Here is a 57,671-nt window from a genome sequence, read left to right as displayed (position 1 = left end):
CTGTCGAGTTCGTTTGCCCTGCTCTGACTTCGCTTGCCTTCCCTGAAAATGACAATGGAGCAGAGGCTAATCCCCACCAGAAGTTTAACAATCAAACCGATCATGGATATATGCTACTTGATATCACCGAGCAGGCCTGCCAGTGCGATTGGTATTATACGGATACACTGACTGAGCGCGATGACAGTACTCGCTTTGCCAAAGGGCTGTATACTCAGACGAAGACCAATCACTTGGTTGAAGGCAGTCAATCTCGTCCTATCACCAACGTCTCTGCTTTAGCTGCTGCAAATAAAGCAGTCGGGATGAAAATATAAGTATCGTTAAGTGCTACAGATATTTAAAGCATTAAAGTAATGTTCGTTGAGAGTAGAAAACAATAAAAAGGGTGCGTTATAAATAACGCACCCTTTTTATTGCTGAGCCTTTGTACCATCCACTCCTCTCAGCTTATTACTTTGGCTTATTACTTTGGCTTAGAACTTGTTTTTGTCAACTGGACTCTGTGACAGAGCTGCTGTAAAAGGCAGTATTTTACTGCGACTAAAATACTTAGAAGAGCCATCGATAATCTTGTCTACTTCTTTGATCAAATCATTAATAACGTCATCATAAACACCATGACATAGTTCGGTTTCGAATGCCGTAAAGGGATGCTTACGCGATGCCGAGCTGACCTCTGTCACACCTTGCTTACTATAAAAAATATCGACTCGACCATCACTGTTGAGTACACAATTTAATAATCCGCCCTCCAGCTCCATCTCTACTCGCTCAGGCATAAAAATATAATCGTCTACATTGATGAGTTTTTTCTCTACTTCTCTTTTAAAAAATGACTTGATATCAAACATGGATATATCCCTGACCTCAATTATAATATACGTTAGCGCGCCTGACTTTATGACCATCAACCAGCATTCATTTGCATGCTTGGTAGGTCGTGCTTTGTTAATATATCCTATAAGATAGAGGGCTATTTTTTAAGACAGGAAATGTAAAACTGCGTTTGCGGTTGGTAATAGTCAGACGGTATATAGATTTAAAATCTGACCATCATGAAAAATATCCATTACACCGAATCAACTAAACTCCTCCAAGTAACCACTGTCTATAGCTGATATGGTTGAGCTTACATATGCTAATCAGGAAAGCTAATAACAAAATCATGCCATAAAAAAGTCAGCCACCTAAGTGACTGACTTCATTTAAAATATTTGGTGGAGATGGCGGGAGTTGAACCCGCGTCCGCCAGCATTACGCTCATGAATCTACATGTTTAGTTTCTGTCTTTAATTTTAGTCTGCACCGATCCGACAGTCAGGATGGATTAGCCGATTCTCTACTTTTGAACCCAAGCGATTGAGACAATCCCTTGTGGCGAGCCTACATGCGGACGCTTCAACTTAGTTGACCAACTGTAGGTGATCAGCAACTAAGTAAACAGGGTTAAACCAAGTAAACTGGGTTTAAGCTGCTAGAGCGTAATTTTCGTCGTTTGCGACTATAACAATATATGTTGGATTAACGAGAGGACATATACTCTCGACATGCATCATTGAGTTTCATCACCAGCGTCGAAGCCAGAACATCCCCAATAAGGTCGAATATTATATAGGAATTAAGTGCCAACTTTCAACCTATAAAACACCCTCATTACATTACGTTACGTTACAGTTCAGTTCAGTTCTCTAAGCCAATACTTTATTTAACCATTTACCAATATTTTGAATTTGTGGCATACATACCTGATGTGCCATTGGATAGGTATTATAAGACACATTATAATCTTTTGCTGATAAAAGCTGCTGCGCTTGCTCGCCTAAGATCACAGGAACCACCGGATCATGAGTACCATGTTCAATCAATATTGGCATGTCTTTATTAGCAGCACTATAACTAATGTTGTCATTGGTTGCTAAATACGTAGAGAGCGTCATTAAGCCAGCCAAGCGCTTCGGATAGCCGAGTGCCACATGATAAGCCACTGCCCCGCCCTGCGAAAATCCTGCAATCACAATATGCTCAGGAGCAACACCGCGTTCCATCTCGCGGCTGATTAAATCATTAATCTGCTGGGCAGACTCTTCAATTTGAGCCACATCGATTTTGCGCTCAAGGCTCATCTCTAAAATATCGTACCATGCTGGCATCACCATGCCGCCATTCACGGTCACTGGGCGCTTAGGCGCATGTGGAAAGATAAAGCGTACTGCCATATCATTAGCCAATTCTAACTGCGGTACTACTGGCTCAAAATCATGGCCGCTGGCACCCAAGCCATGCAACCAAATGACAGCGCGATCTATCTTTTTTTGAGAAGGGTTATGTTCAACAATGACTGCATCTAAATAGTTACTCATATTTATCCTTAATACTGTAGTGGGATATGCCCTAAGCATTTCTATATTTTTTTTACTCAAATAACGTGTGTGTCATCATATCTTCAACATCGTCTGTTACTCTAGAAACATGGTCAATAATAAGACACCGAACAAAAAATGGTCATCATGCGCACATTGATGATAAGTTCTTACGACTTAATGCTACTCTTGACAAACAATGAGCGACGATTTTTTCGATACCTATTGATACAACTAATGGGATTATTTTTGTAATTTTACAGGAACAGTTTACATGACAATCTTTAATAATTCAGTGCTTAAACTGGATAAACGTACGTTTAAAACAATCAATCTTGCTTTACCTTTGGTTATCATCAGCTCACTATCCATGTTAGGTTGCACGGAGGACAGCCAAGCAAGAACCACTCCGTTGGCGACACAACCATCCTCACCGCTCGCCTATAGCTACGGTGTTCGTCCATTTTATTTGATCAATGATATGGATGAGAGCCCATTAAAAGAAGAGCTGATGGCTTGCAAAGCACAAGTACCTAGCAAAACGAACTTTTCTATCGCGCATCGAGGTGCGCCATTACAACTGCCTGAACACACTTATGATAGCTATGTTGCCTCAGCACAAATGGGCGCAGGTATCTTGGAATGTGACGTGGCTTTTACCAATGACGGTGAGCTGGTCTGCCGCCATGCACAAGACGATCTGCATACCACTACTAATATTCTTGCTACCCCGCTGGCCAAACAGTGCACCGTGCCGCCAATTATCGACGCCAACGGTGTGCTGACCAATGCTGACAGCATTGAATGTCGCACATCAGACATTAGCGCAAATGAGTTCAAGACCCTCACAGGGAAAATGGATGCCGCGAATAAAAAAGCGACCAGTATCGATGAATATATGAATGCGACTGCGCCTTGGCGAACAGACTTGTACTCGCAAAATGGCAAGGTATTGACTTTGAAAGAGCATATCGCATTGGCACGCCAACTGGGTATGAAGCACACGCCTGAGCTAAAAGCGCCCGCAGTGACCATGCCGTTCAATGGTTATCGTTTAGACGATTACCGCCAGCAGCTCATAGAGACTTATAAGGCAGCGGGTGTGCCTGCAAACGATGTATTTGCGCAGTCATTCAATATAGAAGACCTTGATTACTGGATAAAGAATGAGCCAGCTTATGGTGCCAATGCCGTTTATCTCATCGATGACAGTAATGAAACCGCTGAAAACAAAACGTTTGATAAAGATGATGCGACGACATGGAAGCACTCCTTGGCTGATATCAAAGCCCGTGGCATTAACATCATTGCGCCAGCACTTTGGCTATTAGTCACAACGGATGACAATGGAAAAATGATACCGTCAGCCTATGCAAAACAAGCAAAAGCCAATGACCTAAAAATCATTACGTGGTCAATAGAGCGTTCAGGTCCACTGGCAAATGGCGGTGACTGGTATTATAGTGGTCTTGGCGAGGCTATCAATAATGATGGTGATATGATGAATTATATCGATGTGTTGGCACAAGACGTCGGTGTCCAAGGCATCTTTTCAGATTGGCCTGCTACAGTGAGTTATTATGCCAACTGCAAAGGCTTAAAATAGACTCATTTGATTACTTCTTCTTATCTAAGTGTCTAATATTAAGACACGCCCAATACCAGCTTAATTATTGTTAAGCTGGTTTTTTATTTTTCATTGGTTGTATCAGCATCATTGGATAAGAACCATTTGCTCAATACCCTGCTTTTCCATCAAGTTTTCACACTGTTTGGATAGTGGTAGCAAGAGCAGGCTGCTGTTTTGTGCTACGATAATTTACTAAAATTATAAAACGATATAGAAACTATGACCCATATTTTACTGGTAGAAGACGATCCTGCTATTGCGATGTCACTCAAAGTTACTTGCAAACGTGAAGGCTGGAAAATCACTTGGCTAGACAATGCGAGCAGCGTGTTACCAATGCTTCATAACCTTGAGGCGCAAGATCTATCGGCGATTATTTTAGATGTTGGCTTGCCAGATGGTGATGGTCTCAGCCTCTGCCAACAAATACGGCACACCCCTGATATCGATGGCTTAAAAGACATCCCTATCGTATTTTTGACGGCTCGTAGCGACGAGGTTGATAGAATTTTGGGTTTAGAGATGGGCGGTGATGATTATTGTGCCAAGCCTTTTAGCCCGCGCGAGTTGGTTGCCCGTCTAAAAGCCATTTGGCGACGTGAGCAATTACTGTCTAAGCAATCTGCTACTCATACCACAGCCACTGATAATACCACTAACCGTGCTTCATCGAACAGTATGTCAGGGCACGCATTGACGTTTGAATGTCAATCTGGCGTTTGGCATTACCAACCGCTCAATTACTCCTTGATGTGGCAAGAGCAAAAGCTGGAGCTCAGCAATACCGAGCGCAAAATTTTGCTGACATTATTGCAAGCACCCAATCAAGTCTTTAGCCGTGAGCAATTACTCAGCGCTGTGAGCGACTACCCTGATCATCGCTTGGCCAGAACCATAGACAGTCATATCAAGTCCATTCGTAAGCAGCTGGCCACTGTCGACGCGAGCATTGAGGTCATTCATACTCATCGTGGATTGGGTTACGCATTATGTCCCGCTTAGTCATAACTAACTATAGTCAGGTCAATATAAAAAAGGGACAGCGTGACTGGTATAAATTTTTCGTAGCCTCTGTCTGCGTAGGCACAGCAAGCAAGAAAAGTTTGTGCCAGTCACGCATCATCATGTCGTGTACCCATTTTATTTAGTATCAACTATATAGCCATATTTTGATTAAAATCGATCTTCTATAACGTCAAATAGCATACCTAAAAATATGAATCATAAAACCAGTGATAGCGCTAATAGCCGCCCTAATACTCATATTAATAACAAAGCTGACAATAGCATTGATGCCAGCCAAAGCAATTGGTATGCAAAACTGCATCCCATTGGCACCGCGCAGCAAACGACTAAACCAAAACGACTGCTGAATTTGAGTATTTTTTTTAGGATTTGGCTTACGTTGGCGTTGGTGTTGATTATCTGCGGTGTGGTCGCATTTACTCAGCTGTTTGGTTATGTCAAACCGACGGCACAGCAAGTCATCGAAGACACGTTATTAGATACCAGCAAATTGCTGGCGGCAAGTTTACAGATGCCACTGTCTTCAGGGCAGCTATACGATGATGCCTATCAAAGAAGACTTGATGCGGCATTTATTGGCATGCCAGTAATTGGCGAAACTCAAGAGCCTGAGTATAAAAACAAAAATTATAGCAGCTTTCGGATATACGTAACGGATGCTAAAGGCGTCGTCATATATGACTCTTTGCCTGAACCCGACAATGATGAAGGACGAGATTATAGTCGCTGGAACGATGTTTATTTAACGTTAAAAGGTCAATATGGCGCCAGAAGTACGACACGAGATCATAGTCAGCGCGATGGTACGGTCATGTATGTGGCGCAGCCGATAAAAAATAACGCTGGCAACCTGATTGGTATCGTCAGCGTCGGCAAGCCTGTCGCGAGCGTGTTGCCGTATTTGGACAATACGCGCAATCGCATGCTTATCACAGCACTGCTCATGAGTATTGCTGCTCTTATATTAGCAGGACTGGTGGCATGGTGGCTTAAGCAAAGCATTACCTTGGTTACCCAATATACCAGTGCGCTGGCAGAGGATACCAAAAAGCCCTATTTTTACTTAGGTCATGAGCTTAACAGCCTAACAAATACCATCGAATCCATGAAGCATCGGTTGGAAAATCGTGCCTATGTCACCGACTATGTCCATACCCTCACCCATGAGCTCAAAAGCCCCTTAACTGCTATCCGCGCCAGCAGTGAGTTGCTAGAAGACGACGGGCTTGATGAGGAAGACCGACAGATGCTCATCCAATCCATTGGTGAACAAAGTATCAAAATGCAGCAATTAATTGACCGTTTGCTATTACTTGCTAAGGTTGAACAACCCAGCTTTAAGCTGAATCGGCAGCTGACACCTCTACTACCGTTATTGCAAACTCTTGCAAAAAACAATACCGCTAAATTGCAACAGCAGCACCTAGCGCCTATCGACATCTATCTTGATGATAAACGAGTTGCTGATACTGTGAACTTACCAGCAGAAGTATTAACAGCTACTAGCGTTTGCGCTGACCAGTTTTGGTTGGTACAGGTGCTGCAAAACGTATTGGATAACGCCATCCACTTTGCCGATAGCACAGTCGCTATTTATCTGCACAGCACCGCGCAAAACAATTCTGCGCAAACTGTGACTATTGATATCTTTAATAATGGTAAGTTACTACCTGAGTATGCCGTTGGTAAAGCGTTTGACCGTTATTTCAGTTTATCGCACCAGAGTCAATCTACTGATACTACATCAGAGCCTCTATCAACATCTTCAACAGAGAAAAGTTCAACTGCCGATACTGAGCAAACACAGCCTAGCATGTCTGGCAATACGCCAAAAAAAGGGACGGGACTTGGCTTAACTCTTGTGAAACAAGTAATCGAACATCATGGCGGTCAGGTTGCTATTAAGAATATTCAAGCAAATAGTAATGACAGTAGTAGTAATATCAATGAAAGCAATGAAAGCAATGCTGCTATTACGCAGTATTCAGGCGTGATGGTCAGTATTACTTTGCCTTTAGCTAAAGAATAAATATTTGGCTAAAATAGACGCGCTCACTTTCTATACTCAGAAACAAAATGATTAATAACGACAATTCATTAAACTTCCATCATTCCTACACAGGTTTTCTATCTGCTTGTTTTACGATAGCGTCATTCAAATTCGTTATCAAAACTAAGGATAGAAATGCTATGAAAAAATCTACTAACCAAAACCAAATGATAAAAAATTGCTTAGGCTACAATCGTCAGCATTGCGCACAGACTTTATCGAACCAAGGCATCGATAGTATCGAATTCGGCCATTGGTTGGCCATTCCCAGTCAACAATTACTCTTGGTGTTTCGCCATCAGCAGTGTGTGGCGGTTGATGATTATCAAGTAGCTGCTTAGAACTCTTATTAAGGCTACGAAAAACTCATCCCAGTCGCACTGCATCTGTTTCAAAGTGAATCCATTACATTATTAGTTTGCTGATCGCGCCCTACCTGTTGAGTCACTCATTTTTAATCTTCCACAAAAAAACCCTTGGTTGTTTCTAATAAAATTATCAGAAGCAATCAAGGGCTTAAATCTCTAGGGTATAATTTGAAAAACCACCCTAAGTAATCGACTCTACCGGCTGCTTTACATCGCCATTTTGACCACGATGACGCAGGTAATGATCGAGCAACACAATCGCTAGCATGGCTTCTGCGATAGGCGTGGCACGGACACCAACGCACGGATCATGACGACCCTTGGTCAGCATATCGATCGACTCACCTTGCGTGTTGATACTCTTGCCGGCGGTGGTAATACTAGAGGTTGGCTTAAGTGCAATACTGACACGGATATCTTGTCCTGATGAGATACCCCCTAAGATGCCACCCGCATGATTGGCAGTAAAGCCGTCTGGCGTCAGCTCATCACGAGAGCTATGACCAAACTGCCCTGCGACTGCCATACCATCACCGACCTCAACGCCTTTGACCGCATTGATACTCATCATAGCATGAGCGATATCTGCATCGAGACGATCGAATACTGGCTCACCCAGTCCAACGGGTACACCACTGGCGATAATCTCTAAACGTGCGCCACAGCTAGTACCTTCACGGCGTAGTTTATCTATCAAAGTCTCAAAGCGACTGACAGCATCGGCATCGGCGCAAAAGAACGGATTGCTATTCACAAAGTCCCAATCGATTTGGCTTGGGTTTAGAATATTGCTGTACTCATTGCCAATTTGGGTGACATGACCACGGACTTGCACACCCAAGCGTTCTTGTAGATATTTCTTAGCGATAGCACCTGCCGCCACACGCATCGCAGTCTCACGCGCTGAGGAGCGCCCGCCACCACGATAATCACGAAAACCATACTTCATACTATAAGTATAATCGGCGTGACCGGGACGGAAGGTATCTTTAATTTCGCTATAGTCTTTGGATTTTTGATTGGTATTACGAATCAACAGGCCAATAGACGTGCCGGTTGTCTTACCCTCAAACACACCAGAGATAATCTCAACTTCGTCAGACTCGCGGCGCTGGGTTGAGTACTTAGACGTACCCGGTTTACGGCGATCTAGATCAATCTGTAAATCTTCTGCGGATAATGCTAAACCCGGTGGTACGCCATCGACGATTGCCATGAGACCAGCACCATGCGACTCACCGCACGTGGTAACCGTAAAAACCTGCCCAATACTATTGCCTGCCATATTTATCCTTAAACAAGTAAACGCAACTTATGCTAATTTGACCCATTATTTATAATTATTGACTGCCAGTCTAGACCTATTGATGACTGTCTAACATCTGCACAAAAGGAGCAAACAGCTGACGATGCGCCATTAGCTCATCATAGGTAATCGCAAACACCCCATGACCGCCATGAGCAAACTTCAACCAGTCAAACTGAATCTCAGGATAGGCTTGCTTTAGTGCCCATTCGCTATCGCCCACTTCACAGACAAGTAGACCTTCTGGGCTTAGGTAATCTGGTGCTTCAAAAAGAATGCGATGTACCAGATCCAGTCCATCTTGACCTGCCGCTAATGCGTGCTCAGGCTCGTATAAGAATTCAGGCGGTAAATCTGCCATGATAGCAGCATCGACATACGGAGGATTGGTAACGATAAGCTCGTATTGATTTTCAGCAGGAATCTTGGCAAACAGATCCGACTCAATCACATTCACTTGATGACCAAGATCATGGTGATCTACATTGACCATCGCCACTTCAAGCGCACCTTTATCAATATCCACGGCATCGACCAAGGCATCGACGAAACGTGTTGCAAGCGCAATCGCAATACAACCAGAACCCGTGCATAAGTCTAAAACACGCTCAGGCTGTGATAGTTGCTTGATATCTAAACCATGATCGTAAAAAGCGGTTGCCTGATCGTTGACATTCATACCCAATGGCTTGGCCAGCTCATTGGTATCAAAGTACGGATGGAACTGCTGACGAATCAGCTCTGCCACAGGTGAACGCGGAATCAAAACCCGCTCATCGACATAAAAAGGCAGGTCACAAAAGTACGATAAATTAATCAAATAGCTCAAAGGCTTACGCTCAGCGATACGCTCTTCTAGCAAGCTCAGTACCACTTGCTTCTCTGATGTGGTCAACCGGCAGTCTAGGATCTGCTCATTCGCCGACCAATCTAACGACAAAGAATGCAATACTATCGCCGATGCTTCAGCAAACTCATCAGTCGTTCCTTGAGCCACGACCACATCATAATTACGAAGCTGAGTAACCGAAAAACGTATAAAATCGCGAATACTGACCAGCTGCTCGCGTGCTTCTTCGAGCTCTGCAGGCAAATTGGCAAATTGATCGTCTTCACCGAGAAGCCCAGTCTCTGAATCAAATACCATACCACCCTCTAGACCATCGTCGTTGAGGTACTGATTTTGAAACTCTTCTGCGCTCATTGTTTGGTCTTCTGACATATCGCACCTTGCTGATTACATGTCCACTGACGACATGCGGGTAAGTTAAATTGCTCTTTATAATGAGCTGACTTATTAAATAAGAATCTAGCCAACCATTATAGACGCAAACGCTAGATAGCGCCAATCACTGTGCTTTTTAGTGTAAAAAAAATAGCATATATAACAAGTGACTTACGTTAAAATCCAGCAAAACTTCATACATACCATGGCTAAATTATTGCCCAACTGTAGTGAATACGTCAGCAGTTGACGTTTAGCACCCTACGGACATAAAAATATGTGTCAAAAGTTTGCGAAGCTTATTAATTATGCGCATAATAGCTTCATTAGTAGCAACCACAAGTAACTCAATATGATGAAAATAAAACCGCTTATTACTGCCATATCTATCGTTGTCGTTAGCGCCAGTGCTACTGCATTTGCTGCCACCGCTGACAGTACTCGCACATTGCCAGTACGCACCGCTGACTCAATGCCTAGTATCGCCAAGAAAGTCAGCCTTAATGTGCAAGAGAGTCGCGCTCCTGTCACTGCCGCAAAACCAGCTGACCGCATGACACAATTGATTGATTCAAAGCAAAAGACTAAGCCGTCAGCAGTCACTGCTGATAACATAAGCGCAGAAGAGCTGACCCGTAAGGATGAGCAATCTGACAGAACTGATGATATGAGCGAAGGTCAGGCCGTTGCCGCCCCTAGCGATGTCTCGTCTATTGACTCATCTGACCCTTTAGCTTTTGAATTGCCTGAGAGCGAAAAACGTCAAGACTTCAGTGATGACCCCACCATCAAAAACATCGAAGACAAAGATGGCAAAAGATATACCACGCTAAACTTGTCCAACTACGCCACACAAGTTAACGATGCTGTTTGGTCACCAAGCATGAAGGTTAACTCAGCGATGACCATTAAGATGCAGGCATTGCTCGATTGGAACCATGCTTCTCCTGGTCCTATCGATGGCGGCTGGGGTATGAACAGCAAAAAAGCCCTGATCAATTTCCAAACCATGAAAGGCTTGCCAGCAACCGGGAAAATGGATCAAAAAACTTGGAATGCCTTGGTTAAAAACATCGCTGCTAATAAGCCAGTGCTAGTGACTTATACGCTGACTGAAGATGACATAAAAACCAACTTCGCGGCCACTCCTTCTGGTTCAGAAGCAAAGTCAAAAATGAAAGGTCTTTATTACCAAGATATCAAAGAGATGCTGGGTGAACGCTTCCATATGGACGTACGTTATTTAGACAAGCTCAATAAAAATAAAACGTATACCGCTGGTGAGACAATCACTGTATTGAATACTCGTGAAAAGCTCAATCAACGTATCAATCGCGTGGTTGCCAATAAAGCAGACAAAACGCTGTACGCTTACAATGATGACAAACTGGTTGCCACTTACCCAACGACCGTTGGTAGTGATGCCACACCATCACCAAAAGGTACATTTAAGATCATCAATAAAGTCAAAATGCCTTGGTATAAAGCAACCGTTGGCGAAGGTGCTCAAAAGAAAATCCATATGTTACCGCCAGGACCGAACAATCCAGTAGGTGTGGTATGGATGGGAATGTCTAAACCTTCTTATGGCTTACATGGCTCACCAGTACCTGAAGGTATCAGTCGCCAAGGGTCAGCAGGTTGTGTACGTTTGACCAACTGGGATGTGTTAGAGGTTTATGCCAATATCGAAAACGGCGCAACCGTTGTCCTCAACTAAACTGGCTTAACGATGAATGTACCACTCGTACTCGTCGATTGAATAAGCAATCAGAAATACTAAACAAAAAAGACCCTCTTGGTAGGGTCTTTTTTTATGGCTGAATTTGACCAAACACTGACACAGTGTTTATAAATCAGCAGAAAAAATATCAATGTAAAATATAGTCAAGGAATTTTAGAATCGCCCATCGTGCTGCGCCTTATACTTTGTAACCTTCCTCGTTACCAGTAATGCTGCCGACTTTTTTGGTGAAAAATAACCCTGCAGGAATAGAGCACAAAATACCCGCTGCTACTGCCATTTGGATATGGGGTATCTGATTGAACCCTGTGACCAAAGCGCCAATCATAAAGACACCAATGGTAACTGTTGAGGCGATTGCATAGATGACAGAAAATAATGGCCAGTTCATAACTTATTCCTTATTTTTGTTGTGGGTATACTACCTTTATACACTAAACCCACAAAAAAAGTAAGTATTTAATTAAAACCTTCAAGCCAGTTATATCGGGTGACCTAGCATAAAGACCCTAATATAATTAAGGATTTATCTACAATAGTATTCATTGCAAGAAATAGCAAAATACATTGCTTTTATCAGCTATCAGTTGATTTTATATCTGCTTATTTCCCGCCTGCCTAGTCGTAAAAAACTTATACGCTTTTCTAAATTTATCATTACAATAGTGACTTTCTGTCATTCTCTAAGAAAGTTTTCCGCTATGACCTTACCTCATAAACAGTTACCTGTTGAGTCAGCAACGACAAAAGACGCCTCAGACGAGATTGACCTTCAACAGGCATCAGAGTCTGTTGCTCATACAAATGTGACTGATGAAACTGTATATAGTGAAACTGTATATAGTGAAGCTTTAAATAGTGAAGCTTTAAATAGTGAAGCTTTAAATAGTGAAAATTCAACGAATCCTGAAAGCGACATTGAGCAAGACGGTATCGAGCAAAAAGATCTAGGTGCACAGCCTCCTGAAGCTAAAGTAACGATGGAATCGCTTGGACCGAATGTGGTGGTTGCGAGCGTTGAAACATCGGAGCCAGAAACCCAAGTATCTGCCGACATGGAAAAAACAGAAGTTGGCGCGTCAAATGCTGATAATGCAGAAAAGCAAGGTACTGAAAATGGTCAGGAGACGCTAGGCGATGAAGCCACAGTTGAAGCAGAAGATACTAAAGATTCTGCGGTGCTGAATACTGCTAGCAAAGCCAGTCATAATGAACCGACAGCAGATGCAACTCATTCTAAGACAGACGAAAACATGTCCGTAGAAAATACGAATGTAGAAAACATCAATGACGCCAACGCTGAGCCAGATAAAGACCCTGCTGTAAAGGCGCAAGATAATGATGATGAGGAAAAGGACGAAGTCAAAGAACAAAAAGAAGCCAAACTAGAGTCTTATAAGCAATTTGTCGCTGAGCAGTTTAATAATCAAAAGGTAGACTATCCAGAAGTACGCGTCAGAATTGAAGCAAATGCGCTGCCCAGCAAAATGTATTTCATCATGAACATACTTTCTGCCATCATCGCCAGTTACGGGTTGGTGACCAATTCAGCCGCTGTCGTCATTGGTGCGATGTTGGTCGCCATGATGTTAGGTCCGATCACAGGAGTGGCGCTAGCGATTATCGACTACCGCGCGCCGCTGTTACGTAAGTCGCTTATTACGGTTATTGCTGGTATCTCACTGGTCGTATTGGTCGGTTTCATCGTTGGTTGGCTGCATAAAGATCAACCGTTGACGGCAGAAATCCTATCACGTACCCAACCCACTTCCATGGACTTAATGATTGCCTTAGCGGGTGGTACTGCTGGTGCTTATGCGATGGTATCACCGCATTTATCAGTCGCCGTCGTGGGTGTGGCAGTCGCCACGGCCTTAGTGCCACCTCTTGCCGCCAGTGGTATTTTATTTGCCAATAGTGAGATTCAGCTTGGCTTTGGTGCTCTACTGTTAGCCATTACCAACATTATTGCGATCCAATTTACCAATGCGCTTGTCTTGTGGGTTTTAGGATTCCGCCGTTTGGTGAAGGACGATTATAAATCCAATACTTATCTAACTTTTTTGCAACGTAATGCCGTGACTTTGCTGTTGTTAGCAGGATTGGGTACTTATCTGACTATCAATCTACAAACCAATGCCAAGCAACAAGTCTTTGAAAGCAGTGTTAAAGAGGCGATCAATAGCTACTTTATTGACAAAGGTAATGTGCTGACCAATACCCAGTTCGATACGGCGGAGAAAAACCAGATCGTTCGTGCTGTTATTCGGGGCGAGACCACTCCAAGCTCCTACGATGTCCGCCAAATTGAAGCCGCTATTACCCAAGACATGGCGGAAAATTTCCCTGATTATTTACCGATCAAAATACAATTACGCTACTTGCCGGTGCAAGTCATTGAATCGGATCCATTGATACAAGACAAACTCGACAAGACCGATGCGGCGATTTTGACCAATTAGCTTTTATACGCTACCAAAACCATCGACTATAGTCATTCCACTATAAAAGTGTTACTGCGTTAACCTCGCTCGAAGTATTTGATATACATCTACACTTGGTTGCCTTGTACTACTTTTAAATTGAATCGACTATATCTAGAGACGCAGAATAACGCAGCAGTTGTAACTCTTGTACCAAGAGCTTAGGCGTTTGTGCTAAAATCGCTTGCAAAATTATTTAATCCTTTTTTATGTTAAAGCCATCTTTAATCCCATCCGTCAGTAAGGAGCCGCTGTGAGCCAGCCATTTCGCTCAGCCGATATTCGTCAAGCTTTTATCGATTTTTTTATAAGCAAGCAGCATACCCCTGTTTCTTCGTCTAGTTTGATTCCACATAATGACCCGACATTGCTGTTTACCAATGCCGGTATGAATCAGTTTAAAGAAACCTTTTTGGGCATGGAACCACGCGACTATACCCGTGCGGTAACTTCACAAAAATGTGTAAGAGCGGGCGGCAAACATAACGATTTGGATAATGTCGGCTATACCGCCCGTCATCATACTTTCTTTGAAATGCTTGGCAACTTCTCCTTTGGTGATTATTTCAAGCAAGCAGGTATTGAATACATTTGGGAGTTTTTGACGTCAGATAAATGGCTAGCGATTGATAAAGACCGCTTGTATGTCACCATCTATGAAACCGATGACGAAGCCTTTGATATTTGGAATAAGAACATCGGTATTCCAAGTGAGCGCATTATCCGTATTGGCGATAATAAAGGCGCGCCTTATGCCTCTGATAACTTTTGGACGATGGGCGACACGGGTCCTTGTGGCCCTTGTACCGAAGTCTTTTATGACCACGGTGCCGATATCGAAGGTGGCTTGCCTGGCACGCCTGAAGAAGATGGCGATCGCTATATCGAGATTTGGAACTGCGTATTTATGCAGTTTAACCGTCAAAAGGACGGTACATTGTTACCACTACCAGCCCCAAGTGTCGATACGGGCATGGGGCTTGAACGTATTAGTGCCATCATGCAAGGCGTGCATGGCAACTATGAGATAGATTTATTCACTCATTTGATGGATGCTGCTGCTGAGATTTTAGAGATTGATAATGAACAGCAATCATCCTTAAAAGTCATCGCAGATCATATTCGTGCCGTGTCATTCTTAATCGCTGATGGCGTCATGCCAAGTAACGAAGGGCGTGGCTATGTACTGCGCCGCGTGATTCGCCGCGCCGTACGTCATGGCAATAAGCTGGGCGCTGATAGTGACTTTTTCTACAAGATGGTCGCGCCGCTCGTGGCTGAAATGGGCATAGCCTACCCTGAGCTAAAAGACAAACAAAGCGTCATCGAAAACGCCATTCAAAAAGAAGAAGCACAGTTTGCTAAAACCTTGGCGCAAGGTCTGCGTTTGCTTGCCAGCGAACTTGAAGGTCTAAAAGATGGCGATACGCTCTCTGGTGAAGCAGCCTTCAAGCTCTATGATACGTATGGCTTCCCGCTTGATTTGACCGCCGATATCACTCGCGAGCGCGGTATTGCTATCGATGAAGCGGAATTTGATGAGCATATGCAAGCACAACGTGAGCGTGCGCGTGATGCTGGCAAATTCGACGTCGATTACAGCAGCGTCATTCAAGTAGAAACGCCAACGACATTCATCGGCTATGAGCAGCTTGAAGAAGATGGCGTGATTGTTGACGCGCTTTATCAAGACGGCAATCCAGCAGATAGTTTGACGGAAGGTATGGAAGGCGTTGTGGTATTAGATCGCACCCCATTTTATGCTGAAGGTGGTGGTCAAGTCGGTGAGCTTGGTGAGATTCGTACCGCATCTGGCGTCTTTGAAGTCCAAGACACCAAAAAATCGGGGCAAGCCATCATTCACTATGGTGTTGTTACCATGGGCGACATTAGCACTAAGCAAACCGCTGAAGCACAAGTACTCTCTAGCATCCGTGCGGCCAGTGCCAAAAACCACTCCGCCACGCATCTATTGCATGCAGCGCTAAGAGAAGTATTGGGCGACGCGGTCACGCAAAAAGGCTCATTGGTTTCAAGCGAAGTCTTACGTTTTGACTTCTCTTATGACAAGCCCGTTAGTACTGCTGAAATCAGCCGTATCGAACGTCTCGTCAATGAACAAATCCAAGCCAACACTCCTGCTCGTATTGAAAATATGTCGATTGATGACGCCATGAAAAACGGTGCAATGGCATTATTTGGCGAAAAGTACGGCAGTGACGTTCGCGTACTGACCATGGGTACAGACACTATCGTTGATGGTCAACGCAAGCCCTTCTCTATCGAGCTATGCGGCGGTTTGCATGTACAACGTACTGGTGATATTGGCGTGCTCAAAATCACTAGCGAATCAGGTATTGCAGCTGGTATCCGCCGTATTGAAGCCGTCACTGGCATGAATGCGGTCAAAAACATTCAGCAAAGCGAACAACAATTAAGCGAGCTCGCCAGTCAGCTCAAAGTAAAACGCCCTGAAGTCGCTCAGCGTGTCCGTACCATGGCAGATAAGCAACGCGACCTAGAAAAACAACTAGAGCGCTTACAGCAAAAAATAGCCAGTGCACAAGCTGCTAACCTACTCGATGATGTGCAAACCATCGCAGGTACGCCAGTTCTTATCAGCACCCTAAGCGGTATCGATGGCAAATCGATTCGTACGCTGATGGACGATATCAAGTCAAAACTGCCTGATAGCGTCATTGTATTGATTGGTGACAAAGATGACCAGTTAGCGCTAGCAGCTAGCGTAGCGAAGTCTGTCACTGCTAAAGTGAAAGCCGGTGACATCATTCGTCATTTGGCGGGTGAGCTGGGCGGCAAAGGCGGCGGTAAGCCTGACTATGCACAAGGCGGCGCACCGAAATCTAGTAACAGTGCAGCGGTTATCAATGCGCTACCGGCTTGGATTGAAGCCCAGCTTAGCTAAGCTGGCAAAAACACGGAGCTTCACGCTGGTCTATAACGCATAGAATACGTGATTGGTTATAGCCATTATAACCAATCGCCATATATCTAAGCAGTACTGAGACTTAAAGTTACGCTGTAGATATGGTATAAAGGTCGACGTTTGAAGATATTACTCATTCACTGAGGTTGAAGCAAATACCACTATATGAATGAAAGACATAGGGCGTAACTCTTATAATCTGGCTTTATCTATATAAACATTGACGAGTATCATGTTGACTCTTATCGATGATAATAAAAGGTCATTATTGAATAATAGGTAGATTTTTATGGCGTTAATAGTACAGAAGTATGGCGGCACCTCGATGGGCAGTATCGACCGCATCAAAAACGTCGCGAAACGAGTCAAACGCTGGCATGACAATGGTCATCAAGTGGTTGTCGTGGTCTCTGCCATGAGCGGTGAAACCAACCGTTTGATTGATCTGGCCCGCCAGATTAGCTCTCAGCCTGACCCTCGTGAATACGATCAAATGGTCTCAACGGGTGAGCAGGTGTCTATCTCACTGCTGGCCATGGCGATTAAAGAGCTTGGTATTGGCGCCCGTTCAATGACTGGTCGTCAAGTCGCAATTAAAACAGACAATGCTCACAATAAAGCCCGTATCGAAAGTATCGACGACAAAAACATACGCGAGCAGCTGGATGCTGGCAATATCGTTATTGTGGCAGGCTTTCAAGGTATCGATGACGAAGGCAATGCAACCACACTCGGGCGCGGCGGCTCCGATACGACAGGCGTTGCGATTGCAGCGGCTTTGGGTGCTGATGAGTGTCAGATTTATACCGACGTCGATGGCGTCTATACCACTGATCCACGCGTTACCTCAAAAGCCAAAAAGCTTGAAAAAATCACCTTTGAAGAAATGCTTGAGATGGCAAGTCTTGGCTCTAAAATTCTACAGATTCGTTCGGTAGAATTCGCTGGTAAGTACGGCGTGCCACTGCGTGTACTCTCTAGCTTTGATGAAAACACCGACGGCAGCTTTGACCAAGAGTTTCAAGATAACGTGGGCACCCTAATTACGATAGACGAAGGAGACAATATGGAACAGGCAATCATCTCAGGTATCGCGTTCAATAGAGACGAAGCAAAAATTCTAGTACGCGGCGTGCCTGACCACCCTGGCATCGCTTCTGCTATTTTAAGCCCAATTGGTCGTGCCAATATCGAAATCGATATGATCGTCCAAAACCTTTCGGATAATGGTACCACCGACTTTACCTTCACGGTTAATCGCACTGATTTGGACAAGACGCTAAAAGTGCTTAATGAAGAAGTCAAAAATGAGATTGGTGCAAAAGAGATATCAGGTAACAGCGAAGTTGTTAAAGTCTCATTGGTTGGCGTTGGCATGCGCTCACACGCAGGTGTTGCCAGCCTAATGTTCCAAACCTTAGCCGAAAACAACATTAATATTCAAATGATATCGACCAGCGAAATCAAAGTGTCTGTGCTGATTCAAGACCAACACTTGGAAAAAGCCGTTAAGTCATTACACACCGCATTTGGTCTTGATCGTGAAGACGGTGAAAGCAAAATCGCTGGACTATAAATGCTATAACGAGCATGTGCCAGAGTTAATAGTTATCAATTAAAAGGCTATTGATTACTTTTAGTAAAATTTAATTAAATAGGGTCTTATTAGATCCTATTTTTATTTTTTATTATTGCTCTGGTTCGTATATAGCTAATAGTTTTGTGAAAACCCGTGACAGTATCTGTTATGCCCCCTATAATGGGGCTTTCATTTGGGCTAAATGAATCTACCTATCATTACCGCTATTCGCCTAACTTTAGACATAGTAGCTTGTAAGTTAAATACAAGAGATGTCTAGTGCGATGGTAATGTCCTGCAATTGAGATGTAATCTGATGAGTAATAATCTGTTGATGCGACATAAGGAGTGTGACGCATGTTAATTTTGACACGCCGCGTGGGCGAAACGTTAATGATTGGCGACGAGGTCAGTGTGACTGTCTTGGGCGTTAAAGGCAATCAGGTGCGTATCGGTGTTAATGCACCAAAAGACATTGCCGTACACCGCGAAGAAATTTATCAACGTATTCAGCATGAGCGTTCTGTACAGTCGCAAATGCAGCATCTTGAGCAAGGCAGTTTTGCGCCTTCATTTGATGACGAAGACTATTTCAATCGCTAAGCTATAACAGTTAACGCTTAATCAATAACTATTATTGAATATATATAAGCATTATATTTTTATAAGCAGTGTACACAAATACTGTATTTTTTAATCTGCTCTGAGGTCATTTATTTATGAGTATCCGCCAATCAGATGTATCGGCTCTACTTAATGGTTTGAATAAAAAAGCCATTGGATTCAATGATGTCATCAGTTTTATTGATGATTTTTATCGCTATGCGCCTGCTCCTTTCGTTAATGGTATGGTGCATAATGCAGCGGGTGAAAATGAAGGCAGTGCGAAGATTTTTGGTTTTGCTAAGCACCATGGTCTGAATCAGTTGGACACGCTAAAGCTATTCGGCGAGCACTATGCCAAGGTCCAAGCGACGCCTAATGGTACTGACCACGCCAATATTCGCAATTTTTTACATTGGGGTTGGCAAGGGTTTTTGATGCAAAAAAATCCATTGACCGTTCGCCCTAGTGTTGATACCACTGCACTTTAATTATTTTTAAGCATGCAAAAAGCCACGCTATTATATAGCGTGGCTTTTTTATTGAGCGACTACTGCTGTGATTAGCGATACTCTTGCTTATTTATCATTATCACAAAACTTATTTATCAAGAAATTTAACCGGCTGGATAGCACCTTTAGGATTGGGCATATTGGGATAATGATGCTCATGCTCCACATCACATTCAGCACCGACGATGGAGCCATTATCTTTTACGGGTTTATGAATATAACCGGTACGCTCGGCAGCAGGTAGATGCTCATGTTCCCAAACCATCACTGCTTGCATACAGGTGTCGCGCTGCTCAGCCGTTAATTTTCGACCATCCGGCCATTTGCCAAGCTCAATAGCCATACGAAATTTATCGACCATGTCAGGCGTTAGTGTTGCTAATATTGTTTGCTTGTCCATCTTACTCTCCGCTACTATTTTTTATACGACAACTGCTTTTATTCATCATCCATAATATCATCATCGATATCAAGACTGAATTCTTCGGCATGGACATTCCAGTGTAATTTGGTACGGCAGGCTTCATAAAAATCAAACCCTGGTGGATGCAGTAGCGTCAGCTTATCAGGGTGCTTACGAATATAAAGCCGCTGCTCTTGATCGAGCGGTATGCTGGGTTTACCATCTGCACTGACCATCGGTTGCGTGCGATTGTCCTCATGGATACGAATACAAACTTCGCTATTACCACTGACCACAATTGGACGGCTAGATAAGGTATGCGGATGCATGGGCACTAAACATATCGCATCCATACTCGGATGGATAATAGGCCCACCACCAGAGAGTGCATAGGCTGTCGAGCCAGTAGGCGTCGCAACAATCAAGCCATCGCTGTGTTGCCTATAGACATCATGACCATCAATTTTCAGTTGAAAATCAATCATATGTACCGACTTACCCGCATGCAATACGATGTCATTGAGCGCCATATCTTCATGGATAATGTTGCGCCCTTCTCGTATCTCCATCGTCAGTAGAAACCGATGATCCAACTGATAATCGCCCATCAATACTTGACGCAATTTAAAAGCAGCTTCGTCAGGTTTGACATCGGCCAAAAATCCAAGACGACCACGGTTGACACCCAACACAGGTACGCGATAACGTGCCAGTGCTTCAGCAGCATGCAATATGGAACCATCACCACCAACGACGATGACCAAATCACAAATCTCGCCAATCAAGCTACGCTTAACGATTTTGACTTTTTCGATCTCAGTGAGATCCAAGGTTGGTAGATGGGCAGTTTGCATGTCCATTATCAAGGTGAGATTCATCTCATTGATCGTTTGGGCAATCTGCACCAGACTTTGGGTGACGCTGCGCTTGCCTGCGCGCCCCATTAGCCCAATACGCCGAAACGCAGGGTTTTTGATGGCGTGGAACAGCTCTGATTCATGTAAGTGTGGCAATCTTTCGGACTGCGCGGAGTTTTCCATAAAACGACTCGGAATAACGGTAAAGTACAGAGTAATGATAGCGATAAATGAGCGCTTAAACTAGCATGTTTTATCAATTATCGTTGTTAACTGTCGTAATCGACCCCATATATCTACCATTGCACGCCCCTTCATAGCGTGTTTACAGCGCTACTGAGCATCATTGGCTATCAAACACAAATAAGTCATACTATGGCTGCGTCAGGCCTCGACAGCCGTCACGCAAACACAGTTGACAATAACCGAGCTTTTGCTAAAGTAGCAGTAATTTATATCATTTTTAATTAAGGACATATGTATGGCCAATCCTATTGTCAGTCGCGCAGAGCTTGCGATCGGCGGTCAGCCGATGACCGTCAAAGGTGTCATCCAAAAGACCAGCTTGTTGCTTGGTTTATCTGCTATCACTGGTATCGGCTTTTTCTTTTATGCGCTGATGGCAGGTCTATCACAAAGTTTTATTACCATGGCGGCCTTCGGTAGTATGTTTGCCGCTTTTGGTCTCGCGATCTTTATCACTTTTAAACCGCAAAAGGCCAAAACCTTTGCCGTCCCTTATGCACTCTTAGAAGGTATCTTCTTAGGCGGCATCTCGCTGTTCTTTATGAGAATGTATCCAAGCGTGCCAGTGACTGCAATGTGTGCAACCTTCGTGACAGCAGCCGTTATGCTAGGGCTATATCGCTCTGGTCTCGTTAAGGTAACGCAGAAATTCCGCTCTATCGTCACCTCAGCGCTTATTGCCATCATGCTCGTTTATGTTGCGCAGTGGGTACTTTCTTTAGCGTTCGGTTCGAGCTTACCTTTCTTATTTGAAGGTGGCGTTATCGCTATTGGCTTCAGTTTGTTCGTGATTGTTATCGCTTCTTTTACGCTATTACTTGATTTTGATAACATTGATCGCGGCGTAGCAGCTGGTATTTCTGAAGACTACGAATGGTTATTTAGTATCGGTATTCTTGCGACGCTAGTATGGATGTATATCGAATTCATGCGTCTGCTCAGCTACCTACAAGACTAATGTAAAACCTATGTAATAATAATGACACGTAAAATAAAAAACCGTCTTTTGCTAAAGGCGGTTTTTTTATGGGTGGAACTAGGGTCTGTTAAACATTCAAATGTGGAACTGGCAGTGGCTATTTTTTAGACAATACGCAGTGAAATTTTTGACGCCTAGTCGTTCTAGGTTAGACAATTTCGCCATGTATTGGCAAAAAATAGCCCTGCCCTGAAAGGCTGATGCTAAAACCACCCCAAACGTTGTTGTAAACCTAGCTAAGGTCTCGACATTATCGTCGGTTTACGCCTAGTTTGAGCTGATTTTAGTGATCAGCAGTCCTAATATTTGAATGTTCAACAGACCCTAAAGTAAATACTATTTATAGAATGCTAAGCAAGTGTGAGGCAACCCATCATCTTTTTAGGATTAATACTAAGCGCGTTTTAGACGCAGCGCATTTAATACCACGAATAACGAGCTCAATGACATTCCAATGGCGGCAAGCCAAGGCGGGACATAACCGAACGCGGCAGGCAATAATACGATACTGTTATAAGCCAATGCCCAGCGGAAGTTTTGTTTGATGATACGTTCCGTTTTATCCGCGATACGCTTGGCAGCTGTAATGGCTTCTATTTGTCCATTTAGAATGATACTGTCACTCGACACCTGCGCCAAATCTGCCGCGCCAGCAATCGAACTCGACACATCTGCTGCTGCCAACACGGGCGCATCATTAATGCCATCACCAACCATCAGCACGACTGACCCTTGCGCTTGCAGCTGCTGGATATGATTGACCTTATCCGTTGGTGACAGACCGTTATATGCCGACTGCATGCCCAAACTCTCCGCCATGACCAGCGCCTGCGGACTGGGATCGCCCGTCAGCATCACAGACTCAATCCCTAAGTCTTTGAGCGTATCCAGCATTGAGCGGGCGTTATCACGCACTTTATCGCTAAAGTAAAAACACGCCAGCGCTTGCCATCCACTTGAGAAGGTTGTTTGACAAGACAACACAACCGCTGAGCTGGCACGATGGCTCAATAAATCAATCGTTAAATCATTGTCTACATTTGCACCAGTGGCGCTTTTATCCAAAGCAAATTCCATATGACCAATACGATATAGAACGCCATCAATTATGGCTTCTACCCCGCCTGCTGGATAATGCTGCAAGGCTTGAGTGGGTGGCAAATGTAATTGATAAGCGGCAGTCAGTAGCGCATGAGCAATCGGATGACGACTGCCTACTTCTAAGGCCGCAGCTATGCCTAAAAAACGGTCTTTTTGCAAAGGCAACGCGCTTGAGTCAGCGTTTTCATTTTGGCTGACCGGTTTTATTAGCTCAATGTTCAGTAAGTTTGGCTTGCCATAAGTCAATGTCCCTGTCTTATCAAAGGCAACATGAGTAATCTCTGCTAAAGTTTGCAGCGTATGACCACGCGTGGTCAAAAATCCATAGCTGGCCAATCGATTGGTAGAGACAGTCAAAGCAATTGGTGTGGCTAGTGACAGCGCGCAAGGACAAGTAGCAACCAATACCGCGACCGTTGCCCAAATAGCTTGGCTTGGATCGACAAAATACCAACCGATAAATACCAATGCTGACAACACTAAAATCCGCGCCACAAACCAACGAGCCAGCTTATCCGCTTGCTGTGCCAGTTTGGGCTTTTCACTCATGGCACGGTTCATCAGCCGATCAATCAGCCCAATCTGACTGTCTTCTGGCAGTGCCGTGACCAGCATCTCAAACGGCTGACTGTCGTTTTGCGCCCCGCCGACGATATAGTCGCCTTGAGACTTGATGATTAAATCACCTTCACCCGTCAGCAAACTTTGGGAGACGGTCGCAGTTGGACTAAGCAAAATACCATCGCTTATAATCTCAGACCCAGCCTCAACCATGATGATGTCACCCACTTGTAAGCTTTGGGCGGTCACCATCTGTTTTTGTTCTGCGCCATACACTAGCTTTAATAAACCTGGCTTTGATAGGTCTGGTTGATGGCTAGTTTGTTGCCAGTCTTGAGCTATACGATTGGTTATTTGATGGACATTGGCGTCCATACTCTGCATAAAATTGGGCGTGTACTTTATCGGAGCACTTGCCACAGCGCTGATTGGACTTTTAACACCTGTCTCATGAACTGCCTGATTAATAGCACTCGTATCTACTTTATTCAAAGCATTTTGCTGTAACTGCTGCAAAATGAGCGCAGCGTCTCCTTTGTTTTCAGCAATTTTCTGTACTAAAACTGGTTCCACCACTACTAGGTCATTGGCCATCGTCGCCGCTTTTAGACGGGCATTATGCTCGATATAACGCCCTGCCAATAAGAAGAAAATAAACATGCTGACCGAATCATAATAAGTCTGACCGTGTCCAGTAATGGTGGCGTACAAACTGGCGAAAAAAGTGACAATCAAGGCGATACTGACCGGTACATCCATATTGACTTGGCGCGCGCGAACTGCCGACCATGCAGACGTAAAGAACGGTATGCCCGCATAAAAGAACACGGGAATACTGACGAATAACGACACCCAACGCAAAAAATCGCGCTGTAATATCAACATCCCACTATATTCACCAAAATATAGTGCGACCGCATACATCATCGCTTGCATCGCGCCAAGAGCAGCAATTCCTAGACGTAGCAGCATCTTGTTATTGTGCTTAGCCAGCATTGCTTCATGGGTGTCTTGACGGTAAGGCTTGGCTTCGTAGCCAATTTCATTGATAACGGCTAGAATACGGCTGATAGGCAGCTTACTCTCGTCCCAAATGACGCGCATACGCTGATTGGTCAAATTGACCTGACACTTACTGATGCCATCAATCTCATAAAGACGCGATTCGATGAGCCACGTACAGGCAGCACAGCGTAAGTTATTAACGGACAATTCCGCCACCGACAGACCATCTTGAGCATAAACGAACTGTGACTTTATCTCATCGTGATCATAGGCTTCGAGCCGCGTCAGCCGGGTGGGCAAACTTGCCGTACGGTTGATTTCCGAGCGATCGAGATAATATTGCTCAAGCCCAGCTTCAACGATGCTTTGGGACGCCAACTGACAACCCATGCAGCACATCTCACGGGATTTACCCAATATATCGGCATAAAATGGCGGCTGCGGCACTGGATCACCGCAGTGAAAACAATGACCAGCAAGGGGCAGCACCAACCCTTCTGTGATAGAGTTGTCTTCATAATGATGGCTGGAGATTGGCATTGGTGAGGGGGCACTAGACATAATCGCGCTTACTTCCTTTAGACAGGTTTGCTCGAACCCAATTCGCTTTGAGTAAACTTGCTATCATCAAACGTACTTACTTTTACTTAAAACAGCTATTTTAAATAGGTTCGGCACTGCTAGCACAGAGGGAGAATCAACCGCTAATTCATACAAAAAACATCGTTAGAATAATAGTAAATTGTTATCTTATATGGCATCCACAGAGCAAATTAAAAGCGCGCTGTGTTTTCGTATAAACATAGCCGTCAACAGATCGATTATACTATAAGCCAGTGCTGTGAGTAGTATAACCCCTCACAGTGTAATCCCAATGAATGCCTGCGTTGATGATGATAGATTGAAAAATTTGTCAATTTGCGTCATTATGAGGCAGTTTTTTATCCCTAAATGGTGCATCATCCGTGCAAAAATATAATTCTAAGCTACCAAACGCCAAGCTCTCTACGCCTTCTGTCAGCACGCTACCCTCTCAGCAGCGCGGCTTGGTGTTTAGTAGTATTTTATTAATTGTCATTATTGCTGGCATGGTGCTACTGGCGCTGTATTTGATCAAGCTTGATCGCACCATTACCCACAAGTTCGAAGGTAAGCGTTGGGATATTCCTGCCAAGGTATACTCGCAGCCACTTGAGCTCTATCAAGGTGCCAATGTCGATAACAGCACGATTAAGACATGGCTTGAGCTGCTCAATTATCAAAGCAATAAGGCGTATGATCGCACTGGTACTTATCGTAAGTCCGGCAATACTTATTTTATCCATACCCGCGGTTTTACCTATAGCTCTAGCGATATAGACACTGAGCAAGTCATAAAAATGACGATTGCCGGTAATAAAATTGAGTCGATTCAAAGCACTTTACCAGCTAAGAGCGGCATTATTCGCCTTGAGCCAGTTAGTATCGGTGGCATTTACCCAGACAGCAATGAAGATCGTATGGTCGTCTCTTTAGATGAGGTGCCACAGCCATTGATCGATGCGTTAATAGCCACGGAAGATCGCGGCTTTTATGAGCATAAAGGGGTGTCGATACGCGGTATCGCTCGTGCGGTCATCAATAACTTCTCTGGTGGCTCTAGACAAGGTGGTTCAACCATCACCCAGCAGCTGATTAAAAACTTCTATCTGAATTCAGATCGCACCCTAAAACGCAAAGCCAATGAAGCCTTAATGGCTGTGCTACTTGAGCTCCATTATAGCAAAGATGAAATTCTGCAAACGTATCTGAACGAAATTTACTTAGGACAAAACGGCAACCGCTCTATCAATGGTTTTGGTTTGGCAGCACAGTTTTATTTTAACCAACCCTTGAACGAGCTGCGTTTAGATCAGCAAGCCTTGCTCGTCGGTATGGCAAAAGGCCCAAGTGTCTATAATCCACGTCGCCATCCAAACGATTCAAAAGCACGTCGTAACATTGTTCTTAGCAACATGCTAGAGATGGGTACGCTCAGTCAAGCAGACTATGATAAAGCCATAGATAGGTCGCTGGGTATCGTTGATAAGCCTGTCGAAGGCAAAAGTCAGTTTCCTGATTTTCTCGATATCGTCAAACGTGAATTGAATACCGTCTATTATTCTGATGACCTGAAAAACGAAGGTCTGACGATTATTAGTACGCTCGATCCTATTGCCCAACTAGCTGCTGATAAAGCAGTCGATAAAAAACTGGGCGAGCTACGTCGTAGCAGCAGCAAAACCAAAGACTTACAAGGGGCCTTGGTCAGTGCGAATCCAGAGACTGGTGAGCTGGTCTCCGTAGTCGGTAGCGGCAGTGAGTTTACTGGCTTTAACCGTGCTGTCGACGCCAAACGTCAAGTCGGTTCTTTGTTAAAGCCAATCATTTATATGACAGCGCTCGAAAGTGGTCGCTATAATTTGGCGAGTTCCGTCGATGATTCACCGATTACGGTCAATCTAAATGACGGTACGAAATGGAATCCAAGAAACTATGACAATCGCGATCATGGTTATGTCCCCTTTACCACCGCTCTGTCTCAGTCTTATAACCAAGCAGCGGTACGCTTAGGCATGGAATTTGGAATCAATACTTTTGCCAAGCAGTTACAGCGTATGGGTATTAAAGAGAAAATATCGCCCTATCCTTCTGCTTTGCTAGGTTCTGTCAATCTTAGCCCCATGGATATGCTTGGTATCTATCAAGTATTTGCTACGGGTGGCTTTCGGACACCCATTCACAGCATTCGTAGTGTCATTGATGATCGCGGCCGTATTTTACAGCGTACAGGGCTTAATACGCAGCGTAGCATTCCACCTGAGACCAACTTTTTGACCAATTACGCGCTACAGCAAGTGGTTGCCAGCGGAACGGCTAAACGAGCACAATCACTTGGTAGTAACCTAAATCTCGCGGGTAAAACAGGCACCACAAACGATTACCGCGATGCTTGGTTTGCTGGTTACAGTGGTAACTATGTCAGCGTGGTTTGGGTCGGTCGTGATGATAACAAACCAATTGGTCTGAGCGGCGGTACGGGTGCATTACCAGTATGGGTTGACTATATGAGTCGCTTAAAGTTGACACCGGTATCGCTACCTGAGCCGGAAGGTATTGAATGGTTATGGCTTGAAAACAATTCTGGCAAGCTGTCGAATGAGCGCTGTGCTAATGCACGCTATCTACCAGTGATGTCTGCACATCTACCAGAAGAAGCCAGCAGTTGCGCCATCGGGTTGTATCAACAAGATAGCGCTCGAGAACAGAGTGAGCAAGGCGCTATCAATCAGCAACGCCGCCGCGAAGGCTTAGACATTCCAAATGGCGAAGCCGTTGATACTGACAACCAAAATGATAGTGATGCGCAGAACGGTGCTGACACTTGGTACGACCGTGCGGTTGAATGGTTCTAAAATTGTTGTCAAAACTTAAAAGAGGGTTCTAACATGGTGTCATCTATACAGCAGAGCGTATCCGTCAAGCAATACTTTATGCGCGCGGCTAAAAAAACCACGCTAGTGAACTCTGTCCTTGCTGTCAGTGCGCTCGTCAGCATGATGAGCTTGAGCGCCTGTCAGACGGTGCCTAATGCGACGAACACAACGCCTGTTCAAACGGTGCCAGCAACGCAAGATCCAAAAGCACCCTCATCGGTTACCACCATAACGCCTGCGACTCAAGCACCAATCATTGATAGCAGGGGCTACGACAATGATAACGAAAACAACTATCCTGTCGACCCTTATACGCCGTCCGAATCATCTTCAGCGACAAACCCATTGACGCAGCAGACCCCAGTATTTACAGAACCTAATACACCGCCTAGTCCCGTATTTACAACGCCCGACGCCGCGATTATTACGCCTTCTCCTGATGACTATATAATATCCGAACCCTCAGTGCCGTCACATAATGAACTGTTGGAGCGCGCGCGCCAAAATTCGCAGCAACGAAGTCAGCAAGTGGCCACTAATAACAGTGATTTGCCAGCATTTCGTAATCTCATGCAAACGGGAATCGGTCAGTTAAAATCAGGAAAATTGACCAGTGCTGAGAGTAGCTTTACCCGTGCCCAGCGACTTGCACCAAAATCCTCGGCAGTATACTTTTATTTGGCACAAGTTGCCCTTAAAAAAAACCAGCCGCGCAAGGCAGAAGCGATGGCGCGCCGTGGTCTTGCCGTCTCGCAAAATGCCAATCGTAGACGGGCACTCTGGCAAGTCATTTTGCAATCAGGACAAGCTCAAGGCAATTCACGTGTAGTCAGCGAAGCAAAACGAGCATTGCGTTAATTAGTTAGCATCTAAACGAGCAGAACTGCATTCGCAAGCGTTAAAAATTCATGGCTGTTAAACACTTATAAAAGTTAAAAGAGCAAAGCAAGGCATGCAAACTGTTAACTTTAAGTAGGCTGCTCATTCACTATTTACTCCAAGCTGGGATTTATCAAGAACACCCATTCATTTTTACTCTAGATTAAGGTTATCGTTATGGCATGGCAACAACTGCACTTACAATGTGAAAAAGCAAACGTCGATCTCGCCGAGGCATTGTTACTAGAAGCAGGTGCATTATCAATCGCCTTAGACGACGCAGGGGATCAACCTCTATTTGAACCATTACCTGGCGAATCACCCTTGTGGGATGAGGTCATTCTGACAGGATTGTTCGATGCCACAACAGACATTGGTAGTCGTCATGCGGTTGAACAGTTAAGTCACGAAATTGGCGCACAGGTACACGCCAGTCGCATTTGGCTAAGTGCGGTAGATGATAAAGACTGGGAACGCGAATGGATGAGCAATTACCATCCTATACCATGTGCCAACAATTTATGGATTGTGCCTAACTGGATAACGCCGCCTAATCCTGAGGCGACCAATATCATTATGGACCCTGGTTTGGCTTTTGGTACTGGTTATCATGCCACCACTCGCCTCTGTCTCGACTGGTTAACAGAGCAAGATCTGACCGATAAAATCGTGATTGATTATGGTTGCGGCTCGGGTATTTTGGGCATTGGGGCGTTGTTGTTGGGGGCACGTCACGTTTATGCTGTCGATATCGACCCACAAGCTGTGCTGGCGACCAACCAAAATGCCGTACGCAATCATGTCGATGATCGCTTGCAAGCATTTTTGCCAGAGGAGTTTACTGATTACTGGAAACAAAACGACGTTAAACCTGTAGAAGTGATGGTCGCCAATATTTTAGCCAAGCCACTGATTGGGTTAGCACCTTATTTTGTCACCTTAATGGCACCAAAAAGTCGTATCGTGTTAGCCGGCTTAATCGAGTCACAAACTGAAGAAGTGACTGCTGCTTATCAGCCTTACTTTGCGCTCGATCCGAAGCACGCTTTTACAGCGCAAGAAGACCAACATTGGCAGCGTTTGTCTGGTACATTTACAGGCTAGCAACATGTAATTACATCTGTTACGATAGAGAGGCAGTCAAATGTTATGTGTTTGACGCCACTCTGTCCTTATCTATCACTCATATATGTATCAAACATTTAACGATGAGTGTTTACTGTAGAAGCCTGAGCGTTGCAGGCAACTATTGGTGAGTGGCTACGCGGTATTGATAACCATACTTTTTTGGATTCGACCCTATGACCACGCCAATAAAAACTCAGTGCCCTCATTGCCAAGCTTGCTTCAAGTTAAAACAAACGCAGTTAAATAAAGTGAATGCAGCTGTCTGCTGCGATCAGTGTCAGCAGAGTTTTTTGGTCAATAGACACCTTATCGTCACCACCGATACGCCGCCAAATCCTACAGATAGCACGACAACCAATCCTAATAATACAAGCAATGCCAAACCATCCAGTAACAAGCAATCTTCAACAGTATTCTCTAATACTTTAATTCATGACGGCTTAATTTATGACGATATGGATATTGAAGAGTCGGATGAAAACAATTTGGAGTATGACTCGTTAGCCAGTATGGATGCTTGGCTAAGCAAAACAGATAGCAACAGTCATACCACCTCGATAACCAGTAAGCAGCACAATAATCTTGATAAAAGTGACGAATCAGCAGCTCAGGTTGCGCTTAGTTCAGCCGAAGCTAATAATATTCATGCAAATATTGATGATACGACTGACAACGCATGGCTCGAAGATTTGCTCAAAGAGCAAAACAAAAATGATAATACCGTCCAAGAGGATACGGACTTATCACAGCTATTGCTCAGCATGGGTGTGCCCTTTAAAGACGAAGACCGCACGCATGCTGAGCGGGTCAAAAAAATGGAGGCACAAGCAAAATTCACTCCGACACCAGCGCGACGTTCGATTGCCTCGTTATTGTGGACATTAGGCTGCTTGGTCTTGGTGCTACTGCTTTTCGCCCAGTACATTATTTTTAATTTGGAAACCTTGGTAAAAAATCCTGCTCATGCGGAACGATTACAAACCCTCTGTACGATCGCTGCTTGCAGCCTACCTAGTGCCGACTTGGCTGCCTTGACAGTCACTGAACTCAGTCACAAACCCAGCCAAATTAAAACAACGGGTACTTTTAGTGAATTAAGTGCGACGCTAAACAACCAAAGCGTACAAGCACAGCTCTACCCTAGTGTTAAGGTCAGCGTTTACGGTGCAAATGCCCTCCTCGGAGAGTTCATTGCAGCGCCAGATGATTATCTATTGAGCACCCAAAGCCAAATAGCCGCTGACAGTCGCAGACAGTTACTGTTTACGATACCCATTGCCAATGCTCAAATTCGTGAAGTCAGTGTCAGTCCCGTTTATTAAGCAAGACTTTAATAAATAGGACTTCATAAGATGATTTTAGATTAAATGATCTTAGTGATGACATTAGTTTCATGGTATCACCACTAAGATAACGTCTAATCTGTCAGTGCTAGCCGATATTAATTTGTTATAATATTCCTCTAACCCCTATAGTTTGACTCTTTCTAATCCCAAGGACATTATCTTATGGCACCTCATGCACAGCATAATGCCAATCGGTTTGCCCAAAGCTCTGAGCATCTTGCCGATTATAATGACGACAACTATCAGCATTCAATTAACAATTTAGAGCCTTCAGATAACCGTATGAGCCATATCCAGACTCATGAACCTTTACGTGTGAATGTAGAACGCGTGGTACGTCAGTATTTTTTGATGTTGGGTGATGAGATACCTACCGACTTGTATGAGCTCATCCTAAAACAAATCGAAGAGCCGCTACTGTCCGTCGTTCTTGAACAAACGCGAGGCAATCAGACCAAATGCGCGCAAATTTTAGGTCTCAATCGTGGTACGTTACGCAAAAAACTCAAAACTTATAACTTGATGTAGCCTCACCTATATGAGCTTATCGATCGTCATTAACCCTCATTATGTATGGCAGTGTATCGTTCATGACTTTATCCATAGTGATAACGTCTACAGCGAATGCCATTATCACCTTGCCAGACGTTTACGTCAGGCTTTTTTTATGGAAAGTTCTTATGAGTACAGCCCCACTTGCCCTACTGTCGGTCTCCGATAAGTCTAACATCGTTGAATTTGCTCAAGGCCTCATTAAAGCAGGTTTTGCTCTGCTATCGACTGGCGGCACTTATCGACTACTGACAGAGCATAACGTTGCGGTGACCGAAGTATCAGATTACACCGGTTTTCCTGAAATGATGGATGGCCGTGTTAAGACGCTGCATCCTAAAATTCATGGCGGTATTCTAGGGCGCCGTGGCACTGATGATGCAGTGATGAATGCGCATCAAATTGAGCGTATTGATCTAGTCGTGGTAAACCTTTACCCATTCGCAGAAACCATCGCTCGTGCTGATGTAACGATGAACGATGCGATCGAAAATATTGATATCGGTGGTCCTACAATGGTACGCTCTGCTGCCAAAAACCATGCTCACGTTGGTATTATTACTGACCCAGTGGATTATGATCGCGTGCTTACTGCTTTGGGCGATGGTACAGAACTGACCACTACTTTACGCTATGATTTGGCAGTTAAAGCCTTTGAGCATACTGCACAATACGATGGTATGATTGCCAACTTTTTAGGTAGCCGAGTCAATGAGACTCAAGAGTCAGAGAACTTTTCACGTACCTTTAACGTGCAGCTAGAAAAAGCCCAAGACCTGCGCTATGGCGAAAACCCACATCAAAACGCGGCCTTTTATACCGAAAACCATCCACTAAAAAGTCAGCAAGCCTCTATTGCCACGGCAAAGCAATTACAAGGTAAAGCACTGTCTTATAACAACATCGCTGATACTGATGCGGCGCTTGAGTGCGTAAAAGCGTTCAGCGCCTCTGCCTGTGTCATCGTTAAGCACGCCAATCCTTGCGGTGTCGCGGTCGATACCGACCAAGTAGCGGCTTATAACACTGCTTTTAGCACGGATCCTGAATCTTCTTTTGGTGGCATCATTGCCTTTAACCGCCCATTGACCGTTGCTGCTGCAAAAGCGATTATCGATAATCAGTTTGTAGAAGTGATTATTGCACCTAGTATCGAAGATGGTGTGCTTGAGGCGACTGCTGCTAAGAAAAACGTGCGTGTATTGGTATGTGGCGAGCTACCAACGCCTGAGCAGCGCGAAAGCCAGCTCGACTATAAGCGTGTTAACGGTGGGCTGCTCGTACAAGAGCAAGATCTGGGTTTGATTACTGCCAACGACCTAAGAATCGTCACGGACGTGCAACCAACTGAAGCGCAGATTGCTGATTTACTGTTCAGCTGGAACGTCGCAAAATACGTCAAATCTAATGCCATCGTTTATGCTAAAGGTCAGCGCACTATTGGTGTTGGCGCTGGTCAAATGAGCCGCGTCAACTCAGCACGTATTGCCGCTATAAAAGCTGAACATGCTGGCTTGGCCACAGAAGGGGCTGTTATGGCCTCAGATGCCTTCTTCCCGTTCCGTGATGGCATTGATAATGCTGCTGAAGTAGGTATCTCAGCGATTATTCAACCGGGCGGCTCTATGCGTGATGACGAAACCATTGCTGCGGCGAATGAGCATGGTATCGCAATGGTATTTACAGGTATGCGCCATTTCCGCCATTAAACTGTGTCTTATCACTTTGAAAGCTGGCATTAACAGACGTGTTGAATTGTATATCGCTGTTAATGCTACATTTTTAGGATAAAAGCAATATCCATTAAAAAAGCCACTATAAATAGTGGCTTTTTTATACGTCAAATTTAATAAAAGTATTTAGAAAAAACGATTTAGCAATTAGGTCATATTTCCCTTAATACTCTTATTTCAACACCTTTGTCTCTAGCGCCCTTGCGCATTGGCCATATTAGTCTCATTGATCTCGACTTTATACACTAGACGTAGATACTCTAGGTAATCTTGTAGCTGATCTTGACCCAAGTTATCACGGATAATGGAGGCAGTTTGCGCGCGTTGCATATCAGACAGTGGTGACTGTTGCTCGGTCTTGATACGATCACCGACCAATAACGTCGCACCCATCTCTGTTTCGCTCGCAATCGCAACGACACCATTATTGGCCGCTTGCTGACTAAACGCCAAACCTCGCTCTTTTTCTGTCAATCGTGTGGTTTGACGGTTTATTTCACCTAAGGCTTGAAAACTGATTGGTTGTTTAGCAATATCTGCCGTTGTTTTAATGCCAGTCGCCAGTTTCTTAGCATCTTTTAATGCCAATGCCGTGGCTTTTTGCTGACGTAATGTCTGTGTAATTCGTGGCGTAGCCGCTGCTAAAGCAAGTGTTTTAGTAGGACGATAATTGCTTGGCTGCACCCATACCGTGCCATTACCAACTTCAATACCGGCGGTAACCGCTTGGTCTTGAATCGTAAACTCATCAAAGGCTTGCTTAATAACTGCCGGTTGCGACAATGCTGACTGATTGTTTTCTTTACGATAATCCTTGAGACGTTTTAGCGTCACATTCTCTTGCTGAGCGATATCTTCGATACTAAAACCATCTGCTGCCAAGTCGTTAATCGCAGTCACTTTATCGGCATACATCTCCTGACGCTTATATTCTTTTGCTTTAGCGGTTAGCTCATCACGCATACTCTCTAAGCTTGGAATCTTCTTGCCATTGTCTTCGGTGACCGTAAATATCTGATAACCAAAGCTGGTCTTAACTGGTGCGCTCACATCGCCGACACTCAGCCCCTCCAGAGCTTTCTCAACTGCTGCTGCGTCATTACCAAACACAGAAGGGTTAAAGCGGCCGATATCGCCACCCGTCTCTCCTGATGGGTCATCTGACTGTGTTTTAGCAAGCTTACCAAAAGCCTCGCCTTTGTCCAAACGGGCTTTCACTTTGTCTGCGCGAGCTTTTGCATCTTTACCTGTCAATAAAATTTGACTGATTTTGCGCTCATCGACTACAGCCAGCTGCTGCTTATAGGCTTCATATTGCTGCTGCAAATCTTTTGTTGTGACATCAGTCACTGGAACGGTCTGAGGACTCAATTGCAGATAAGCCAAGTCTACCATTGCCGCGCTTTTTAGCGTGTCTTTATTGGCATCATAGTAAGCTTGTATATCGTTTTTGCTCAGCTTCACTTGCTCTTGGTAATCCTGCCAATTAAAGCGATGCAACCAAATATTGCGCGACTCTAGCTGCAGATCGATCAACTGACTGACCGCTTGCATCGGATACACTGCCGTACCAACGATACTGGCATTGAGCTGATCGAGACTTAACTGGTTACGAAATTCTGTAAATAGCTGGTCTTTGGTCATGCCGCGCTGACGCAAAAAGTTTGAAAACTGGTCATTTGAAAAGTTACCATCAGCATCCTGAAAAACTTCTTCTTGACGCAGCAGACGATTGATCGTGTCATCAGACACTGTCATACCAAGCTTACCAGCCTGTTGCTCTAACAAAGTCCGATCGATCAAACCCTTTAGCACCTGCTCATGCAACACATCTTCATTCAATAAGCTGGCATCATCAATTTGCTCTAATGTCTCAGTACGCCGGTTATTGACAGCAGTCTGATACTCTGATAATCCGACACTTGCCTCACCTACCTGTGCAATTTGGTTGGGATCAACGCCACCACCAAAGTAGCTTTCGACACCCAAGAGAGCGAGCGGCGATAGGCATAAAATCAATAAAATGCGACCTGGCCAGCTTTTTAAGAAATCGCGCAATTTATCCATAGTTATCTCTGCTTTATTAACCTATATTGATGAAAAACCATTGTAATACTATTATTAATATCAATGCTATCTAAGCCGGCAATGGTAAGAAGAAGAACATGTGCATTTTATAGAGGAATATAGGGCTGAGTGAAAAAGCCTTACTCAAACAACACATCTATCGCGCGCCCTATGATACGTGATTTTTACGGTAGACTCAAAATATTCACGTGGTACGATACAAACTATGGCTACAAAAAAAGCACCTAATATTTAGGTGCTTTTTTGCTGCTTCGCTTAGCGCTTAGAATGTGCGCTAAACTATCAGCGACCATCTATTACTTACCTGCTAACAAGCGCTGTTTTTATTCGTCTTGCGAGTCATTATGCAGCGTTTGTCTATAATAGAGTAACTTAAAGATAACGGCTTAGTTCAAGCGCTCTTTTAAGTTTTTACCGGCTTTGAAGCTTGGTACTTTGCTTGCTGGGATGCTAAGTTCTTCACCAGTCTTAGGGTTACGGCCAGTACGGGCTTTACGATCTTTTACGCTAAAAGTACCAAAGCCAACTAGTGAGATGCTATCGCCAGCTTCTAAAGCTTCGCCAACACTTTCCATAACGGCATTCAAGGCTTCACCAGCTTGAGTCTTATTTAGACCACTTTTGTCTGCGATGCTATCAATCAATTCTGACTTATTCATAAAATTTCCTTCAAGTTTAAGGGGGATAATAAACGCTCACGCCAAGCATTGTAACGCTCTCATAGCACTTACGCAATAAAAACTACCTGACTGGCGTATTAACAGGTTTCGCTTTGTTATCGTCTTTATATCAAGGCAGCATAAGGAGCGCAAGCGATTTTACATATTTTTGTGCCATGTACTACGTATTTGACACCCAATGTTACGCAAAACATCTGCAACGTCTATACAAGCCAGCTACTTTAGCTAAAAACACTGTCTGCATGTCTCTCTAGGCTTTGAAAACCGTGGTCAGTTGGTGTCTGTGCATTGCCAGTCATAAATAGTGGTGTCTTTATCGACTGCTAAATTGTACTGTAATAATTTTGCTACTGACAGAAACTAGCGTTACTTTTTATTATAAAGGCGTTACTATAAGCAAAATATCACTGCAAATTTTTAGTAAAAATCAACTTGAGTTGATTCGATAACTTTAATTTGCTAAATAAAAAACGGATTATTTACATGAAGCGTTCTACGTTGTCTCACTCTTTTCTTAATATTATTCTGGTGTTCATTGAGTCGGCTCTGACACTACTGTTACGTTTAGATCCCGAGCTACGTAAAGCAGCTTATCCGCTTGCCAAGCAAGGCACTGTCGTCGCACTTCGCCTGTACTTACCACATGTAGAAATTTTTGCCACTTTTAGTACCAAAGGCGTGTTATTGGATGCTCATCTACCTATTGGCCGTAGTGAGCCGGATGTGGTTATCAATGCTTACAGCATCCAAGTCATCAATGCGATCACCACTCACGATAGCGAAACAACCGAAAAATTACAAATGCGCGGTGAGTCAGTACAAGTGCAATTGGTTAAGCAATTTATCATGCAGCTCGGTCTCGGTAACTTGATTCAGGGTCTTATCAAAAAGATAAAAGGCGGCAAAGGTAAGTCTAAGCCTACTGACGCGGAAATGGCCGAAAAGAAGGACAACTACAAGCTCCGTATCAAAGAACAACAGACACAAATCAGTACATTGACGACTAAAAACCGTGAGCTTGAAACCACGGTAAAAGAGTTGCAGAGCAAACAGAAGACATTGATGATTGTGACTATTGTAGCGCTTGTCATTATGATTGGCTCAGTCATAGCACTATTGATGAACTAGTTTTTGTTAATGATGGTGATGTTTATTGATAAACATACTTATTCATAAATAATAGTGCACCTGTTAGATGATTGCTTTAATGACCATTAAGCGTTTGATAGCTTTAATAAGCTACCAAACGCTTTTTTGTCGCTTTAATTCACTCATTGTGAATTTGAAACAAATCTAAAATGGATGCAGATATTTTACGATATGCGCTCTGAAGCCCTTCTACGCCGCATCTCAACCACCATTGTTTTTATCAATCATAGTAATCAATTGGATTAACCATTCAACCACACTTTAATCTTGACTAAATTACTCGGGATTAAGTATAATTACTCTATCGTTGCACACATCGGGTTCACCATCTGTTGTTTAATAGCGATAAGACACACTTAGTTGATAGATAATTAACAGAGGCAAAAGTTCGCTTTTACCAAAACTACTTGACTAAGATCGTTGTTAAATACACTTATAACTGAGAAGTTGGGAGATAACACATGCGTTTGACTACTCGAGGCAGATATGCCGTTACTGCGTTATTAGATCTGGCGTTACAGACTAGCCAACAAGAGACAGCGGTATCGCTATCCGATATTGCTAAGCGGCAATCCATATCTATCTCTTATCTCGAACAGTTATTTTCTAAGCTCCGTAAACGTGGTTTAGTCACGAGTATCCGCGGTGCAGCAGGTGGCTACCACTTGGCCAAGCCATTGCACGAAATTGATGTGATGAGCATTATCTCCGCTGTCGATGAATCTGTGAATGCAATGCAGTGCGAAGGACGCGGTGATTGCCAAGGTGGTACAATGTGCTTAACCCATGATTTATGGTGTGCATTGTCCAATCATATCGAACAGTACTTGAAAAATATAACATTAGCGCAATTATTAGACATGGAAAACGTGCAGTCAGTCTCAGACCGTCAGCAGACCGTTACCAAAGATATTTCAATAAAAGACATCAATACTATTACCCTATCGACCAGCGAGGCAAACCCAGCATGAGCCAACATAACAACCTTATATACTTAGATTATGCCGCCACCACCCCAGTTGCTAAGTCAGTTGCAGCTAAGATGAGCGAATATCTGACGGTAGATGGCATCTTTGGTAATCCTGCCTCGCGCTCGCATGGCTACGGCTGGCAAGCAGAAGAAGCAGTAGAAACAGCGCGTCAGCAAGTGGCAGAAGTCATCAACGCTGATCCACGCGAAATCGTCTTTACTTCTGGTGCGACTGAGTCTGACAACCTAGCAATTAAAGGTGCCGCACACTTCTATCAGTCTCGCGGTAAACATATCATTACCAGTAAAATCGAACACAAAGCTGTATTAGATACTTGCCGCGAGCTTGAGCAAGAAGGCTTCGAGATTACGTATCTTGAGCCGCAGCCAAGTACTGGTCTTATTTTTCCAGAACAGGTCAAAGAAGCGCTACGCGATGATACTATCTTAGTGTCACTGATGATGGTAAACAACGAGCTTGGTACGATTACTGATGTAGCTGCTATTGGCGAAATCACTCGTGAAGCTGGTGTTATATTTCATGTTGATGGTGCACAATCTGTTGGTAAAGTTCTTATCGACACTCAAGAGATGAAAATCGACTTAATGAGTTTTTCAGGTCATAAAGCATATGGTCCTAAAGGCATCGGTGCCTTGTTTGTTAGTCGTAAGCCACGTGTTCGCCTAAAAGCTGAGCAACATGGCGGTGGTCACGAGCGCGGAATGCGTTCAGGTACACTACCGACGCATCAAATCGTTGGTCTTGGCGCAGCATTTGCTTTAGCCAATGATAGCTACAAAGAAGACAATGCCCATGCAGCCAAACTGCGCCAAAAACTGTGGGATGGTCTACAAGATATCGAAGAGATCTACCTAAACGGTGATTTAGAGCATAGCGTTCCTAACATCGTGAACATCAGCTTTAACTTCGTCGAAGGTGAATCACTAATGATGTCCCTTAAAGACTTGGCTGTATCATCAGGCTCAGCCTGTACGTCAGCGACACTTGAGCCGTCATATGTACTACGTGCTATCGGTCGTCCAGACGAATTGGCACACAGCTCTATTCGCTTTAGCTTCGGTCGCTACACCACTGAAGAAAACGTCGATACGATTATCAAGCAAATGCACGAAGCCGTTGATAAACTACGTGCCCTATCACCACTTTGGGACATGTACCAAGAAGGTGTTGATTTAGATTCAGTCGAATGGGCTGAGCACTAAATTTAAGTATATATAGCGATATAAATATCAAATAGATTTATTAAACGATTGATCAGACAGTTATAAATACCATTTTTATTAACTAAATGTTTGACCCCAATTATCGATGAGTGGGTAGTGTTTCAACTTTCAGAAGCCACTGCTCATCATCTAACTAGGAGAAAACCCCATGGCCTATAGTGACCAAGTTATTGATCATTACGAAAACCCACGCAACGTCGGCAATCTTGACAAAAATGCCAAAAACGTTGGTACTGGTATGGTTGGTGCCCCAGCTTGTGGCGATGTGATGCGTCTACAAATCCAAGTCGATGATAACGGTATCATCGAAGATGCACGCTTCAAAACTTATGGTTGTGGTTCAGCAATTGCCTCAAGCTCGCTCGTTACTGAGTGGCTAAAAGGCAAAAGCTTGGATCAAGCTGGTGAAATTAAGAACAGTCACATTGCTGAAGAATTGGCATTACCACCAGTAAAAGTGCATTGTTCTGTACTTGCAGAAGATGCTATCAAAGCTGCTATTAGCGACTATAAAGATAAGCACGGCGCAGCAGCAGTAACCGAAGAAGCTGTTATCTAAGGCTAAACCTACTGGCCTGTGCGCTGCGTGGAATTAGCAGTGCTAAGTAGCAACACGTTAAACAGCTACTGATGCTAAAAAGGTGACAATGACACTTATGTAATTGTCACCTTTTATTTTCTAATAGCCGCTAGGGCGTGTCATTAATTAGATTTTGAGTCTTAAAATGAGAAAAATTGTAGATAAACAAGGAAGAAATTGCCGTTAATATGAACATATTGACAAGATTTCTGACGATGTTTAGCAAAATTTAGCCATTTTAAGGCCACTAAATGTATTAATGTGCTAATTGATGACACGCCCTATCATATTATTTTGGCAAACTTGTGATTCCAGTTGCCAGTCTATACAGATTTTTTATTGATACTTATAATTAATAGTCAATGGGAGTTGGCATGATTGAAATGACAGAACGCGCCGCTCAGCATGTTCGAGACTTTTTGGACAATCGCGGTAAAGGTGAAGGCATTCGAGTGGGTATCCGCACAGCGGGTTGCTCAGGTTTGGCTTATGTTTTAGAGTTCGTAGATACCCCTGACGAAAATGACACGCGTTATGAAAGCCATGACGTCAGTATTTTTATTGATCCTAAAAGCTTGGTCTATTTAGATGGTTTATTGATGGACTATGAAAAAGAAGGATTGAACGAAGGCTTTAAGTTCACTAACCCCAACCAAAAAGGCGAATGTGGTTGTGGTGAGTCATTTACCGTTTAGTGATTCAATGGCTTAAGGTTGCTGACTTTGCTTTTAAGCGATGATAAAAGAATGCTGCCACAATTAAGTCAGTGTGGTCGACCAAATAGCAAACCTATTCTGATATTGACAACACTTTAAAAATAAATAGAAAAAGCAAGGCGTATGATATGACAGATATTACTCAAGAAGCACAGTTTGATAACTTTTTTGCCCTATTTGAGCAGCCTGTACAATTTGACGTCAATCAAAATAGTCTCGATCAACATCTACGTCTGCTACAAAAACGTTATCACCCTGACAATGTCGCCAAGAACTTGGCAGACGCCGCACAAGCGCAACAGCAGTCTGAGCAAGCGTCAGCATTGATTAACCAAGCTTATCAAGCGTTGAGTGCGCCTGATAGCCGTGCGAGCTATCTGTTAGATATGGCAGGACAAGCACAGAACCTAGAACACTCAATCGCAGATTTAGACTTTTTAGAAGATGCGATGCAGATGCGCATCGAATTAGATGAAGCGATTGAAGACAAGGATCGCCCAACGTTACAACAGCTACATCCGCAGATTACCGAACGTTTGACGAAACAGTCTAAGCGTTTTAGTGACGCGTACCAAAGCAAGGACTGGCAAACGGCGATTGATGCAACGCAAAAACTGAAGTTCTTGGTCAAGTTAAATGCTGACGTGACGACAGGGCTTGATGAGGTCGCGACGTCTGAACATTCAGATGATGATGATTTATACGTTTAGATAATAAATATTTAAACGCTTGTATCATCAATAATATATACACGCTTTTCTAATTTATTACTCTTATTTAAAGCTGTATTTTAAAACGATGGTTAAAATAGTCCCAACGATACCGTATAATCCCTTATTTTAAGCGCTATTTAACGCTACTCTCTTCTATGTTAGAAAAGAATCACAGCCGTTGACTGTCATAGCACCTATGTTGTATTTGCCACATTTCACTTATTCATTTTATCTTTGAGTTATCTTATGTCTTTATTGCAAATTGCCGAACCTAATCAAAGTGCCCAACCCCATCAGCATCGTTTTGGCCTAGGGATTGATCTTGGTACCACGCGCTCATTGGTCGCCGTGGTGCGCTCAGGCAAGGCGCAAGTGTTAGAAGCAGGCGCAGCTAACGATACTCTATTACCCTCTGTGGTCTATTATCCAAGCACAGGCAACCCGCTTGTCGGCTACGATGCCCTAGCCCACTTGGCGGATGATCCAAAAAATACGATCGTCTCGGCTAAGCGCTTTATGGGTCGTAGCCAAGCTGATATCAAATTCTCTCATCCTTATGAATTAAGTGGCAGTAAAGACGATATGCCAGCATTCGTGACTGCTCAAGGCGAAGTATCGCCTGTTGAGGTATCAGCGCGGATATTGGCAACGCTTGAACAACGTGCAGCCACTGCATTGCCTGCAGACAGTATTGAAGGTGCGGTGATTACCGTTCCCGCTTACTTCGATGAAGCTCAGCGTCAAGCGACCAAAGATGCCGCCCAAGCAGCTGGTATCAATGTGCTGCGTCTATTAAATGAGCCTACCGCTGCGGCAGTCGCCTATGGTCTCGACCAAGCTACGCAAAATGGTGATAAAGAAAGCTACTACTTAATTTACGATTTGGGTGGTGGTACTTTTGACGTTTCTATCTTGAAGCTAAATGATGGCGTCTTTGAAGTATTGGCAACTGGCGGTAACAGTGCGTTAGGTGGTGATGATATCGATCGTCTGATAACCAATTGGCTTATCAAACAATTAAACATCGATCCTAAAGATGTGAGTCGTCATGACAAGTCAATACTGGCGCAACAAGCCAAAGCTTATAAGCAGGCATTGACTAACGATCAACAAGTTGATATCGATATCACTGTGAATGAGCAGGCTTATCAAGGTGTGTTGCGCCGTGAAGATTTGCTGGCTATTACAGAACCTGTTAGCCGCCGCACGATAAGCGTCTGCGAACAAGTGCTACGTGATGCCAAGCTATCTACCTCAGACCTAGATGAAGTTATCTTAGTCGGTGGCTCTACTCGTATGCCTGCTGTGCAGCAAGTTGTCACTGAATTTTTTGCCAAGCAGCCGCTGTGTCGTCTGAATCCAGATGAAGTGGTTGCTTTGGGCGCAGCACAGACAGCGCATCAGTTAGTCAACGGCGATAGTGACAATAACTTATTACTGTTAGACGTAACGCCATTATCGCTCGGTCTTGAGACCATGGGCGGCTTAGTTGAAGTACTGATTCCACGTAATACGCCTATCCCCGTCAAAAAACGCCAAGTATTTACCACGTACCAAGATGGTCAAACAGGCATGATGATTCATGTGGTACAAGGTGAGCGCGAGACGGTGGACAACTGCCGCTCATTGGGACGTTTTGAGTTGTATGGTATTCCATCGATGAAAGCTGGGTTTGCCCGTATCGAAGTGACCTTTAGTATTGATGCCAATGGTCAGCTAACTGTCAGTGCGCAAGAGACCACCACCAAAACAGAAAGTAAGATTGAGATTGTGCCTTCTTACGGTTTATCTGACGAGCAAAAAGAGCAATTACTGGTGGCTGGATTTAAGTATGCAGAGGAAGATAAGAACGCACGCTCTTTAATCGAAACAAAAGTAGAAGCGGAGCGTGAAGTACTGGCTCTACAATCTGCACTCAATGAGTTTTCAGCATTACTATCCTCTAAAGAACAAAGCATTTTAGCAGAGCAAATCAAAGCTCTAGCAGCCGCACTCGACACTAATGACTTGAGCTTTATCGAAACTAAGCAGGCTCAGCTCAAGCCTCATAGCGATGCCTTTGCTGCCCGTATTATGAATCAAAGCGTCAAAGCCAGCATGGCAGGTACGAATGCCCAAGATTGGTAGTAGATACGTTTAAGAATGCGGCTTAGCGATCATACTAAGCTCATCTCTTATATTTTTATTTTTTTAATTGATTAGCACTGGAAAGACGATTTATGCCAAAAATTACCGTATTACCGCATCATGAAATTTGCCCTGAAGGCGCCGAAGTCGAGCTAGAAGCTGGTAGCAACCTATGTAAGGCGCTAATAGAAAAAGGCATTAAAATTGAACATGCATGTGAGATGTCAAAAGCTTGCACTACGTGTCATGTGGTCGTTCGCAAAGGCTTTAATAGTTTAGATGAGATGGACGACATTGAGGCCGATTTATTAGATCGTGCTTGGGGCTTAGAGCCTGACTCACGCCTATCTTGTCAGGTTATGCTCGATGATGAGGATTTAACCATCGAGGTTCCTAAATATACGCTCAATCATGCCAAAGAAAACCATTAGACACTAAACAACCTATCTTACTGTTATATTAGAAAGCCAGCTATCGTCATGATAGCTGGCTTTTTTGTGCTCAATATTATAGATATTGCTTTTAAACGATTATTTATGACCATTATTGTCACGTTTGCATTCTGCTGCTATATCAGTTGCCAACTTTTCTTCTTCTTGTTCAACCCGCTCAAGCGCAAAATTTAAGCGCGCCCTGATATCTTGATAATCATTATCTTTCATATCTTTAAAGTTCAAATGCAAGTTAAAACCTGGCAGCGTGTGATCAACCCATTTAGAGAGATGACCCTTATCAGCATCAGGATCAAGCACTTGCCAAGCATTTACTTGGTCATCAAAGCCTTTTAGCTGAAATGCACCAGCGTGCTGACATTCATAATTATGGCAGATGTAATCGTAGGTACTCTCACTAACTAATATTTCATCTTTATCAGCACTCGCTTCAAGTCTTGCTGCTAAATTGGCTTCTTTACCGATCAAGGTATAGCTGAGACGATTGTTGCTGCCAAAATTACCAACATGGCAGTAACCTGTCGTAATTCCAATGCGTATATACAGTCCTTCAAAACCCATGAGCCGCCATTTTTGTCTTAAAGTGCGCATCTCACGACGCATATCTATCGCCATTGCGATACAATCTAGCGCGTCCTGGCGAGCACCGCGGCTCTTTGGTTCGCCAAAAAAACACACCATGCCATCGCCAATGAACTTATCAAGCACGGCGCCATGTTTATTGGCTATCAACGTCATACAGTGCATATAAGTATTTAAAATATCAGCCAGATTATCAGCGCTTAAACTATCGGACAATTCGGTAAAACCAACGATGTCTGAGAACATAATCGTCAGCTTAGCACGCTTATTAGAAACGATGACTGGGCTGTCAGATTTGACGATGGGTTCCCAAATTTGCGGCGGTATGAAGCGTGTTAACTTATTAATAACGGAGACCATCCTGCTTAGACGCCCGACTGCCTGATTAGCACGCGTTTCATAACCGAGATATTCTTGATACATATACTGAAACTGACACAGAATAACCGCCATACTTGCCAATAACACGATTGGTGTTGTCCAGCCTTCATAGCAATCTATCTCAGCTACCGCCAAAGTGACGCTAACATAATAAAAAACAATGACCGTTATAATTGAGCTGGCGATCAGCTTTAAATTATTTTCAGAGCCACTAATGATAATCCTAAGACCTATAAGCGCAGATAAACTCAGCGAAATAATGATGCAAAACTGTACTGATCCGATGACCGCCGACAATAAAATAATGACAATATTAGACGTCCAAAAACTTTTTGGGCGACGATAATTGTAGATTAGTATCATTAAGCTTGGCAGACAAACAATAACAAGAAGTGCCATTGAGGTAGATCTAAACTCAAAATGCAACGCGAGGAGTATTACCGTGAGAATTAAGACGAAGACTTCTGGATAGTCAAATCGATATACCCCTTCATTTTTTGATGGGCGATTTGGTCTCAGCGTGTCTAAAAAAGGCATATAAAGTGTTCGCTTAAGCAAAACAGGTGGTTGGAAAGACTAAAAGGCTACGAAGATAGCACAGGTGCATCAACTACCTCTATTATCAAGTCGGATATTAATCAGTTATCACTATATTATAATTGATATTATACTTTTTAAGTATGTTAAAAACTATGTCATATATAACCAAAAGTATACCACCTATCACTTATTTTACCTTGAATCTATTTTAAATCGGAATTACGGTACTTATTTTGCCGGCGATGCTTGAGCAGCCAACCGATGATAATTATGACAGCCAGTATGCCAAACCCTTTAGAGTAAGGGGCTAATGCGCCTTCGATGACCTCATAGTTCTGTCCGAGATAATATCCCGCTAACGTTAATACGGTGGTCCAAATACTGGCACCTAACGCTGTCAATACTAAAAAAGGCAATAGCGGCATCTTGTTCATGCCAGCAGGGATAGAGATGAGCGAGCGAACGCCAGGCACCATACGCCCAAAGAACACGGCTGTTTTGCCGTGTTTATCGAACCAGTCATTCGCAGAGGTAACGTCATCGGGTTTAACGAAAACGTATTTGCCATATTTTTGGGTAAACGCGACCAAACGTTCTTTATCAAATACACGACCTAAATAATATAAGGGCAACGCGCCAAGTGAGGCACCTAGTGTACCGGCAACAATAACCAGCATTAAATTTAAGTCGCCTTTTGACGCGGCAAAACCGGCCGCTGGCATAATGACTTCAGAAGGTATAGGTGGGAAGACGTTTTCGGCAAACATGGCAAACACAATACCAAAGTAGCCAAACTTTGCCATAATACTGAGTACCCATTCGCTGATTTGATTCATAATTACTGCCTCCCCTTATTAAAACTATAGACGATTTATTTTTCTAATTTTGAGTAAACCTAACAATGTAACTATCCAAACACTGCTATTAGGGTCTGTTGAACATTAAAATGTGGCACTGGCGGTGGCTATTTTTTAGACAATACGCAGTGAAATTTTTGACGCCTATTCATTCTAGGTTAGACAATTTCGCCATGTATTAGCAAAAAATAGCTCTGCCCCTGCTTGTATACTTGGGGCTGATACTATTTGAATGTTCAACAGACCCTAGTCTCAACCTCATTTATGTCAAAACATCCTGTTTTATGCTATTTATAGCACTTGCACTATGGCAACGATTAGACAAATCCTATGACCAGTAATTTGCCTATTTCAATGACATCCAGATGGATCTCCTTAGCGTGCGCGTTAGGGGTCTTTGCTCTTCTGTACTCATTGACTAATATCTATGCGCAAACACTTTTTTATGATACTCAGTTTTATGCTACTCAGCTTTCTAAGCTAAGTAGCATTAACCCTATATGGCCTAGGAAAGTTCATATACTAGCCATACCGATTGACGCAGCTATTCCCTTTGTTGCGCTGATGATTGTGCCTTATAGCTGGTCAATCATGCTGTTTTGCGCCAGTTTTTTTATGGTAAAACCACCAGCACAGCTCTCCTTATTAACGCGCAAGTTAATCCTAGCCACCCTTTTTGCTTGTTTTATCTTTTATGTGTTTCCCGCCAAATTTACTTTTGAGCGGCCTACAGTTTTGGGCTGGACACACTATGGCTATCAATTTTTGCATATAACAGACAAACCTTTTAATCAGTTCCCTTCCTTGCATGTGACATATGCTGTATTACTAGGGACGTCATTATGGCAACTTTCAAAATCTGCCCTCTATCGCCTGACGCTCTGCTGTATCTGTAGTCTCATCATCATATCTACCGTTCTGACTTACCAGCATCATCTACTAGATATTGCTGGTGGGTTGTTACTGGCAACGTTGATACTGGTAATAACCAATAAGCTGCGAAACAATTTGGTTTTAAAGTATCTGACAGTGGCGATATCAGGATTTTTAATCCTATCGATAGCAGGGTTTATGCTCAATAGAAGCATGACCTCTATTACTTTTGCAGGGTTATATCGTTTAGTCGCCACGTATTGGATGTTAAGTTTTTTTGTCTTAGCTTGGGCTTATCAATATCCCAATCAACCTCGCGACAAACGTTGGTTTGCAAAGGATGAGCAAGGGCGCTTGCTCCTATCTACTTGGCTGACGTTTGCACCCTTACTATTAGGCTACCGGCTGATGTGGTATGTCGGGCAACGGTATCAGCTCACTCAACATACAAAATCAGATTTTGGCTCATTGAACCATACTGATAGATGTCCAACACATAAAATAGTAGACTCGGTATATGCAGTTGCTACCCCAACATTATTTGGCTTATCTAAAATGAGCGATGAGCATTATTCATACTTTTCTAACTTTGCGATGATTATTGTGATTGATTCGGCTGTGGAAACCAACAGTCATAGTTTGAGTTTAAAACAAGCATTGCATACCCATCATACTTACGCGCAAGCACAAAGATTAGGCGCTGGTCATTTAGATGTCAGTAATTTAGAGGTTAATCATGACGACTCATTATCCTGCGATTTTCATCCATCATTTGCTGCTGTTCAGATGAGATATCTTTATTTTCCACTATTAGACTTACAGTCGTTAGGAGAGATTGATACTCAACACTTTGTTCATTTATTTAAACAGATAGACGCATTAGCAGCCATTGATATAGCGACTAATATCACTAAAAAAAAGCTGCCTAGCAAAACAATCCTTATCAACTTCCAATGCGTAATGGGACTATCCCGTAGTGTCGCCCTGCACGCTTTATATCTAATATATCGAGGACAGCTGACTATCGATAATTACGTTGCTTGGATCAACGAGCAGTATCCAAAAGCGCATGTCAATGATAATTATCTACCTAAGTCGCTCATTGATAAGGTTAGGGACTTGGCTAAAAATACTTGAACAAGCATTAAGAAAATATCATCAATATATAAATTCTCTTTTTTAGCAATGCTTCTTTATAAAGACCCAAAGGTAATAAAAAATTAAAGTTTATATAGGGCGTGTTGAACATTCGACCATGGCACTGACAGAGACTATTTTTTAGACAGTTCGACGTTAAAAACAGTAAGTTTAGTCATTCTAAGCGTCTACTTTTAACCATGAAATGGCAAAAAATAATCCTGTCTCTTCGAGCTGATGCGAAAACTGTCCTATGCTGCGTTGTAAACCTAGTTAAGGCATGAGCATTACCGTCGTTTTACGCCTTGTCTAGAACAGTTTTCGCAATCAGCAGTGCCTATTTGTGAATGTTCAACACGCCCTAGTCAGTTTAAAATCAAATCGATAAGTTAATGTTATATGCGACTGGTATAAATTTTCCTTGCTTGCTGCTATCACAGAGGCTACGAAAAATTCATCCCAGTCGCACTGTATCTGTTTTAAAGTGAATCCACTATAAAGATTTAAAGCGCGCCAAATTTTCATTTTTCTTTATCATTGGTTTTTTGAAGCATACTGTTGCGAGTGCGCAAGCAATTGTCAGTGACAGCAGCATCGATACCAAGGTATGACTAAAAAAATGGTCGCCAAAGAGCATTTTGTACCCTCCCATCGTCCACCCTAAAACAGTGACTGTCTCAAAGGTTCTATAGCGATATTGTCGTAGCGTCGGTAAAAACGCCAAGCCATATAAAGAAAATCCTGCGCTGGCATGTGCTGCTGGAAAACACTTGGCGGGTGTCATAGCCACTATGTTTTGCCAAAGATTAAGGTATGGTAAGTCACCATTAAAAACCATCAAGTGATTGGGGCAACTGACATGGGTCATGCCTTTGAGCACAGCAATGGTAGTCGGCACCATAATCAATACACTTAAAAGATAACTGATCTCACGCACCGATAAGGAAGTAAGTAATCTGTCTAAGTTTGAATTATTGGGCGGAGGGGTTGTACTCAAGGGCTGTCTATGCTTGATGATTAACACGGTTATTAAGTAAACACCGAGCAAAATCAGCAATAATTTAGGTAAATCATAAAATATAAACGCGTAAGGCTGCGCACCTTTATCTATCAGCCACCGACCATTTGCATAGAAAAGCTCACTGATACGAAGGTCCAATTGGCTATGCTCAAATGTCAGTGTCGCAATGAGGGTGAGGCACAAGAGTTTGAGCCAAGCCCAATCAGCGGAATTGGTTTTTACAGTCATTGATACATCCAAAAGATAGGATTCACAAGAAAGTGCTAGATAGCGCTATCAGCCATAGCAGGGTTAAAAGCAATAATGCCAAAAATTGTGCAGCAGAACCAACATCTTTGGCTATTTTGGCCAGTGGATGCTGCTCTGTCGAAGTATGGTCAACACTGGCTTCGATACCCGTATTAAATAGCTCAACGATCAATGACAAGAAAGAGGCGACTATCAGCAGCATTTTTATACTGAGATCAAAAGGCGTGAAGATGAGTGCCATGAGTAAGGCAAAGTTGAGCCACAAAACCTGTCTAAAGGCCGCCTCAAATTGGTAAGCTGCTTTAAAACCATCTATAGAGTAACTGGTGGCTTTGACGATACGGGCAAGACCTTTTTTACCTTTCGCGTTACTGGCATAACTATCAATTGCAAGTAATGGGATAGGAACCGGTTGGCCAATAGGCTCAAAATCGGGCTTTTTATAGTCAAAGTGAGAGGGTGTGACTTTGCTCATATTGAATTCTTTATACTCATGAATAGTAGGATATGCTGCAAGTGTTGAGTATAAGATAGCAAAGGTTAAGACAACGTTAAGAAAGCATTAAAAAATTATGGACATTTTTTAATGCTTCGCATTGATGAGTGCTATTGATAATAAATACTAAACGTACTACCACCACTCTCATTGGGGTGATGGGTTAACTGCCAGCCCATATGAGTCATAATACGCTGCACGATACTAAGCCCTAGCCCCGTACCTTCTACCTTATAAACAGAATGAAAGTTAGGTGATAGATCTTTATCCATTTGATTATCGGTATCACTGTGATTTAGACGCTCAAATCTTTCATAAAGCAGAGGCATCATAACTTCAGGAATACCCAGACCAGTATCCGTCACTGTTATTTTTTTAGCATCGATAGTGACAATGACTTCTCCATCATCCGTATACTGAAACGCATTTTTGATCAAATTACCCAACGCCATCTTAAGTAACTCAGGTCGCACATAGGCAGTGTATTCTTGTTCTGCTACCACTGTGCAGGTCACTGTTTTATAACGCAGCAGATACTTCAAACGTTCAATTTCATTGACTGCAATGCTATTAATGGATGTTAGCGGCGCATCCAATTTTTCAGGCGCACGCGAAAGCAATAATAAAGCCGTGATAATTTCAGAGGTCTCTTTGGCTGTATTGCTGATACGATTGGTAAATTCACTCAAGCGGCTGTCATGTTCTAACTGTGAGGCCAACACTTCAGACGCGCCCATAATGATTGTCAATGGTGTGCGTAGCTCGTGGCTGACATCACCTGTAAACAGCTGCTCGCGTTTTAGATACTGCTCCAGTTTATGGTTTTTTTCATCAATCGCTCGAGCCAACACTCCGACTTCCGACGGCAAATGGGTCAACTCTGTCAAGTTACGATGGTCTGTTTCCACTGCCCGCTTTAGAGCCAGTAAAGGCTTGATGATTTGCTTGGAAGACAATTGAGAAAAGACAATAGCAATCAATAAACTTAAAATGACAGCAGCTTTTAAGGCAGCCGCAAATATGTCCTCTAAATGCTCAAAGATTGCTAAAACAGGATAATTTTCCATCACCATATCGGTGTTTTCTAGGTAGGTCAAAATGTAATTTTGTTGGTCGCGGTGATAGTGAAAGAAATGCAGTTCAGTGTTCGTTTTGTCTGCGCCCGTATCAACAGTGACAGAAATCTCTTGTACCGTTTCAGTCGCTATGGCTTTTAAATTCTCAGGTGCACTATCATAACGATAAATTTTAATCCCTGGTTCTGCCGTATAAACCGTCTGCTCACCGTACTCTTTCTGACTGAGCTCTAGCTGCTGCAACAGACGAGCTTTAACCAAATCCTGCTCTATTCGCATTTCGGCATACAAAAAAATACTGACAAAGGTGGCGCACAGTAACAAGGCAAATAAGAGGTAGGACACACGAAACTTATTGGCTATAGAATCTATATTAAACATGGCATGGGCTTACTTGATAGTAGCAGAAAATAAATATAGGTGATCAGGGGTATAAATCTCCCCAACCAGTTTATCGTTATTGACCATTAAATGGCTCACGAGGTACTAAAAAAATAATCTGCGAAACAAACTACGACAAATTATCAGGGTCGACGATCTGATAGCCAACGCCTGGTATGGTCATTATCATCGGTTGAGCAAATGGTTTATCGATCTGTGCCCTTACGCTATGAAGGTGAGTGCGCAAAGCATCACTACTTGGGATATCTCGTCCCCAAACTTTTTCCTCAAGCTCCGTTTTGCTGACCACTCGAGGAGCGGCGTTCATCAGCGTGGCAAGTATCTTGAACCCAGTTGGAGTCAGTTTTAAAAAGATACCCTCGCGCTGAATAGTGTGCTCATTTGTATTTAGAGACAGTTTACCGACCTCTATACTATGCCGAAAATGCTCATCTTGATGGCGGCGTATGAGCGCTTTAATACGGGCTTCGAGCTCTACCAATGAGAAGGGTTTGACCAGATAATCATCAGCACCACTATCAAATCCTGCAACTTTATCCAAGATCGTATCGCGAGCCGTCAGCATCAATACCGGCGTCTTATCATGCAACTCTTCTCTGAGCTTCTTGCACAACTGAGTGCCATCCATACCAGGGAGCATCACGTCCAATAATATAACGTCATAACGATTGGTTGATGCCAAAGTCAAACCACTATAACCATTGTGAGCGTTGTCGAGCTCAAAACCTTTTGGCTCAAAAAACGCATAGATATTGGCGACGATATCGGGATTGTCTTCAATAATAAGTATCTTGTACATGGCTCTGACTACCTAAAGATGATTGCCTAAATATGACTGCCTAAAAACGCTTATCTATCATAAATAAGCGTTTAATTGGCGACCTTAAAAAAAGTAGGCGCTGAGGCTACCTCGTCGGTGGTGATATCAAAAAAGCTTAGTAAAGTTGGCGTGATAAAGTCATGTGATACTGGCTGAGTGCTCATACTCGTGAGACTCTCGCTACTGATACGGTTACTCGCAGGCGACCAAACAATCAACGGCACTTGCTTTTGCGCATTCGGCGCAATGCTGTACGGCAGTCCATGTAAGTAGATATTGTTCTCACCCAGACTTTCTCCATGATCGCTAATATATACCATCACCACCTCATAGTCTTGTTGATAAGGCTTCAATGTTTCAATAACATTATTTAAGAAATAATCAGTATAGCCAATCGCATTGTCGTAACCGTTGATGACCGACTGTGCATCACATTTGGACAGCTCATTGGTCATACAAACTGGCTGAAATTTTTCAAAGGTTTTAGGATAACGTTTGTAATAAGCGGGGCCATGATTGCCCATTTGATGCAGTATAACCAAAGTGTCTTTTTGGCTAGAGTCCGACTTAACCATTTTATCGAAGCCATCCAACATGCCAATATCTCGGCATTCGCTATCACAATTGGGGTTCTTATCCGGCGTTTTGTAATCCTCAAACACCACTCGATCTGCCACGCCTTTAGAGCTAGAGTTATTGTCTCGCCAAATAACCTTGACGCCTTGTTTGTTTAGCGTATCCAACACATTTTCATTGTAGGCAGCGGTATCTACATCGTAGTCACTTTGGTTTGCATAGCTGAACATACAAGGCACTGAATAAGCGGTAGAGGTACCACAGGCCGTTACATTCTTAAAGCTATAGATATCCGCTTGCTTGGCGAGCAATGGCGTAGTGTTGCGTGTATAGCCGTTCAAGCCAATGTGGTCAGCACGCACAGTTTCTCCGACCACAAAGACCATCAGCTTAGGTTTTGCAGTGCTATTCACAGCTGCGCTACGCTTGGCATCTGCTGCATGAAGTATCAGCGTATCAGGGCGTTGCCGTTCAGCTATATAATCCGTTCCTAGTTTTACGACAGAATAAATGGGCGTGATTGGGTTGCTATAATAACGGACCTCTTTATGCTGACGAAAAAAGCTGGCGTACTGATCGCCAAAAGGTATCAGGCAAAGCGCAATCAGAGCAATAGAGGCAACTAAGGTTGCGGTCTTTTGAAGTATTGCGCGTTGCCAAGAGAGGCGCTTTAGACGAATTTCGCTAATAATAAATGCTGGAATGATGCCTAATAATACCACTCTAATCGCAAAGCTTGGTGCCATTAGATCCATAGCCTCAGCTTGATCGGTTTGTAGGCTATTGATAAGCATATTACGATCAAAAATCGTGCCGTAAGCATCGGTAAAATAACCACAAACCGCTGCCACTAGCACCATGGTAATCAACACTGCTTTTGCCGTTGAACGATAACAAAGCAGCTGAAGTATTAGCCACAGCAAACCAAACAACAAGCCCACCAGTGAAAGAATGAACCCCGCATTTGTATCAAGTGGGTAGATATTTAGGACTTGCGCAAAAAAACTAATATTAGCGGTAGTGACTAAATATAGTGCAGTAATGACGATAAGTACATTAACATTCAGCTCAAAATGATAGCGTTTGCTCATAGCATATTTTCTATCATGAACTTTGGTAAAGCTAGCACTAAGCGCTTGAGATATTGACATACAAATCCTTCTCAACAGAATGAGTGAAGACCCAATTCATTAAAGTAACAAGTACCTTGTTAAGAAGGCGTTAAGCTGCTTGAATTAAAAAAAGTTTAAACGACAATGAGAAATTTAGGATGTTAGAAAATGAGTCATGCGCTATTCACTGGGATCAGCGCCGGGTGGAAAGTCATGGCGCAGCTGCGTGACATTAGCAGTGGTCACCGTGTCCGTATAGTTGTTCAAATCGCTATGCACATACTGGGTAACGGCAGCTATTTGCTGATCGGTCATCATGCTGTGGAATGATGGCATACCACGTAGACCATTCATGACAACGCTAATAATATAATACTTTGACTCCATCTTAGTATTATCCGCTAGCGGTGGATAGTAGCCTGCTCCTTGTGCGCCCTCGCCTTTTTGCATATGGCAACCTGCACAAGAATCCTCATAAAGCTTTTTACCATCAGTAGAAAAAAAACCGCTTTTACCTTGTGAGCTGCCTTCAAATTTGGTGAGCCATTTCTGCAAGCCAGCATCTTCGCTTATTTTCGGTATCAAATTGACATCAACGATATTCGTGGAGGGTCTGGTCAGCGCTTCTTTGGACATATAAACCGCGCCCCACGCCCCATTATTGCGGCTGGCTTGATCGTCAAATATCATGGGGCTGGATTGTTGACTGGCAATAGTGACCGCATTATCGTTACTATATTGACTACAGCCTGACACGGTAAATGTGCCTACCAACGTTAATAATATGACTGTCTTATATGAAATAAACGGTTTAAGACCGTTAAAAGAGCGTGGTTTTATCATGTTTATGATCACCTTTATAATCGTTACTATATAGCTGTTACTATACGATCGTTACTGGGCTGGGCTGGGCTGGGCTGGGCAAAATAAGCCTACTAGCCAAGTTTTTTGGCCTTTTGGTGTAAGCGTTTGGCCGCGTCCATCCCCGATAATATGGCCCCTTCTTGCCAAGCCGGAATGTGTGAGCAATGCTCGCCTGCTAGTACAATCCGATGATCAATGCTGCAAAGCGTATCGTAGTATTGCTCACGGCTCGATTCACTCCAAATACCATAACAACCAAGCGACCACGGGATACGATGCCAAGCGACTGACGTACCTGAACGAAACTCTTTGGAATATTGCGGATGGATACGCTTGCCGTATTCTAATGCCGCTTTGATGCGCTCTTTTGGTGTTAAGGAATTGAACTTATAAGAGGTTTCTCCAAAGCCATAAGCACCTAATAGCACGCCAGAGCCTTGGGTGAATAGGTCCTGTGACGGATAAGAGATCTGGGTAATAGGCAGATCCGTATAAGTGATGCCGCCATAGATCCATTCATCTTCCTCCCAAAACCGCCGTTTAAACTCCAAACCAACTTTGTAAGAGCTGTCATAAGGGACGGCTGCCATCGCTTGCTTCATTGGTTCTGAGACATTGATGTCGATTTGGGTCAATACTGACAGCGGAATAGTGCAGATACACCAATCGGCACGAACGCTTTTGACACTACCCTCTGGGTTATTGCTTGCAGAATTGGTGCTATCAATATAATCAACGGTTACCCCTGTCTCATCTTGATTGATTTTGGTGACTTTGGCATTAAACTTGATCATATCGCGGCATTCACGTGTGAAAGCATCGCCTATTTTGCCCATACCTCCGACAGGTTGAAACATTGCTGGTTGATGCACGTAAACGGTGTAATTAGCATAGAGATCAGACCACATCCCTGAGTCTAATAATTTTTTCATTGGGATAGGAGTAGATGGCTTGGCGTCAGGCATCAGACCGCCACCCGGATAGACACTATAGCCACGATTTTTGCTGGTTTCATGGCTTTTGATGTAGCGATAGCTATTATCAAGAACGCCCCAACCTTTCAAACCTTCTAGTAACTTTTCTTTATCTTCTTTGGTGACTGTATCATCTAAGCTACCTTTATTGACTGCTTTAGATAATAACTCTGACACGTAGCCACGGATATCGCTTTGTACTTCGCCTAAGCGCTGCGGTGCACCATTAAAATGGTTAGTACGATGTAGATAAGCACGATCATTGGTTTGGATAAAGGGCTGCAATGCGACATTAAATTTTTTGCAATAATGAAATACCGCATAGTGATGTACGGGCAATCGCCACGGTCCACCATTAAAGTAATTGCCTTTTTCAAAGTCGCAAGTCACCTCCTCACCGCCAAGCTCAGTATATTTATCGCCACTATTTAGCGTCCAACTGCGCCCACCACCGCGATTTTGGTATTCAAGCACAGTGATTTTATAGCCCGCTTTACGTAACTCGTAAGCTGCTGTAAGCCCGCTCAACCCTGCTCCCAAAATAACGATTCTTGCGCCAGCAGGAGCACCCTTGAGATCTATTTCTTGCTTAAAACTCGACTCGGATGCAAACCCCAATGTGGTCATCGCCTGATACATGGCAGTCGCGCCAGCAGTCTTACCTATCATTGAAAGCAATTGTCGCCGTGTAGGGGAATGCAATAAATCGTTCATTTAATTATCCTTGGCACACTTCGTTTTTATAGTAGGGTCTGTTGAACATTCAAATGTGGTACTGGCAGTGGCTATTTTTTAGACAATACGCAGTGAAATTTTTGACGCCTATTCATTCTAGGTTAGACAATTTCGCCATGTATTAGCAAAAAATAGCTCTGCCCCTGCTTGTATACTTGGGGCTGATACTATTTGA

General features: G+C 43.5%; 45 protein-coding genes, 1 other RNA gene and 1 pseudogene (1 of these 47 running past the window's edge). 27 read left to right on the top strand and 20 right to left on the bottom strand.

The features are described from left to right. On the top strand, positions 1 to 317 hold the end of the coding sequence (locus tag RH96_RS07760; RefSeq protein ID WP_010199463.1) for an alkaline phosphatase D family protein. Its footprint begins 1,345 nt before the window's first position; the window shows 317 of its 1,662 coding nt (coding positions 1,346-1,662); the start codon falls outside the window, past its left edge; the stop codon is at positions 315 to 317. 159 nt (positions 318 to 476) lie between these two features. Here the strand turns inward: RH96_RS07760 and RH96_RS07755 are convergent, their stop codons facing one another. From RH96_RS07755 to RH96_RS07750, 3 genes are all read right to left on the bottom strand, one after another. Beyond that, on the bottom strand, positions 477 to 854 hold the full coding sequence (locus RH96_RS07755; RefSeq protein WP_010199460.1) for a hypothetical protein: 378 nt from the start codon (positions 852 to 854) through the stop codon (positions 477 to 479). A 364-nt stretch (positions 855 to 1,218) separates the two neighbouring features. Then, positions 1,219 to 1,596: a transfer-messenger RNA gene (gene ssrA / locus RH96_RS14755) on the bottom strand. Between the two features lie 95 nt (positions 1,597 to 1,691). Continuing rightward, positions 1,692 to 2,363, bottom strand: a complete 672-nt coding sequence (locus tag RH96_RS07750) for an alpha/beta hydrolase (RefSeq protein ID WP_010199455.1) — start codon at positions 2,361 to 2,363, stop codon at positions 1,692 to 1,694. Between the two features lie 274 nt (positions 2,364 to 2,637). Between RH96_RS07750 and RH96_RS07745 the strand changes: the two genes are divergently transcribed. The 4 genes from RH96_RS07745 to RH96_RS07730 all read left to right on the top strand — a co-directional run bounded on the left by RH96_RS07745 (position 2,638) and on the right by RH96_RS07730 (position 7,410). Continuing rightward, the gene (locus RH96_RS07745; RefSeq protein ID WP_010199452.1) at positions 2,638 to 3,969 is read left to right on the top strand and encodes a glycerophosphodiester phosphodiesterase family protein; all 1,332 of its coding nucleotides are present in this window, start codon (positions 2,638 to 2,640) and stop codon (positions 3,967 to 3,969) included. A gap of 243 nt (positions 3,970 to 4,212) precedes the next feature. Further along, complete coding sequence (locus tag RH96_RS07740) at positions 4,213 to 4,995, top strand: response regulator (protein ID WP_010199450.1); 783 nt, start codon at positions 4,213 to 4,215, stop codon at positions 4,993 to 4,995. Between the two features lie 214 nt (positions 4,996 to 5,209). Then, on the top strand, positions 5,210 to 7,048 hold the full coding sequence (gene creC / locus RH96_RS07735) for a two-component system sensor histidine kinase CreC (RefSeq protein ID WP_010199446.1): 1,839 nt from the start codon (positions 5,210 to 5,212) through the stop codon (positions 7,046 to 7,048). Between the two features lie 161 nt (positions 7,049 to 7,209). Then, entirely contained in the window at positions 7,210 to 7,410 is a 201-nt protein-coding gene (locus tag RH96_RS07730) for a hypothetical protein (RefSeq protein WP_010199444.1), read from the top strand. A 208-nt stretch (positions 7,411 to 7,618) separates the two neighbouring features. Here the strand turns inward: RH96_RS07730 and aroC are convergent, their stop codons facing one another. Both aroC and prmB read right to left on the bottom strand, forming a co-directional pair. Then, complete coding sequence (aroC, locus tag RH96_RS07725) at positions 7,619 to 8,722, bottom strand: chorismate synthase (protein WP_010199441.1); 1,104 nt, start codon at positions 8,720 to 8,722, stop codon at positions 7,619 to 7,621. A gap of 76 nt (positions 8,723 to 8,798) precedes the next feature. Further along, positions 8,799 to 9,965, bottom strand: coding sequence for a 50S ribosomal protein L3 N(5)-glutamine methyltransferase (gene prmB / locus RH96_RS07720; RefSeq protein WP_010199439.1), 1,167 nt, complete (start codon positions 9,963 to 9,965; stop codon positions 8,799 to 8,801). Positions 9,966 to 10,320: 355 nt separating this feature from the next. On the opposite strand from prmB, the gene RH96_RS07715 reads away from it, so the two are divergent. Beyond that, positions 10,321 to 11,688, top strand: a complete 1,368-nt coding sequence (locus RH96_RS07715; protein ID WP_010199437.1) for a L,D-transpeptidase family protein — start codon at positions 10,321 to 10,323, stop codon at positions 11,686 to 11,688. A gap of 202 nt (positions 11,689 to 11,890) precedes the next feature. On the opposite strand, the gene RH96_RS07710 is transcribed toward RH96_RS07715, so the two are convergent. After that, positions 11,891 to 12,103 carry a hypothetical protein gene (locus tag RH96_RS07710; RefSeq protein WP_010199435.1) on the bottom strand — a complete coding sequence of 71 codons (213 nt, stop codon included), beginning with the start codon at positions 12,101 to 12,103 and terminating at the stop codon, positions 11,891 to 11,893. 310 nt (positions 12,104 to 12,413) lie between these two features. Between RH96_RS07710 and RH96_RS07705 the strand changes: the two genes are divergently transcribed. From RH96_RS07705 to RH96_RS07685, 5 genes and pseudogenes are all read left to right on the top strand, one after another. Then, the gene (locus tag RH96_RS07705; protein WP_010199431.1) at positions 12,414 to 14,174 is read left to right on the top strand and encodes a DUF389 domain-containing protein; all 1,761 of its coding nucleotides are present in this window, start codon (positions 12,414 to 12,416) and stop codon (positions 14,172 to 14,174) included. Positions 14,175 to 14,448: 274 nt separating this feature from the next. Continuing rightward, positions 14,449 to 17,121: an alanine--tRNA ligase gene (alaS, locus tag RH96_RS07700; protein ID WP_010199429.1), complete on the top strand. Its 2,673-nt coding sequence runs from the start codon at positions 14,449 to 14,451 to the stop codon at positions 17,119 to 17,121. A gap of 310 nt (positions 17,122 to 17,431) precedes the next feature. Beyond that, complete coding sequence (locus RH96_RS07695) at positions 17,432 to 18,718, top strand: aspartate kinase (RefSeq protein ID WP_010199426.1); 1,287 nt, start codon at positions 17,432 to 17,434, stop codon at positions 18,716 to 18,718. 360 nt (positions 18,719 to 19,078) lie between these two features. After that, positions 19,079 to 19,246, top strand: a pseudogene (gene csrA / locus RH96_RS07690) (carbon storage regulator CsrA); the annotation flags it as partial. A gap of 194 nt (positions 19,247 to 19,440) precedes the next feature. Next, complete coding sequence (locus RH96_RS07685; protein WP_010199421.1) at positions 19,441 to 19,815, top strand: HopJ type III effector protein; 375 nt, start codon at positions 19,441 to 19,443, stop codon at positions 19,813 to 19,815. A 109-nt stretch (positions 19,816 to 19,924) separates the two neighbouring features. Here the strand turns inward: RH96_RS07685 and RH96_RS07680 are convergent, their stop codons facing one another. Together RH96_RS07680 and RH96_RS07675 are read right to left on the bottom strand one after the other, a co-directional pair. Beyond that, a complete protein-coding gene (locus tag RH96_RS07680; protein WP_010199419.1) occupies positions 19,925 to 20,236 on the bottom strand; it encodes a YeaC family protein in 312 nt (103 codons plus the stop codon). Positions 20,237 to 20,274: 38 nt separating this feature from the next. After that, positions 20,275 to 21,279, bottom strand: coding sequence for an NAD(+) kinase (locus RH96_RS07675; RefSeq protein WP_010199415.1), 1,005 nt, complete (start codon positions 21,277 to 21,279; stop codon positions 20,275 to 20,277). Between the two features lie 298 nt (positions 21,280 to 21,577). On the opposite strand from RH96_RS07675, the gene RH96_RS07670 reads away from it, so the two are divergent. Continuing rightward, the gene (locus RH96_RS07670; RefSeq protein WP_010199412.1) at positions 21,578 to 22,300 is read left to right on the top strand and encodes a Bax inhibitor-1/YccA family membrane protein; all 723 of its coding nucleotides are present in this window, start codon (positions 21,578 to 21,580) and stop codon (positions 22,298 to 22,300) included. A gap of 414 nt (positions 22,301 to 22,714) precedes the next feature. On the opposite strand, the gene RH96_RS07665 is transcribed toward RH96_RS07670, so the two are convergent. Further along, the gene (locus RH96_RS07665) at positions 22,715 to 25,549 is read right to left on the bottom strand and encodes a heavy metal translocating P-type ATPase (RefSeq protein WP_010199410.1); all 2,835 of its coding nucleotides are present in this window, start codon (positions 25,547 to 25,549) and stop codon (positions 22,715 to 22,717) included. 404 nt (positions 25,550 to 25,953) lie between these two features. Between RH96_RS07665 and mrcB the strand changes: the two genes are divergently transcribed. The 6 genes from mrcB to purH all read left to right on the top strand — a co-directional run bounded on the left by mrcB (position 25,954) and on the right by purH (position 34,057). Further along, positions 25,954 to 28,422 carry a penicillin-binding protein 1B gene (gene mrcB / locus RH96_RS07660; protein ID WP_010199408.1) on the top strand — a complete coding sequence of 823 codons (2,469 nt, stop codon included), beginning with the start codon at positions 25,954 to 25,956 and terminating at the stop codon, positions 28,420 to 28,422. Positions 28,423 to 28,455: 33 nt separating this feature from the next. Further along, the gene (locus RH96_RS07655; RefSeq protein WP_010199394.1) at positions 28,456 to 29,301 is read left to right on the top strand and encodes a tetratricopeptide repeat protein; all 846 of its coding nucleotides are present in this window, start codon (positions 28,456 to 28,458) and stop codon (positions 29,299 to 29,301) included. A gap of 198 nt (positions 29,302 to 29,499) precedes the next feature. Then, positions 29,500 to 30,426 (top strand): 50S ribosomal protein L11 methyltransferase, encoded by a 927-nt coding sequence (gene prmA / locus RH96_RS07650; protein ID WP_010199392.1) that lies wholly within the window; start codon positions 29,500 to 29,502, stop codon positions 30,424 to 30,426. 197 nt (positions 30,427 to 30,623) lie between these two features. Further along, positions 30,624 to 31,772 (top strand): DUF3426 domain-containing protein, encoded by a 1,149-nt coding sequence (locus tag RH96_RS07645; RefSeq protein WP_010199390.1) that lies wholly within the window; start codon positions 30,624 to 30,626, stop codon positions 31,770 to 31,772. Positions 31,773 to 32,078: 306 nt separating this feature from the next. Then, on the top strand, positions 32,079 to 32,324 hold the full coding sequence (locus RH96_RS07640; protein WP_026037218.1) for a helix-turn-helix domain-containing protein: 246 nt from the start codon (positions 32,079 to 32,081) through the stop codon (positions 32,322 to 32,324). Between the two features lie 152 nt (positions 32,325 to 32,476). Beyond that, positions 32,477 to 34,057: a bifunctional phosphoribosylaminoimidazolecarboxamide formyltransferase/IMP cyclohydrolase gene (gene purH / locus RH96_RS07635; RefSeq protein ID WP_010199387.1), complete on the top strand. Its 1,581-nt coding sequence runs from the start codon at positions 32,477 to 32,479 to the stop codon at positions 34,055 to 34,057. A gap of 216 nt (positions 34,058 to 34,273) precedes the next feature. On the opposite strand, the gene RH96_RS07630 is transcribed toward purH, so the two are convergent. Then, a complete protein-coding gene (locus RH96_RS07630) occupies positions 34,274 to 36,148 on the bottom strand; it encodes a SurA N-terminal domain-containing protein (RefSeq protein ID WP_010199385.1) in 1,875 nt (624 codons plus the stop codon). Positions 36,149 to 36,555: 407 nt separating this feature from the next. Then, positions 36,556 to 36,828 (bottom strand): HU family DNA-binding protein, encoded by a 273-nt coding sequence (locus RH96_RS07625; RefSeq protein WP_010199383.1) that lies wholly within the window; start codon positions 36,826 to 36,828, stop codon positions 36,556 to 36,558. 504 nt (positions 36,829 to 37,332) lie between these two features. Here RH96_RS07625 and RH96_RS07620 point away from each other — a divergent pair. The 8 genes from RH96_RS07620 to fdx all read left to right on the top strand — a co-directional run bounded on the left by RH96_RS07620 (position 37,333) and on the right by fdx (position 44,780). Then, positions 37,333 to 37,977 carry a hypothetical protein gene (locus tag RH96_RS07620; protein ID WP_010199381.1) on the top strand — a complete coding sequence of 215 codons (645 nt, stop codon included), beginning with the start codon at positions 37,333 to 37,335 and terminating at the stop codon, positions 37,975 to 37,977. Positions 37,978 to 38,459: 482 nt separating this feature from the next. Then, positions 38,460 to 38,969, top strand: a complete 510-nt coding sequence (locus tag RH96_RS07615; RefSeq protein ID WP_010199379.1) for an Rrf2 family transcriptional regulator — start codon at positions 38,460 to 38,462, stop codon at positions 38,967 to 38,969. Beyond that, complete coding sequence (locus RH96_RS07610; protein ID WP_010199377.1) at positions 38,966 to 40,192, top strand: IscS subfamily cysteine desulfurase; 1,227 nt, start codon at positions 38,966 to 38,968, stop codon at positions 40,190 to 40,192. Before RH96_RS07615 ends, RH96_RS07610 begins: the two co-directional genes overlap by 4 nt. A 169-nt stretch (positions 40,193 to 40,361) precedes the next feature. Further along, positions 40,362 to 40,772, top strand: coding sequence for a Fe-S cluster assembly scaffold IscU (gene iscU, locus RH96_RS07605; protein WP_010199375.1), 411 nt, complete (start codon positions 40,362 to 40,364; stop codon positions 40,770 to 40,772). Positions 40,773 to 41,167: 395 nt separating this feature from the next. Continuing rightward, complete coding sequence (gene iscA / locus RH96_RS07600; protein WP_010199373.1) at positions 41,168 to 41,488, top strand: iron-sulfur cluster assembly protein IscA; 321 nt, start codon at positions 41,168 to 41,170, stop codon at positions 41,486 to 41,488. Positions 41,489 to 41,637: 149 nt separating this feature from the next. Further along, complete coding sequence (gene hscB, locus RH96_RS07595) at positions 41,638 to 42,219, top strand: Fe-S protein assembly co-chaperone HscB (protein WP_010199370.1); 582 nt, start codon at positions 41,638 to 41,640, stop codon at positions 42,217 to 42,219. 249 nt (positions 42,220 to 42,468) lie between these two features. Then, positions 42,469 to 44,349 (top strand): Fe-S protein assembly chaperone HscA, encoded by a 1,881-nt coding sequence (gene hscA / locus RH96_RS07590; protein WP_010199368.1) that lies wholly within the window; start codon positions 42,469 to 42,471, stop codon positions 44,347 to 44,349. A gap of 92 nt (positions 44,350 to 44,441) precedes the next feature. Then, on the top strand, positions 44,442 to 44,780 hold the full coding sequence (gene fdx / locus RH96_RS07585; protein WP_010199366.1) for an ISC system 2Fe-2S type ferredoxin: 339 nt from the start codon (positions 44,442 to 44,444) through the stop codon (positions 44,778 to 44,780). A 99-nt stretch (positions 44,781 to 44,879) separates the two neighbouring features. Here the strand turns inward: fdx and RH96_RS07580 are convergent, their stop codons facing one another. Both RH96_RS07580 and RH96_RS07575 read right to left on the bottom strand, forming a co-directional pair. Then, positions 44,880 to 46,163 carry an adenylate/guanylate cyclase domain-containing protein gene (locus tag RH96_RS07580; protein WP_010199365.1) on the bottom strand — a complete coding sequence of 428 codons (1,284 nt, stop codon included), beginning with the start codon at positions 46,161 to 46,163 and terminating at the stop codon, positions 44,880 to 44,882. 344 nt (positions 46,164 to 46,507) lie between these two features. After that, positions 46,508 to 47,140 carry a DedA family protein gene (locus RH96_RS07575; RefSeq protein WP_010199363.1) on the bottom strand — a complete coding sequence of 211 codons (633 nt, stop codon included), beginning with the start codon at positions 47,138 to 47,140 and terminating at the stop codon, positions 46,508 to 46,510. 351 nt (positions 47,141 to 47,491) lie between these two features. Between RH96_RS07575 and RH96_RS07570 the strand changes: the two genes are divergently transcribed. Beyond that, the gene (locus RH96_RS07570; RefSeq protein ID WP_010199361.1) at positions 47,492 to 49,171 is read left to right on the top strand and encodes a phosphatase PAP2 family protein; all 1,680 of its coding nucleotides are present in this window, start codon (positions 47,492 to 47,494) and stop codon (positions 49,169 to 49,171) included. Between the two features lie 493 nt (positions 49,172 to 49,664). Here RH96_RS07570 and RH96_RS07565 read toward each other — a convergent pair whose 3' ends face one another. The 7 genes from RH96_RS07565 to RH96_RS07535 all read right to left on the bottom strand — a co-directional run bounded on the left by RH96_RS07565 (position 49,665) and on the right by RH96_RS07535 (position 57,475). After that, the gene (locus tag RH96_RS07565) at positions 49,665 to 50,420 is read right to left on the bottom strand and encodes a PAP2 family lipid A phosphatase (RefSeq protein WP_010199359.1); all 756 of its coding nucleotides are present in this window, start codon (positions 50,418 to 50,420) and stop codon (positions 49,665 to 49,667) included. 22 nt (positions 50,421 to 50,442) lie between these two features. After that, the gene (locus RH96_RS07560; RefSeq protein WP_010199357.1) at positions 50,443 to 50,916 is read right to left on the bottom strand and encodes a diacylglycerol kinase; all 474 of its coding nucleotides are present in this window, start codon (positions 50,914 to 50,916) and stop codon (positions 50,443 to 50,445) included. 131 nt (positions 50,917 to 51,047) lie between these two features. Beyond that, positions 51,048 to 52,394, bottom strand: a complete 1,347-nt coding sequence (locus RH96_RS07555; protein ID WP_010199355.1) for a sensor histidine kinase — start codon at positions 52,392 to 52,394, stop codon at positions 51,048 to 51,050. 130 nt (positions 52,395 to 52,524) lie between these two features. After that, positions 52,525 to 53,214 (bottom strand): response regulator transcription factor, encoded by a 690-nt coding sequence (locus tag RH96_RS07550; RefSeq protein WP_010199353.1) that lies wholly within the window; start codon positions 53,212 to 53,214, stop codon positions 52,525 to 52,527. Between the two features lie 71 nt (positions 53,215 to 53,285). Continuing rightward, positions 53,286 to 54,962: a phosphoethanolamine--lipid A transferase gene (locus RH96_RS07545; RefSeq protein WP_010199351.1), complete on the bottom strand. Its 1,677-nt coding sequence runs from the start codon at positions 54,960 to 54,962 to the stop codon at positions 53,286 to 53,288. A 141-nt stretch (positions 54,963 to 55,103) separates the two neighbouring features. Continuing rightward, positions 55,104 to 55,766: a c-type cytochrome gene (locus tag RH96_RS07540; protein WP_010199349.1), complete on the bottom strand. Its 663-nt coding sequence runs from the start codon at positions 55,764 to 55,766 to the stop codon at positions 55,104 to 55,106. A gap of 92 nt (positions 55,767 to 55,858) precedes the next feature. After that, positions 55,859 to 57,475, bottom strand: a complete 1,617-nt coding sequence (locus tag RH96_RS07535; protein WP_010199342.1) for a flavin monoamine oxidase family protein — start codon at positions 57,473 to 57,475, stop codon at positions 55,859 to 55,861. Positions 57,476 to 57,671 lie beyond the last annotated feature (196 nt).

The organism is Psychrobacter sp. PAMC 21119 (assembly GCF_000247495.1).
GTDB classification, from domain to species: Bacteria; Pseudomonadota; Gammaproteobacteria; order Pseudomonadales; family Moraxellaceae; genus Psychrobacter; species Psychrobacter glaciei.
The sequence above is the reverse complement of the archived record's forward strand: the minus strand, read 5'-3'. Positions and strand labels throughout refer to the sequence as shown.

What these genes read in the sequence shown, in the direction of transcription:
- RH96_RS07755 (WP_010199460.1), bottom strand. Translation starts at nt 854, where the DNA reads ATGTTTGATATCAAGTCATTTTTTAAAAGAGAAGTAGAGAAAAAACTC.
- RH96_RS07750 (WP_010199455.1), bottom strand. Translation starts at nt 2,363, where the DNA reads ATGAGTAACTATTTAGATGCAGTCATTGTTGAACATAACCCTTCTCAA.
- RH96_RS07745 (WP_010199452.1), top strand. Translation starts at nt 2,638, where the DNA reads ATGACAATCTTTAATAATTCAGTGCTTAAACTGGATAAACGTACGTTT.
- RH96_RS07740 (WP_010199450.1), top strand. Translation starts at nt 4,213, where the DNA reads ATGACCCATATTTTACTGGTAGAAGACGATCCTGCTATTGCGATGTCA.
- creC (WP_010199446.1), top strand. Translation starts at nt 5,210, where the DNA reads ATGAATCATAAAACCAGTGATAGCGCTAATAGCCGCCCTAATACTCAT.
- RH96_RS07730 (WP_010199444.1), top strand. Translation starts at nt 7,210, where the DNA reads ATGAAAAAATCTACTAACCAAAACCAAATGATAAAAAATTGCTTAGGC.
- aroC (WP_010199441.1), bottom strand. Translation starts at nt 8,722, where the DNA reads ATGGCAGGCAATAGTATTGGGCAGGTTTTTACGGTTACCACGTGCGGT.
- prmB (WP_010199439.1), bottom strand. Translation starts at nt 9,965, where the DNA reads ATGTCAGAAGACCAAACAATGAGCGCAGAAGAGTTTCAAAATCAGTAC.
- RH96_RS07715 (WP_010199437.1), top strand. Translation starts at nt 10,321, where the DNA reads ATGATGAAAATAAAACCGCTTATTACTGCCATATCTATCGTTGTCGTT.
- RH96_RS07710 (WP_010199435.1), bottom strand. Translation starts at nt 12,103, where the DNA reads ATGAACTGGCCATTATTTTCTGTCATCTATGCAATCGCCTCAACAGTT.
- RH96_RS07705 (WP_010199431.1), top strand. Translation starts at nt 12,414, where the DNA reads ATGACCTTACCTCATAAACAGTTACCTGTTGAGTCAGCAACGACAAAA.
- RH96_RS07695 (WP_010199426.1), top strand. Translation starts at nt 17,432, where the DNA reads ATGGCGTTAATAGTACAGAAGTATGGCGGCACCTCGATGGGCAGTATC.
- RH96_RS07685 (WP_010199421.1), top strand. Translation starts at nt 19,441, where the DNA reads ATGAGTATCCGCCAATCAGATGTATCGGCTCTACTTAATGGTTTGAAT.
- RH96_RS07680 (WP_010199419.1), bottom strand. Translation starts at nt 20,236, where the DNA reads ATGGACAAGCAAACAATATTAGCAACACTAACGCCTGACATGGTCGAT.
- RH96_RS07675 (WP_010199415.1), bottom strand. Translation starts at nt 21,279, where the DNA reads ATGGAAAACTCCGCGCAGTCCGAAAGATTGCCACACTTACATGAATCA.
- RH96_RS07670 (WP_010199412.1), top strand. Translation starts at nt 21,578, where the DNA reads ATGGCCAATCCTATTGTCAGTCGCGCAGAGCTTGCGATCGGCGGTCAG.
- RH96_RS07665 (WP_010199410.1), bottom strand. Translation starts at nt 25,549, where the DNA reads ATGTCTAGTGCCCCCTCACCAATGCCAATCTCCAGCCATCATTATGAA.
- RH96_RS07655 (WP_010199394.1), top strand. Translation starts at nt 28,456, where the DNA reads ATGGTGTCATCTATACAGCAGAGCGTATCCGTCAAGCAATACTTTATG.
- prmA (WP_010199392.1), top strand. Translation starts at nt 29,500, where the DNA reads ATGGCATGGCAACAACTGCACTTACAATGTGAAAAAGCAAACGTCGAT.
- RH96_RS07645 (WP_010199390.1), top strand. Translation starts at nt 30,624, where the DNA reads ATGACCACGCCAATAAAAACTCAGTGCCCTCATTGCCAAGCTTGCTTC.
- RH96_RS07640 (WP_026037218.1), top strand. Translation starts at nt 32,079, where the DNA reads ATGAGCCATATCCAGACTCATGAACCTTTACGTGTGAATGTAGAACGC.
- purH (WP_010199387.1), top strand. Translation starts at nt 32,477, where the DNA reads ATGAGTACAGCCCCACTTGCCCTACTGTCGGTCTCCGATAAGTCTAAC.
- RH96_RS07630 (WP_010199385.1), bottom strand. Translation starts at nt 36,148, where the DNA reads ATGGATAAATTGCGCGATTTCTTAAAAAGCTGGCCAGGTCGCATTTTA.
- RH96_RS07625 (WP_010199383.1), bottom strand. Translation starts at nt 36,828, where the DNA reads ATGAATAAGTCAGAATTGATTGATAGCATCGCAGACAAAAGTGGTCTA.
- RH96_RS07620 (WP_010199381.1), top strand. Translation starts at nt 37,333, where the DNA reads ATGAAGCGTTCTACGTTGTCTCACTCTTTTCTTAATATTATTCTGGTG.
- RH96_RS07615 (WP_010199379.1), top strand. Translation starts at nt 38,460, where the DNA reads ATGCGTTTGACTACTCGAGGCAGATATGCCGTTACTGCGTTATTAGAT.
- RH96_RS07610 (WP_010199377.1), top strand. Translation starts at nt 38,966, where the DNA reads ATGAGCCAACATAACAACCTTATATACTTAGATTATGCCGCCACCACC.
- iscU (WP_010199375.1), top strand. Translation starts at nt 40,362, where the DNA reads ATGGCCTATAGTGACCAAGTTATTGATCATTACGAAAACCCACGCAAC.
- iscA (WP_010199373.1), top strand. Translation starts at nt 41,168, where the DNA reads ATGATTGAAATGACAGAACGCGCCGCTCAGCATGTTCGAGACTTTTTG.
- hscB (WP_010199370.1), top strand. Translation starts at nt 41,638, where the DNA reads ATGACAGATATTACTCAAGAAGCACAGTTTGATAACTTTTTTGCCCTA.
- hscA (WP_010199368.1), top strand. Translation starts at nt 42,469, where the DNA reads ATGTCTTTATTGCAAATTGCCGAACCTAATCAAAGTGCCCAACCCCAT.
- fdx (WP_010199366.1), top strand. Translation starts at nt 44,442, where the DNA reads ATGCCAAAAATTACCGTATTACCGCATCATGAAATTTGCCCTGAAGGC.
- RH96_RS07580 (WP_010199365.1), bottom strand. Translation starts at nt 46,163, where the DNA reads ATGGCACTTCTTGTTATTGTTTGTCTGCCAAGCTTAATGATACTAATC.
- RH96_RS07575 (WP_010199363.1), bottom strand. Translation starts at nt 47,140, where the DNA reads ATGAATCAAATCAGCGAATGGGTACTCAGTATTATGGCAAAGTTTGGC.
- RH96_RS07570 (WP_010199361.1), top strand. Translation starts at nt 47,492, where the DNA reads ATGACCAGTAATTTGCCTATTTCAATGACATCCAGATGGATCTCCTTA.
- RH96_RS07565 (WP_010199359.1), bottom strand. Translation starts at nt 50,420, where the DNA reads ATGACTGTAAAAACCAATTCCGCTGATTGGGCTTGGCTCAAACTCTTG.
- RH96_RS07560 (WP_010199357.1), bottom strand. Translation starts at nt 50,916, where the DNA reads ATGAGCAAAGTCACACCCTCTCACTTTGACTATAAAAAGCCCGATTTT.
- RH96_RS07555 (WP_010199355.1), bottom strand. Translation starts at nt 52,394, where the DNA reads ATGTTTAATATAGATTCTATAGCCAATAAGTTTCGTGTGTCCTACCTC.
- RH96_RS07550 (WP_010199353.1), bottom strand. Translation starts at nt 53,214, where the DNA reads ATGTACAAGATACTTATTATTGAAGACAATCCCGATATCGTCGCCAAT.
- RH96_RS07545 (WP_010199351.1), bottom strand. Translation starts at nt 54,962, where the DNA reads ATGTCAATATCTCAAGCGCTTAGTGCTAGCTTTACCAAAGTTCATGAT.
- RH96_RS07540 (WP_010199349.1), bottom strand. Translation starts at nt 55,766, where the DNA reads ATGATAAAACCACGCTCTTTTAACGGTCTTAAACCGTTTATTTCATAT.
- RH96_RS07535 (WP_010199342.1), bottom strand. Translation starts at nt 57,475, where the DNA reads ATGAACGATTTATTGCATTCCCCTACACGGCGACAATTGCTTTCAATG.